Origin of the sequence: Xanthomonas sp. PPL134, assembly GCF_040595915.1 — a bacterium.
Lineage (GTDB): Bacteria > Pseudomonadota > Gammaproteobacteria > Xanthomonadales > Xanthomonadaceae > Xanthomonas_A > Xanthomonas_A indica.
Genome location: NZ_JAMDLL010000019.1, coordinates 1 through 56326, shown reverse-complemented (window position 1 = coordinate 56326; position 56326 = coordinate 1). Strand labels below are relative to the sequence as shown.

At 70.0% G+C, this 56326-nt stretch carries 42 protein-coding genes and 1 pseudogene; 22 read left to right on the top strand and 21 right to left on the bottom strand.

The window, feature by feature from the left end; all coding sequences use genetic code 11:
* The 7 genes from M3U25_RS19550 to M3U25_RS19520 form a co-directional block, all read right to left on the bottom strand.
* On the bottom strand, positions 1-303 hold a 303-nt coding region (locus M3U25_RS19550), incomplete at its 3' end, for a hypothetical protein (protein WP_355588698.1).
* 169 nt (positions 304-472) lie between these two features.
* Entirely contained in the window at positions 473-1534 is a 1062-nt protein-coding gene (locus M3U25_RS19545) for a VacJ family lipoprotein (RefSeq protein ID WP_355503592.1), read from the bottom strand.
* A gap of 3 nt (positions 1535-1537) precedes the next feature.
* On the bottom strand, positions 1538-1855 hold the full coding sequence (locus M3U25_RS19540; protein WP_160962019.1) for an STAS domain-containing protein: 318 nt from the start codon (positions 1853-1855) through the stop codon (positions 1538-1540).
* On the bottom strand, positions 1845-2513 hold the full coding sequence (locus M3U25_RS19535; RefSeq protein WP_242161506.1) for an ABC transporter substrate-binding protein: 669 nt from the start codon (positions 2511-2513) through the stop codon (positions 1845-1847). The genes M3U25_RS19540 and M3U25_RS19535 overlap by 11 nt, the downstream gene beginning before the upstream one ends.
* Positions 2510-3049, bottom strand: coding sequence for an outer membrane lipid asymmetry maintenance protein MlaD (mlaD, locus tag M3U25_RS19530; protein ID WP_355503588.1), 540 nt, complete (start codon positions 3047-3049; stop codon positions 2510-2512). Before mlaD ends, M3U25_RS19535 begins: the two co-directional genes overlap by 4 nt.
* 103 nt (positions 3050-3152) lie before the next feature.
* Complete coding sequence (locus M3U25_RS19525; protein WP_010341089.1) at positions 3153-3902, bottom strand: MlaE family lipid ABC transporter permease subunit; 750 nt, start codon at positions 3900-3902, stop codon at positions 3153-3155.
* On the bottom strand, positions 3902-4693 hold the full coding sequence (locus M3U25_RS19520; RefSeq protein WP_355503586.1) for an ATP-binding cassette domain-containing protein: 792 nt from the start codon (positions 4691-4693) through the stop codon (positions 3902-3904). The genes M3U25_RS19525 and M3U25_RS19520 overlap by 1 nt, the downstream gene beginning before the upstream one ends.
* 286 nt (positions 4694-4979) lie before the next feature.
* Between M3U25_RS19520 and M3U25_RS19515 the strand changes: the two genes are divergently transcribed.
* Positions 4980-5267: a hypothetical protein gene (locus M3U25_RS19515; RefSeq protein WP_019797426.1), complete on the top strand. Its 288-nt coding sequence runs from the start codon at positions 4980-4982 to the stop codon at positions 5265-5267.
* Here M3U25_RS19515 and M3U25_RS19510 read toward each other — a convergent pair.
* The 4 genes from M3U25_RS19510 to M3U25_RS19495 all read right to left on the bottom strand — a co-directional run bounded on the left by M3U25_RS19510 (position 5260) and on the right by M3U25_RS19495 (position 7578).
* On the bottom strand, positions 5260-5784 hold the full coding sequence (locus M3U25_RS19510) for a GNAT family N-acetyltransferase (RefSeq protein ID WP_355503598.1): 525 nt from the start codon (positions 5782-5784) through the stop codon (positions 5260-5262). The genes M3U25_RS19515 and M3U25_RS19510 overlap by 8 nt on opposite strands.
* Before the next feature lie 56 nt (positions 5785-5840).
* Positions 5841-6377 carry a tail fiber protein gene (locus M3U25_RS19505; protein ID WP_355503583.1) on the bottom strand — a complete coding sequence of 179 codons (537 nt, stop codon included), beginning with the start codon at positions 6375-6377 and terminating at the stop codon, positions 5841-5843.
* A gap of 59 nt (positions 6378-6436) precedes the next feature.
* On the bottom strand, positions 6437-6964 hold the full coding sequence (locus M3U25_RS19500) for a tail fiber protein (protein WP_242161503.1): 528 nt from the start codon (positions 6962-6964) through the stop codon (positions 6437-6439).
* A gap of 68 nt (positions 6965-7032) precedes the next feature.
* A complete protein-coding gene (locus tag M3U25_RS19495; RefSeq protein ID WP_019797430.1) occupies positions 7033-7578 on the bottom strand; it encodes a tail fiber protein in 546 nt (181 codons plus the stop codon).
* Between the two features lie 319 nt (positions 7579-7897).
* Here M3U25_RS19495 and M3U25_RS19490 point away from each other — a divergent pair, with 319 nt between their 5' ends.
* The 5 genes from M3U25_RS19490 to M3U25_RS19470 all read left to right on the top strand — a co-directional run bounded on the left by M3U25_RS19490 (position 7898) and on the right by M3U25_RS19470 (position 23303).
* Positions 7898-12883: a putative Ig domain-containing protein gene (locus M3U25_RS19490; RefSeq protein WP_355503580.1), complete on the top strand. Its 4986-nt coding sequence runs from the start codon at positions 7898-7900 to the stop codon at positions 12881-12883.
* A gap of 117 nt (positions 12884-13000) precedes the next feature.
* Entirely contained in the window at positions 13001-16408 is a 3408-nt protein-coding gene (recC, locus tag M3U25_RS19485) for an exodeoxyribonuclease V subunit gamma (RefSeq protein ID WP_355503578.1), read from the top strand.
* A complete protein-coding gene (gene recB, locus M3U25_RS19480; protein WP_355503576.1) occupies positions 16405-20235 on the top strand; it encodes an exodeoxyribonuclease V subunit beta in 3831 nt (1276 codons plus the stop codon). The genes recC and recB overlap by 4 nt, the downstream gene beginning before the upstream one ends.
* 246 nt (positions 20236-20481) lie before the next feature.
* Positions 20482-22455 (top strand): exodeoxyribonuclease V subunit alpha, encoded by a 1974-nt coding sequence (recD, locus tag M3U25_RS19475; RefSeq protein WP_355503574.1) that lies wholly within the window; start codon positions 20482-20484, stop codon positions 22453-22455.
* A gap of 50 nt (positions 22456-22505) precedes the next feature.
* Entirely contained in the window at positions 22506-23303 is a 798-nt protein-coding gene (locus M3U25_RS19470; RefSeq protein WP_355503572.1) for a hypothetical protein, read from the top strand.
* Positions 23304-23356: 53 nt separating this feature from the next.
* Here the strand turns inward: M3U25_RS19470 and M3U25_RS19465 are convergent, their stop codons facing one another.
* On the bottom strand, positions 23357-24100 hold the full coding sequence (locus tag M3U25_RS19465; RefSeq protein WP_355503570.1) for an SDR family oxidoreductase: 744 nt from the start codon (positions 24098-24100) through the stop codon (positions 23357-23359).
* 85 nt (positions 24101-24185) lie between these two features.
* On the opposite strand from M3U25_RS19465, the gene M3U25_RS19460 reads away from it, so the two are divergent.
* Positions 24186-24752 (top strand): helix-turn-helix domain-containing protein, encoded by a 567-nt coding sequence (locus M3U25_RS19460; RefSeq protein WP_355503568.1) that lies wholly within the window; start codon positions 24186-24188, stop codon positions 24750-24752.
* 224 nt (positions 24753-24976) lie between these two features.
* On the opposite strand, the gene M3U25_RS19455 is transcribed toward M3U25_RS19460, so the two are convergent.
* Complete coding sequence (locus M3U25_RS19455; RefSeq protein WP_019797267.1) at positions 24977-25309, bottom strand: hypothetical protein; 333 nt, start codon at positions 25307-25309, stop codon at positions 24977-24979.
* A 254-nt stretch (positions 25310-25563) separates the two neighbouring features.
* Between M3U25_RS19455 and M3U25_RS19450 the strand changes: the two are divergent.
* The 3 genes and pseudogenes from M3U25_RS19450 to M3U25_RS19440 form a co-directional block, all read left to right on the top strand.
* Positions 25564-25845, top strand: a pseudogene (locus M3U25_RS19450) (HigA family addiction module antitoxin); the annotation flags it as partial.
* A gap of 27 nt (positions 25846-25872) precedes the next feature.
* Complete coding sequence (locus M3U25_RS19445) at positions 25873-26196, top strand: type II toxin-antitoxin system Phd/YefM family antitoxin (RefSeq protein WP_355503596.1); 324 nt, start codon at positions 25873-25875, stop codon at positions 26194-26196.
* 3 nt (positions 26197-26199) lie between these two features.
* Positions 26200-26571, top strand: coding sequence for a type II toxin-antitoxin system RelE/ParE family toxin (locus M3U25_RS19440; RefSeq protein ID WP_355503565.1), 372 nt, complete (start codon positions 26200-26202; stop codon positions 26569-26571).
* Between the two features lie 125 nt (positions 26572-26696).
* Here the strand turns inward: M3U25_RS19440 and M3U25_RS19435 are convergent, their stop codons facing one another.
* Positions 26697-28499 carry an AAA family ATPase gene (locus M3U25_RS19435; protein WP_355503563.1) on the bottom strand — a complete coding sequence of 601 codons (1803 nt, stop codon included), beginning with the start codon at positions 28497-28499 and terminating at the stop codon, positions 26697-26699.
* Between the two features lie 78 nt (positions 28500-28577).
* Positions 28578-29408 (bottom strand): restriction endonuclease, encoded by an 831-nt coding sequence (locus M3U25_RS19430; RefSeq protein WP_355503561.1) that lies wholly within the window; start codon positions 29406-29408, stop codon positions 28578-28580.
* Positions 29409-29682: 274 nt separating this feature from the next.
* Between M3U25_RS19430 and M3U25_RS19425 the strand changes: the two genes are divergently transcribed.
* On the top strand, positions 29683-30387 hold the full coding sequence (locus tag M3U25_RS19425; RefSeq protein WP_355503559.1) for a DUF2306 domain-containing protein: 705 nt from the start codon (positions 29683-29685) through the stop codon (positions 30385-30387).
* Between the two features lie 302 nt (positions 30388-30689).
* Here the strand turns inward: M3U25_RS19425 and M3U25_RS19420 are convergent, their stop codons facing one another.
* The 4 genes from M3U25_RS19420 to M3U25_RS19405 form a co-directional block, all read right to left on the bottom strand.
* The gene (locus M3U25_RS19420; protein WP_355503557.1) at positions 30690-31952 is read right to left on the bottom strand and encodes a lipase family protein; all 1263 of its coding nucleotides are present in this window, start codon (positions 31950-31952) and stop codon (positions 30690-30692) included.
* A 597-nt stretch (positions 31953-32549) separates the two neighbouring features.
* Entirely contained in the window at positions 32550-33005 is a 456-nt protein-coding gene (locus tag M3U25_RS19415) for a hypothetical protein (RefSeq protein WP_355503555.1), read from the bottom strand.
* Positions 33006-33806: 801 nt separating this feature from the next.
* Positions 33807-34712, bottom strand: coding sequence for a type II toxin-antitoxin system RelE/ParE family toxin (locus M3U25_RS19410; protein ID WP_355503553.1), 906 nt, complete (start codon positions 34710-34712; stop codon positions 33807-33809).
* A 246-nt stretch (positions 34713-34958) separates the two neighbouring features.
* A complete protein-coding gene (locus M3U25_RS19405) occupies positions 34959-37067 on the bottom strand; it encodes a methyl-accepting chemotaxis protein (RefSeq protein ID WP_355503551.1) in 2109 nt (702 codons plus the stop codon).
* Between the two features lie 334 nt (positions 37068-37401).
* Between M3U25_RS19405 and M3U25_RS19400 the strand changes: the two genes are divergently transcribed.
* The 6 genes from M3U25_RS19400 to M3U25_RS19375 all read left to right on the top strand — a co-directional run bounded on the left by M3U25_RS19400 (position 37402) and on the right by M3U25_RS19375 (position 46248).
* Positions 37402-37947, top strand: coding sequence for a YdeI/OmpD-associated family protein (locus tag M3U25_RS19400; protein WP_355503549.1), 546 nt, complete (start codon positions 37402-37404; stop codon positions 37945-37947).
* A gap of 96 nt (positions 37948-38043) precedes the next feature.
* Positions 38044-39393, top strand: a complete 1350-nt coding sequence (locus tag M3U25_RS19395; protein WP_355503547.1) for an MFS transporter — start codon at positions 38044-38046, stop codon at positions 39391-39393.
* Between the two features lie 157 nt (positions 39394-39550).
* Positions 39551-40150, top strand: a complete 600-nt coding sequence (folE, locus tag M3U25_RS19390) for a GTP cyclohydrolase I FolE (RefSeq protein WP_242161470.1) — start codon at positions 39551-39553, stop codon at positions 40148-40150.
* Between the two features lie 32 nt (positions 40151-40182).
* Complete coding sequence (locus M3U25_RS19385) at positions 40183-41652, top strand: DUF3375 domain-containing protein (RefSeq protein ID WP_209248007.1); 1470 nt, start codon at positions 40183-40185, stop codon at positions 41650-41652.
* Positions 41639-42325: a DUF4194 domain-containing protein gene (locus M3U25_RS19380; protein ID WP_355503544.1), complete on the top strand. Its 687-nt coding sequence runs from the start codon at positions 41639-41641 to the stop codon at positions 42323-42325. Before M3U25_RS19385 ends, M3U25_RS19380 begins: the two co-directional genes overlap by 14 nt.
* A 95-nt stretch (positions 42326-42420) precedes the next feature.
* Positions 42421-46248, top strand: a complete 3828-nt coding sequence (locus tag M3U25_RS19375; RefSeq protein ID WP_355503542.1) for an SbcC/MukB-like Walker B domain-containing protein — start codon at positions 42421-42423, stop codon at positions 46246-46248.
* Between the two features lie 102 nt (positions 46249-46350).
* Here M3U25_RS19375 and M3U25_RS19370 read toward each other — a convergent pair whose 3' ends face one another.
* A complete protein-coding gene (locus tag M3U25_RS19370) occupies positions 46351-47124 on the bottom strand; it encodes a TSUP family transporter (protein WP_242161508.1) in 774 nt (257 codons plus the stop codon).
* 96 nt (positions 47125-47220) lie between these two features.
* Here M3U25_RS19370 and M3U25_RS19365 point away from each other — a divergent pair, with 96 nt between their 5' ends.
* The 5 genes from M3U25_RS19365 (at position 47221) to bphP (ending at position 54738) form a co-directional block, all read left to right on the top strand.
* The gene (locus M3U25_RS19365) at positions 47221-47613 is read left to right on the top strand and encodes a YchJ family metal-binding protein (RefSeq protein WP_160948438.1); all 393 of its coding nucleotides are present in this window, start codon (positions 47221-47223) and stop codon (positions 47611-47613) included.
* Between the two features lie 267 nt (positions 47614-47880).
* Complete coding sequence (locus tag M3U25_RS19360) at positions 47881-50169, top strand: lytic murein transglycosylase (RefSeq protein WP_355503539.1); 2289 nt, start codon at positions 47881-47883, stop codon at positions 50167-50169.
* Between the two features lie 660 nt (positions 50170-50829).
* A complete protein-coding gene (locus M3U25_RS19355) occupies positions 50830-52080 on the top strand; it encodes a TCR/Tet family MFS transporter (RefSeq protein ID WP_242161460.1) in 1251 nt (416 codons plus the stop codon).
* 157 nt (positions 52081-52237) lie between these two features.
* Positions 52238-52837, top strand: a complete 600-nt coding sequence (locus M3U25_RS19350; protein WP_355503537.1) for a biliverdin-producing heme oxygenase — start codon at positions 52238-52240, stop codon at positions 52835-52837.
* Positions 52834-54738 carry a bacteriophytochrome BphP gene (gene bphP / locus M3U25_RS19345; RefSeq protein ID WP_355503535.1) on the top strand — a complete coding sequence of 635 codons (1905 nt, stop codon included), beginning with the start codon at positions 52834-52836 and terminating at the stop codon, positions 54736-54738. Before M3U25_RS19350 ends, bphP begins: the two co-directional genes overlap by 4 nt.
* 21 nt (positions 54739-54759) lie before the next feature.
* Here the strand turns inward: bphP and M3U25_RS19340 are convergent, their stop codons facing one another.
* Positions 54760-55938 carry a benzoate/H(+) symporter BenE family transporter gene (locus tag M3U25_RS19340; RefSeq protein ID WP_355503533.1) on the bottom strand — a complete coding sequence of 393 codons (1179 nt, stop codon included), beginning with the start codon at positions 55936-55938 and terminating at the stop codon, positions 54760-54762.
* Between the last annotated feature and the right edge of the window lie 388 nt (positions 55939-56326).

Sequence of the window (56326 nt, the reverse complement as noted above, 5' to 3'; positions counted from 1 at the left end):
CGGCGAGTTACTTTTCTTTGCTTGTGCAAAGAAAAGTAACCAAAAGAAAGCACACCCCGCAGCGCGCCCTCCGCGCTGCGCGCTCCGGGTTCGCAGCCACGACGAGGATTCGCGGAAGGGGCATCCTGCCCCTGCCGCGAACGGCGCACATCCCTGTGCGCCGCCCTTCGGGTTTTTCCCCGCCGTGGCTGCCGCGCCGAGGGGACCCCGGTAAATCAACAGCAACAGCAACATCAGGAACAACAGCAGGAGCAACAGCAACAGCAACAGCAACAGCAACAGCGGGAGCAACAGCGGGAGCAACAGCGAAGCCGGCTGCACAATGACGTCGGCCGCGGCACTCGCTCACCCACTGCAAACCGAGCGCTCATTCCCGCACATCGCGCTGCGCCCAAAGGTGATACCAGCAAAAGCTTTAGACACGAAAAACCCGGCCGAAGCCGGGCTTTTCGTAGGTGCGTCGTGCGCCGGACTAGCGACCGCCGCGCCACTCCGGGACCGGCATCGCGTCCACCGGCACCGTCGGATTGGTTTCTTCCTCGCGCAGATAGGCCGGCAGATCGTCGTCCTGGCGCTTGTGCCCGCGCATGTCGCTCTCGATCTGATAGTTGCGGCGCTGCAGCCAGGCATCGCGGGTCAGCTGGTACTCGTCCGGTGCCTGGTCGCGCAGGCTGTCCAGCGACAGCAACTGCGCCCGCGTGTCCACCAACTGCAGACCCTGCAGGCCGATGCGCACCCGGTCCTCCTCGATCTGCTGCAGCGGCGACAGCGGCGCGTCGCCGACCAGGCCGAACGCATCGCGCACCGTGCGCGGGCCGAACAACGGCAGTTCCAGATAGCGCGAGCGGCGCCAGCCCCACACGCCCAGGGTCTGGCCGAAGTCCTCGCTGCGTCGCGGCAGGTTGGCGTCGGTGGCCGGGTCGAAGATGCCGCCGATGCCCAGCGTGCTGTTGATCAGGAACCGGCTCAGGGTCTGCCCCGCCTGCAGCGGACGGCCCTGCAGCAGCTGGTTGACCATGGTCAGCGGCGAACTGAGGTTGTCGAAGAAGTTGGTCACACCCAGCCGTACCGGCCGCGGCACCACGCTGACGTAGGCACGTGCGAGCGGCCGCGCCACGCTGCGGTCGACCACGTTGTTGAAGGCATGCACCTTGCGGTTGAACTTCTCCCACGGGTCGTAGCTCGGCGGTGCCTGCACGCCTGCCGGCAGGGTCGGATCGGCGACCGGGTTGTACGGGTCGCTGCCGTAGATCGCGGCGTAGTCCGCATCGGCGGACGCGGTCGGGTCCTGCGCGGTCGTCGGGGCCGGCGCCGTCGCGGCTGCCTGCGCCGTATCGGCCGTTGCGGCCGCCGTGTCCACGGGGGCCGGTGCGGGGGCCGGCGTGGCGGCGCCGCTGCCGGCCTGGTCCTGCATGGACATGGCCGGGGCGGGCGGGGCCGCCGGCGGAGGCGGCGGCGTGCGCTTGGGTGCGCCGGCGCAGGCGCCCAGGGCGGCGGCCAGGGTCAGGGAGGTGAGGATACGCAGCACGTTCATGTGTCAGCTCGCCGCAGGGGGAGAGTGGAAGTCCAGGGTCGAGGCCAGCCGGTAGGCGGCGCTCAAGTCGGTCAGGCCGGCCGGGGCGCCATGGATGGCGACCTCGGCCTGGCCCTGGGCGCGCAGGCGCGCGGCGAGTTCGGCGAGCAGCGCCAACCCGGCGCTGTCCACCCGCGACACCGCCTGCAGGTCCAGCGCGCGTGCGCCCGGCAGCGCGCGCAGCGCCGCCGGCCACAGCGCGGTGGCCGCCGCACGGTCGAGCACGCCGCTCAGCGCGAGCGTGTCGCCGTCGCGGCGCACCTGCGGCGCATCACTTGCCACTGTTGCTCGCCGGTGCCGCCTGCAGCGTGCCGTTGCGCAGCTCGGCCGCGACCTCGGCGATCGACTTGTTGCGCAGCGGGGTGTCGAACTGGTTGCGGAAGGTCTGCACGTAGGACACGCCCTCGACCATCACGTCGAAGATCTTCCAGCCCGCGCCGGTGTTGCGCAGCAGGTAGTCCACCGGCACCGGGTCGCCACCGCTGCGCAGCAGCTCGGTCGAGACCTTGACGCCGCGGCCGCCCGGCAGCGGGGTTTCCGACTTCACCCGCACCTGCGGCTTGCCTTCGAAGGTCAGCAGCGAAGTGCCGTAGCGCTGCATCAGGTTGTCGGCCATCGCGTCGCCGAACAGCTTGACGTCGCCGTCGGAGGCGCCGCGGCCGTGCACGCCCAGCACCAAGCGGGCGGCGTAGTCGCGGTCGAAGGTCTTGTTCATCTCGCTGTCGATGAACTGGCGCAGCGCGGTGGGGTTGCTCTTGAACTCGCTGCGGCGCTGCTCCAGCGTGGTCAGGATGCGCGTGCTGTTCTCCAGCACCACCTTGCTGGCCGAACCGGCCTGGGTGGCGGAAGCGGCCGGCGCGGCGGCCTGGGCCAGGGCGGCGGAGGGCGCGGCCACGGCCAGCGCGGCGGCGAGAGCGGCGGAAAGCAGTTTGATCGTCATGGCTTGGGTTCCGTTGCGGGCGTGGTGGGGTCGGCCGAGGGTGCGGCAGCGGGCGTTGCGTTCTTGTCGCCGCCGGCGCTGCCGCCGCCGAACATGTACTTGCCGACCAGCTGGATCAGGTCCACCGCCGGCTGGGTGAAGGCGATTTCCTGGCCGGGCTTGAGCGTGTCCGGGTCGCCGCCGGGCTGCAGGCCGACGTAGCTCTCGCCCAGCAGGCCGCTGGTCAGGATCGCCGCCGAGGTGTCGGCCGGCAGATCCTTGTACTTGTCGTCGATGGACAGGGTGACGACCGAGTCGAACTTGGTCGGGTCCAGGTCGATCTTGGCGACCTGGCCGATGATGACGCCGCCGATCTTCACCGGCGCTTGCGCACGCAGCTGGCCGATCTGCGAGAAGCGCGCGATCAGGTCGTAGCGGTGGCCGCCGAAGCCCCACTGGAGGTTGGTGGACGCCAGCGCCAGCACCAGCAGCGAGGCCAGGCCCAGCAGCAGGAAGGCGCCGACGGCGAACTCGAGACGGGGACCACGGAGAGCCATAACGTGTCTACCTTGTTGATTCAGCGTGGCCGCGGCGCCAGTGCCGCGACCGGGATGTTGCCGCGGAGCTGGCCGTCGCCGGCCGGCTCCGCGTTGGCGCCGCTCAGCGGAACAGCAGCGCCGACATGACGAAATTGAACATCAGCACCAGCAGCGAGGCGTTGACCACGGCGCGGGTGGTGGCCACTGAGGTGCCCTCGATGGTCGGCTCGGCGTGGAAGCCGACATAGGCCGCCACCAGCGCCGCCGTGCCGCCGAACACCGCCGACTTCAGCATCGCCACGCCGAAGTCGTCCCAGAAATCCACGCTGCTCGACAGCGCCGACCAGAACGTGCCGCGGTCCAGGCCGAGCGCGCCCACCGCCTCGAAATAGCTGGCGCTGATCGCCAGGGAGCAGAAGATGCCGGTCAGCAGCGGCACAGTCAGCACCGCCGCCCAGAAGCGCGGCGCCACCGCCTTGGCCACCGGGTCGATCGCCATCAGCTCCAGCGCCTTGATCTGGTCGGTGGCGCGCATCAGGCCCAGTTCGGCGGCGATGGAACTGCCGGCGCGGCCGATGAACAGCAGCGCGGTCAGCACCGGCGCCAGTTCGCGGTACAGCGACAGCCCGAGCAGGGTCGACAGCGCATCGGAGGCGCCGTAGGTCTGCAGCGTGCGGTAGCCCTGCAGGGTCAGCACCAGCCCGACGAAGGCGCCGCCCACGGCGATGATCGGCAGCGAGCGCGCGCCGACCTTGTAGATCTCGCGGATCAGCTCGGCCAGCAGGTCGCGGGTCGGCAGCGAGCCGCGCAGCACGGTCAGGAAGAACAGCCCGGCGCGGCCCAGGGAACGGATCGGGGCAACGATGGCCATCAGGCGGCGCTCCGCGCGCGCTGCGGCGCATCGAACGGGATCGGGCCGTCGGGGCGGCCATGCAGGAACTGCTGCAGCAGCGGATCGGTGCTGGCCTGCAATTCCTGCGGGGTGCCGGCGAAGACCACACCGCCGTTGGCGATGGCCACGGCCTGGTCGCAGATCGGCAGGGTCTCGTGGACGTGGTGGCTGACGATGATGCTGGTCAGGCCCAGGGTGTGGTTGAGGCGCTGGATCAGGCTCATGATCACGCCGGAGGCGATCGGGTCCAGGCCGGTCAGGGGTTCGTCGTAGATCATCAGCGGCGGATCCAGGGCCAGCGCCCGCGCCAGCGCCACGCGGCGCGCCATGCCGCCGGACAGCTCGCGCGGCCAGGCATCGGCGGCGGCCAGCAGGCCGACCGCGTGCAGCTTCAGGGCCACCAGCCGCTGCAGCACCGGCTCGGGCAGGCGGGTGTGGGCGCGCAACGGCAGCGCCACGTTCTCGGCCACGCTCAGGTCGGTGAGCAGGCCATTGCCCTGCAGCAGCACGCCGATGCTCTTGCGGGTCTCGCGCAGCGCGCGGCTGCCGCGCGGCAGCGGCTTGCCGAACACCTCGAGCGTGCCGGCGGCTGGCACCAGTTCGCCGGTCAGCGCCGCCAGCAGCGTGGACTTGCCGCTGCCGGATGGCCCGAGCACGGCGGTGATGCTGCCGCGCGGCACACGCAACGAGACGTCGCGCAGGATCGCGCGGCCGCCGCGGTCGATGCGCACGCCCGACAACTGCACCAGATTGGGTTCGGAAGACGCCATCGCGACCTTTAACGAAAATACAACATAGGATCGATCCGTTCGGCTGAACTTAACCGAACTGGCCCGTGCAGTATTGTGGCACCGCAAGGGCCGGTGTGCGCGCCGGCTTCGCCCTGTTCGTGCAACAGCGTGTCATGCCGCAGCGTCTCTGCGCGGTCCGCGATCGCGCCGGGCGCGTTGTCGCCGCGTGCCGTGTGGACAAATGCCGGCATGTGCTTGTGCGCTTGGCGACGCCACGCGACGATGCCGGCAGGGCGCCCGTGCCGAACCACACCTGGAGTCAAGGATGGAGCTGTTGAGCTTGGAACACTTCGCCGGAAGCGTGAACGAGACGTTCGCGGCGCAGTTGAACGAGGGCGAGGTCGCGTTCGTGCTGGTGGAGGCACGGCCGTTGCCGACGTCTCCCGCGGCGCGGCGCGCCCCGTTCTCGCTGCTGTTCCGCAACGGCTCGGCGTTCCTGTTTCCGCAGCAGACCTACCAGATGCGTCATCCGCGCCTGGGCGAGATCGGCATCTTCCTGGTGCCGGTCGCGCGCGAACGCGACGGCTTCCTGTATCAGGCGGTGTTCAACTGACCCGCGTGCCCGGCCCCGCGCCGGGGCCGTCCCAGCGCATGGCCAGATGGGTCTGGCCGGCTTCGCCGGCGACGAAGCCGAGCCGCGCGTAAAGCCGCTGCGCCTGGGGATTGGCATGCAGCACGTGCAGTGTGAGTGCTCGCCCGTCCGCCTTCGCGAGTGCTTGTGCATGTGCGATCAGCGCGCTGCCGATGCCTTGTCCGCGGCAGGATGGCAGCAGGCTGATATCGACCAGCACGTGCGGATCCACGCTGCGGTCCAGGTACAGCCGACCTAGCCGCCCGCGCGGGTCTTCCACGATCAGGAAGTCGGCGGACGGGAAATGCTGCAGATAGTGCGCATGCTGCAAGGCGAACTGCTGGTCGAGAAAAGCACGCTTGGCCGGTTCCGGCCATGGCACCGCGGCCAGCTCGTCGCGGCGCGTGCTGGCGTACAGGTCGCGCAGCCAGGGCAGGTCGCCCGCGTGCGCGGCGCGCAGCGCCACGCCACGCGTCCGCAGCGCGGCTGGCGCCTCGATGGCCTCGTGCCTGGCGGGAAACGCCGGCACTGGCGCAGCACTGGCCGTGTGGCCGCTCAACTGAAGACGGGGTAGTCCCCGCTGAGCGCGATGCAGAAGTTCACCGCCAGATACGGCTGCCGGTTCTCGTGCGCCAGCCCTTTGCCGGTGGGCATCACCATGGTCGGGGAGAACTGCGTGTTCGGCGCGACGGCCAGGAACGGGCGTTCGCTGGTGCTGTTCAGTGACGACAGGGCGACACCGCTGGCAGGGGTGCCGGTCTTCTTGGCCGGATCCGGTTGCGAGAACGCATTGACGCCGTGCTGGTGCATCGGGATCTGCGTGCTTTGCAGGCTGACGCCCGCCGATCCGAAGTTGCTGCCCAGCGTGTGCGCAGTCAGCCCAGGTCCCGGGCCTTGCTGGCAGCCGGCGCGCGCGGTGAAGTTCGGCAACTGGAACGTGCTGCTGCCATTGCCACCGTAGGCCACGCCGAGCAGCGAATACAGCGCGCTGTTCTGCGTGATCGGCAGGACGGCGCCGTTGCACAGCGCCCAGCCATAGGGGTTGTAGTCGAAGCCGAACAGCTGGATTTCGCCGAGATAGGGTTCGGTCATGAGCGGATTCCTCCGATGCAGCGGATGCGTGCCGCAGCCATGCCGGCGCGGCGCAGGGATCAGGCCTGTTGCGGGAAGATGCCGGTGGTGGCGATGCAGTACTGCACCGTCAGCGTCGGCATGGTGTTGTCGTGCGGCTGGTTGCCACCGGCGAACGAGGTGCTTTGCGTGGACATTGCCAGCGTGGTGGTACCGCTGATGTCGCTGGCATAGAACAAGGCGCCACTCACGGCGGCTGGGAGCAGACCGGCGGGCGCGGTGGCGGTCGCCGCCTCGGTGGTGGCCTGCGCGGTGTGCGTATGTGCCGGCATCTGCAGGTCGGTCAACGTCACCGTCTCGGTGCCGGCCTTTTGGGCGAGCACGTAGTTGCTGAGCCCCGGCCCCTGGCCCTGATGGATCGGCAGGCGACCGCGCAGATCTGGCACCGCGAAGGTGGTGGTGCCATTGCCGCCGTACGCGGTGCCGAGCAGCACATACAACGGTTCGTACTCGGAGATCTGCAGCAGCGAGCCGTCGCACGCCTGCCAGCCCTGGGGTGTGCGGCCGAAGCCGAACATGCGGATTTCGCCAATGAAAGGGGTGCCCATGAGATGCTTCCTGGTCGATGAGGCGCCACGCGCACGGATGCGCGCTGCGCGCCCGAATGCGGATGCGCCTAGCTGCGCGAGGGGAAGATGCCGGACAGCGCGATGCAGAAATTGATCGTGGTGTACGGCTGTACGTTCGGATGCGGCTGGCTGCCGCCGCTGTTGGCGATGGTGGACTGCGACAGCGGTATCGTCGCGCCGGGCGCCGCATACAACGCATGCGGGGTCCCGGTGGACATGTTGTTGTTCGCGAACAGGCGACCGGTCGGCGTGCGGTTGTCGCCGTTGACGCTGCTGCAATCCAGCAGATGGGTATGTGCGGGCAGATTGTCGCCCACCAGGGTCACCGTCTCCGCGCCGGCGGCCTGGCCCATCGGCAACGCAGGCGGCTGCCACGCCGGATCGGCCGACGGCCCATAGCCCATCGGCGTGCGCCCGCGCATGTCGGGCAAGCCGAACGTGGTCTTGCCATCGCCGCCGAAGCGGGTGCTGAGCAGGCTGAACAGCGCCTGGTTCTGATTGATCGGCAGCAATTGCCCGTTGCACTGCGCAAAATACTTCGGCGCAAACGCGAAACCGGTCAGCATGATCTGACCGATGAAGAACTCGCTCATGCGGATCTCCCCCCGGAGTTGATGGCACAGACCTCGTGTCTGGTGCGCATCTACTTAATCACGACTTCGGCGACATGCAAGAGACGATTTCGCTGAACCAGACAGACATGACGCATTTGTTGCTTTACGTCGCCGCCGACTTGCTGTTCCAATGGCCGCGCGACGCGCATGGCCGATGCTTGGGGGGCCAATGTTCTGCGAAGTCCGAGGCACCAGGATGGCTGCCAGCGCCCATTGGGGTGGCGCGTTTTAGGGGAATCGAAATATGTCTACGAATTGCACCGCGTCGAGCGGTATGCGGCTGACGTTGCGTTGGCTGATGGCGCTGCTTTTGCTGGCGATGTCGCAGGTCTGCCTGGCGGCCGGACCCTACTGCACGACGCCTCAGACCGCGACCGTGAACTCGGGTGGCTCGGTGACGTTCGACGTCAGTAACTGCGACGGGCCCTCCAATACCGGCATGAGCGACGGCGCGCAGCCGTCGCACGGTAACTACGTCCTCACCGGCCAGCTCGACGCGGCCGGCACCGAGCGAGTGACCTACACCAACAACGGCGACGGCGCGACCTCGGACTCGTTCTACCTGCTGGACGAGGACAACAACCAGGTCGTCTTCAACATCACCGTCAACCCCTCGCGTACCGCCAGCATCGCGGTCTCGCCGTCCAGCGCCAACGAGGACAGCGGCACGGCCTTCGTCTACACGGTGACGCTGAGCTCGACCACTAGTTCGGCGACCACGGTGAACCTGACCCGCAGCGGCACGGCCACCAGCGGGACCGACTACACCGGCGCGGTCACCAGCGTGGTGGTGCCGGCCAACGCCAGCTCCGCCAGTTTCAGCATCACCCCGGTCGCCGATAGCACGGTGGAAGCCGACGAGACGGTGATCTTCCAGGTGGCCAGCGGTAGCGGCTACTCGATCGGCAACCCGTCCAGCGCCACCGCCACCATCGTCAACGACGACTATCCCTCCGCGAGCATTGCGGTGTCGCCGGCCAGCGTGGCCGAGGATGGCAGCGCCAATCTCGTCTACACCGTCACCCTGAGCCAGGCGTCGCCGTCGGCGCTGTCGATCGGTTTCAACGTGGGCGGCACCGCGACCTCGGGCACCGACTACGCCGCGGTCAACTCGCCGCTGGTGATTGCGGCCGGCCAGACCAGCGGCACCATCACCATCGATCCCACTCCCGATACCACGGTGGAGCCGGACGAGACCGTGGTGATCAGCCTCAACGCGGGCAGCGGCTACACCGTGGGCTCGCCGTCCAGTGCCACCGGCACCATCCTCAACGACGACCAGCCGGCGCTGTCGATCAACGACGTGTCGCAGAACGAAGGCAATGCCGGCAATACCGCGTTCACCTTCACCGTGTCGCTCAGCCAGCCGGCCGGCAGCGGCGGGGTCAGCTTCGACATCGCCACTGCCAACGGCACCGCGACCGCGGGCACCGACTACATCTCCTCCAGCGTGAACGGGCTGACCATTGCGGCCGGCAGCAGCAGCGCCACCTTCACCGTGCAGGTGGTCGGCGACACGCTCAACGAACCGGACGAGACGTTCTTCGTCAACGTCACAAATGTCAGCGGCGCCACGGTGGCCGACGGGCAGGGCCAGGGGACGATCGTCAACGACGACGCGGCGCCGGCGTTGTCGGTCGGCGACGTCAGCGTCAGCGAAGGCAACAGCGGCACCACCACGGCGACGTTCCCCGTCAGCCTTAGCGCCGCCAGCGGCCAGACCGTCACGGTCAATTACGCGACCGCCGACGGCAGCGCCAACGCGGGCAGCGACTACGTCGCCCGCTCCGGCACGCTGACCTTCTCGCCCGGTACCACCGTGCAGAACGTGGCGGTGACCATCAACGGCGACACCACCGTCGAGCCGGACGAAACCTTCACCCTGAATCTGTCCGGTGCCAGCAACGCCACCATCGCCCGCGCCACCGCGACCGGCACGATCCTCAACGACGATGCGACGGTGACCCTGGCGCCGGCATCGCTGCCTGCCGCCACCGCCGGCAGCGCCTACAGCCAGACCGTGCTCGCCAGCGGCGGTACCGCGCCGTACACCTTCTCGCTCACCGCCGGCGCACTACCGGCCGGCTTGACCCTGAGCAGCGCCGGCGTACTGTCCGGCACGCCCACCGCCAGCGGCAGCTTCAACTTCACCCTGTCCGCGACCGATAGCGGCACGCCCACCAGCGGCAGCCGTGCCTACACGCTGACCGTGGCGGCGCCGACGCTGACCCTGCCGGCGACGACGCTGCCCAACGGCACCGCCGGCCAGGCCTACAGCGCGGCGGTCACCCCGGCCAGCGGCGGCATCGCGCCGTACGCCTACACGGTGAGCGCCGGCGCGTTGCCGGCGGGCGTCACCGTCAACGGTGCCAGCGGCGCGCTGAGCGGTACGCCGACCGTGGCCGGCAACTTCAGCTTCACCCTGACCGCGACCGACAGCACCTCCGGCACCGCGGGACAGGCCGCGCGCAGCTACACGCTGGCGATCGTCTCGCCGACCCTGACCGTCGCCCCGTCCACGCTGCCGTCCGGCACCGCGGGCACCGCCTACAGCCAGACGCTGAGCACCAGCGGCGGCACGGCGCCCTACAGCTATGCGCTCAGCTCCGGCACCCTGCCTGCGGGCCTGAGCCTGAGCGGCGCCGGTGTCCTCTCCGGCACGCCGACCGTGGCCGGCAGCTTCACCTTCGTCATCGGCGTCACCGACGCCGGCGGTTTCGGCGGCTCGCATGCCTATACCCTGGCCATCGCCTCGCCGACGCTGGCCATCACCCCGCCGACCTTGCCGGCCGCGGCGATCGGCGCCAGCTACAGCCAGGCGTTGAGCACCAGCGGCGGCACGGCGCCGTACAGCTATGCGCTCACTGCCGGTGCCCTGCCGAGCGGGATGAGCCTGAGCGCCGGCGGCGTGCTGTCCGGCACGCCGACCGTGGCCGGCAATTTCGCGTTCACCGTGCGCGTCACCGACGCCAACGCCTTCACTGCGGCGCAGGCGTTCACCCTGACGGTCGCGTCGCCGACGTTGACCCTGGTGCCGCCGGCACTGCCGGCCGGCACCGCGGGCACGGCCTACAGCCAGGCGCTCAGCGCCACGGGCGGCACCGCGCCGTACAGCTACAGCATCGCCACCGGCGCTTTGCCGGCCGGCCTGAGCCTGAGCGCCGCCGGCGTGCTCTCCGGCACCCCGACCCAGGCGGGCAGCTTCGTCTTCACCGCGACCGTCACCGACAGCACCGCCGGCGTCCCCGGCCAGGCCAGCCGCAGCTACACGCTGAGCATCGCCGCGCCGACCCTGGCCCCGGGTCAGCCGACCCTGCCTGCCGGCACCGCGGGCACGGCGTACAACCAGACCCTCACCACCAGCGGCGGCGCCGCGCCGTACAGCTACAGCGTGGTCAGTGGCGCGTTGCCGACCGGCTTGAGCCTGACCACGGCGGGCGTGCTGTCCGGCACGCCGAGCGCCGCCGGCAGCTTCGCCTTCAGCATCAAGGTGAGCGACGCCAACGGCTTCTCGGCCACGCAGGCCTACACCCTCACCATCGCCTCGGCAGTGCCGGCACCGGTGGCGGCGAACGACACCGGCGCCACCCTGGTGGATACCGCGTTGACCCTGGAGGTGACCGGCAACGACACCGGCAGCATCGACAGCATCGCCGTGGCCACCGCTCCCAGCCATGGCACCGCCACGGTGGATGGCGTGCGCCTGGTGTACACGCCGGCGCCCGGCTATGTGGGTGTGGACAGCGTGCACTACACCGCCGTCGGTGCGGGCGGCAGTTCGGCACCGGCCATCGTCACCATCACCGTCAACGCCCGCCCCATCGCGGCGTCGGCGATGGTGCCGGCGGTGACCGGGCAGGCGCAGACCCTGGACGTCACCCGCAACGCCACCGGCGGCCCGTTCGTGGCCGCTGCCGTGGTCGCGGTGCTGCCGGCCAATGCCGGGACCGCGACGATCACCCGGGCTGCCGCCAAGGCCGCCGGCGTGCCGACGGCGGCGGCGGACGAGGGTCCGGGCTTCATGCTCACCTTCGTGCCGAACCCGGCCTTCTCCGGCAACGCCACGGTGCGTTTCACCCTGTCCAACGCGTACGCGACCTCGGCCGAGGCGGACATCGTGTTCATGATCGCGCCGCGCCCGGATCCGACCCAGGATGCGCAGGTGCGTGGCCTGATCGACGCGCAGGCCGAGTCGACCCGGCGCTTCGCCAAGGCGCAGATCGACAACTTCCAGCGCCGCCTGGAGGCGACCCACCGTGGTGCGCGTGGCTTCGACAACGGCGTGAGCTTCCAGGCCACCTCGCACTGCCGCCAGCGCGACCGCACGCTGCAGAGCGACCGCAACCTCGACGCGCAAGCGTGCGACCCGGCCAACCGCGACCTGCACGACAACGCCATGGATGGCGGCGCCGACACCTCGGCAGCGCCACGCGAGACCGGCACGGCGGCGGGCGACCTCGGCCTGTGGGTGGGCGGTGCGATCCGCTCCGGCAGCCTGGACAAGCAGTCGCAGCGTGCCGGCGTGGATTTCCAGACCGATGGCCTGAGCGTGGGCGCCGACTATCGCGTGTCCCCGTCCTTCGCGCTGGGTGCGGGCGTGGGCTGGGGCCGCGACGACAGCGATGTCGGCCATGACGGCAGCCGCAGCACGTCCACCGCGTACACGCTGGCGCTGTATGCCAGCTATCACCCGGGCCAGACCCTGTTCTTCGACACCCTGGTCGGCTACCAGCTGCTGTCCTACGACCTGCGTCGCTACGTCACCGACAACGGTGCGCTGGCCGAAGGCGACCGCAGCGGCCACCAGTGGATCGCGTCGTTGTCGGCCGGTGCCGACCTGCAGCGCGGCGATTGGCAGATCACCCCGTATGCGCGGGTGGATGCCGCGCGCGCCACGCTCGATGCCTACAGCGAAGCGGCGATGGCGCCGTATGCGTTGCGCTACGAGGACATGGACGTGGCCACCACCACCGGCAACCTCGGCCTGCGCGTGGAATGGCGCCGGCAGATGACCTGGGGGCGGTTGACCCCGCAGTTCCGGCTCGAGTACCAGCACGACTTCCAGGGCCGTGGCGACGCCACGCTGGGTTATGCCGACATCGTCGGCGGCACCCTGTACCGCACCGGGCAGAGCGTGTACGACCGCAACCGGCTGATGCTGGGCGTGGGCGTGGTGTTCAGCACCGACCAGGGCCTGTCCACGCGCGTGGAATACCGCGGCGTGACCGACGGCGACAGCGGCAGCGACCAGACCTGGATGTTCAACGTCGAGAAGAAGTACTGATGCCGTCGCCCCTCTCCTCCCGGGAGAGGGGTTGGGGTGAGGGTGCGGCGCGAAGCGACCCGCGATGCACCCCGCGCAAAAGCGCCGCATGCGCGCATCCGGCACAATGCCCGGCACATGCCTGCCCCGTCCGCGCCCGATTTCCGGCTGTATCCGTCCAACGCGCTGGATACCCTGGCCGCCCTGCTTGCCGAAGAACTGCGCCGGCCGCCGCCGGAGCAGCCCTTGCTGGCGCCGGAGGTGGTGCTGATCCCGCAGGTGGCGATGCGGCGCTGGCTGCAGTCGACCCTGGCCGCGGTGCACGGGGTGGCGGCGAACCTGGAATTCCTCACCCCCGGCGAGTTCGTCGCGCGCGCGCTGGAGCGCAATCTCGGCGCGGCGGCCGACGACCTGGACATGGTGACCATGCACTGGCGCCTGTACGCGGCGCTGCAGGGCGACCTGGGCAGCGACGCGGCGCTGGCGCCGCTGGCCGGCTATCTGGCCGATGGCGATGCGCTCAAGCCGTGGAGCCTGGCCGGCGAGCTGAGCAACGTGTTCGAGAAGTACCAGGCCTGGCGCCGCGACTGGCTGCTGCGCTGGGAAGGCGGCGCCGACCCGGACGATCCGCAGGCGCGGTTGTGGCGGCGCATCGCCAGCGGCCGCGCCTACCGCGCGCGGCGCATCGGCCAGTACCTGGACCGCTACGCGCGTCCCGATGGCCCATTGCCGCAGGGCCTGCCGCGGCGCCTGTTCGCCTTCGCCGTGCTCAACATTTCCCCGGATGTGCTGCGCGTGCTCGCCACGCAGGCGCGCGCCGGCACGCTGCACTTCTACCTGCCGACCCCGGCGCAGGGCTACTGGGGCGATCTGCAGACGCTGTGGCAGCGCCGCCGCGAGGGCGGGGCGGTGGACCTGTTCGCCGAGCACGTGCAGGAGAATCCGCTGCTGCAGGCCTGGGGCGCGGCCGGGCGCGACTTCATGGCGCTGATCGGCGACTACGAGGTGGTGCATCCGCTGGCCGAGATCGCGGTCTACGCCGATCCGCTCGAGTCGGGCCGGCGCGCGCTGGCCGATGGCGGCCTCGGCGACACCCTGCTGCGGCGCATGCAGAGCGACCTGTTCCATCGCCGCGCGCCGGCGCAGCCTGCGCCGCTGGCCGCGGTGGATCCGCACGATCCGAGCCTGCAGGTGCACGCCTGCCACACCCGCCTGCGCGAGCTGCAGGTGCTGCACGATCAACTGCGCGCGCTGCTGGACGACCCGCGCTTCGAGCCGCCGCTGCAGCCGCGCGAGATCGCGGTGCTGTCGCCGGACATCGACCCGTACGTGCCGTACCTGGATGCGGTGTTCGGCGGCCACGGCGGCGACGACGCCTTGCCGTACGCGCTGGCCGACGCCAGCCCGCTGGCCAGCGAGCCGCTGGCCGAGGTGTTCCTGGCGCTGCTGGGCCTGCCGATCGCGCGCTTCGGCCTGCACGAGATCCTGGACCTGCTGGCCAGCGCGCCGATCGCCGAGGCCGCCGGTCTCGACGAGGCCGGGCTGGAACGCCTGCGCAGTTGGCTGCACGCCGCCGGCGCGCGCTGGGGCCTGGACGCGGCGCACCGGCAACGCCACCAGGCGCCGGCCGACGACGCCTACACCTGGCGCTTCGCCCTGGACCGGCTGCTGCTCGGCCACGCCAGCGGCGCCGAGGACGACATCGACGGCGTCGCGCCGTGGCCGCAGCTGGAAGGCAGCGCGCTGGCCGCGCTGGACACGCTGCTGCGCCTGCTGCGCGTGCTCGACCGCCACCAAGCCGCGCTGGCCGAGCCGATGCCGCCGGCGCAGTGGCGTGAAGTGCTGCTGGGCCTGCTCGAGGCGCTGCTGCCGCAGAGCCCGTCGGCGCCGCGCCAGCAGCGCGCGCTGGAGCGGCTGCGCGCGCTGATCGACCAGTTCGCGCGCGACGCCGCCCGCGCCGACTACGCCGAGGCGGTACCGGCCGAGGTGGTGCGCGCGCACTTCGCTGCGGTGCTGGGCGAATCGGACACGCGCGCGCCGCTGCTCACCGGCGGCATCAGCTTCGGCCGCATGGTGCCGATGCGGCTGCTGCCGTTCCGGGTGATCTGCCTGCTGGGCATGAACGACGGCGATTTTCCGCGCCGCGATCCGGCCGCCGGGCTCAACCGCCTCACCGCCGAACTGGGCACCACGCGCCGCCGCCACGGCGACCGCTCGACGCGCGAGGACGACCGCTTCCTGTTCCTGCAGCTGTTCGCCTCGGCGCAGGAGGTGTTCTACCTGAGCTACCTGGGCGCCGACGCGCGCGACGGCAGCGTGCGCGAACCCTCGCCGCTGGTCGGCGAACTGCTGGCCTGCGCTGCCCAGTACCACGCCGACCCGGCCGCGGCCGCGGCGCTGGTGGTGCGGCATCCGTTGCAGCCGTTCGCCGCCGCCGCGTTCGGCGCCCCCGGTGCCGAGGATGCCGACCCGCGCCGTTTCAGCTACCGCCGGCAATGGCGGCCGGCGGTGGACAGCCTGGTCGGCCAGCGCCAGCCGCTGGCGCCATGGATCGACGCGCTGCCGGCCGCCGCCGACGAGGCGCTGCCGGCGCAGCTGTCCATCGACGACCTGCGCCGGCTGCTGGTCGATCCGGCCGGGCAGTTCCTGCGCCAGCGCCTGGGCCTGCGCCTGCCCGATCCGGCGCAGGCCGACAGCGACCTGGAGCCGCTGCTGGCGCCCAGCCGCGGACTCGATCAGTACGGCCTGCAGCAGCAGGTGTTCGAAGCGGTGCTGCGCGAGGACACCGAGGCGCTGTACGAACGCCTGCGTGCCCGCGCGCTGCTGCCGTCCGGGCCGCTGGGCCGGCGCCAGCTCGACGAGCGCGTACGCCAACTGCGCCCGTACGCCGAGGCGTTCCGGCTGTGGCGCGGCAACGACGATCCGCCGCTGGCGCCGCGGCTGCAGGTGGACCTCGACGGCACCGCGCTGCACGGCCGCCTGCCGGGCTGGTACGCGCCCGGCGTGGCGCGGGTGCAGGTGGGCGCCTTGAGCGGGCGCAGCGCGATCCGCCACGGCCTGGAATGGCTGCTGCTGCGCGCCGCCGGCGAACGCGTCCCCTACGTGCGCTTCTTCGACCATGACGACAGCCTCGGCCCGCATCCGATGGACCGCGATCCGCTGCCCGCCATCCAGGCGCAGCAGGCGCTGGGCGCGCTGCTGCAGCTGTACCGGCATGGGCGGCAGGCGCCGCTGGCGTTCGCGCCGTACAGCAGCTGGAAGTACTACCAGGCCGCGCGCGCCGGCGATCTCGACAAGGCGATCAAGGACGCCGCCGCGCAGTGGCAGGCCAGCTTCGGCTGGAGCGAGGCCGACAGCCCGGAACTGCGCCTGGTCGGCCGCGGCCGCGACCCGTTCGCCGACGCGCAGCGCTTCGCCGACTTCGCCGCCACCAGCCAGCGCGTGTTCGGCCTGCTCGAACAGGGCGACGCCGGCCCCGCGCTCGATCCCGACCGGCTGAGCGACAGCTGGCAGCGCTGGCGCGGCACCCAGGAGGACGCCGAATGAGCGCCGCGCCCGACCGCGACCCCTACCTGCAGTTGCCGCTGCACGGCGTGCGCCTGATCGAGGCCAGCGCCGGCACCGGCAAGACCTTCACCCTGGCCACCCTGTTCACCCGCCTGGTGGTCGAACGCGGCCTGCGCCTGGGCCAACTCCTCGCCGTCACCTTCACCGAGGCCGCCACCCAGGAACTGCGCCGGCGCATCCGCGAGCGCCTGGCGCTGGCGGCCAGCCTGGTCCCCGATCCAGACCTCGTAGGAGCGGCTTTAGCCGCGACCGATATCGCGACCGACCCATCGCGCCCAACCCCGCAACAAGACCCGCCCGACGTCGTCCTCACCCGCGACATCCTCACCGCGCACCTGGCCACCGGCAGCGAAACCCCCACCGCCCTGCGCCGCCGCCTGCAGCAGGCCGCCGAGGACATCGACCTCGCCGCCATCTTCACCATCCACGGCTTCTGCGCGCGCGTACTGCGCGAGCATGCGCTGGAAAGCGGCCAGGCCTTCGCCGCGCCGCAACTGCTCACCGACGACCGCGAACTGCTGCACGACGTCGCTGCCGACCTGTGGCGGCAACGCGCCGCCGATCCGGCGATGGCCGAGGACCTGGTGGCGCTGTGGCCGGGCGGGCCGGACGGCATGGCCATCGATCTGCGCGAACTGGTGCGGCATCCGACCCTGCTGCCGGCCGCGCCGGTCTTCGCCGCCGAAGACGGCGACGTGCTGCAACAGGCCGCGCAGCGTGCCGGCGTGGCGCTGGCCGAAGCGTTCCGCACCCACGGCACCGCCTGTTTCGAGGCGATCGCCGCGGCGATGGAGGCCGGCGTGCTGAGCAAGGTCAGCTACAAGCCCGACTGGCTGACCGCGCTGTGGCACTGGCTGGACGCCTTCGCCGCGGCGCCGGCGGCGGACGCGCCGCCGCACCCGAAGCTGGTCAAGCTCACCGCCACTGAACTGGCCGCCGGCACCAACAAGAAGCACGCCGAGCGCACCCCGGCCTCGCCGCTGAGCCACGCCATCGACGGCTACCTGGCCGCATTGGCGCAACTGGCGCAGTGGCGCACGCAACGCCGCATCTGCCTATTGCACGCGCTGCGCGCCGACGCGGCGGAGCGGCTGGCCTATCTCAAGCGCCAGCGCCGCGTGCAGACCTACGACGACCTGGTCGAGGGCGTGGCGCGCGCGCTGGAAGGCCCGCACGGCGCCGCCCTGGCGCAGCGGCTGCGCGCGCAGTACGCGGTGGCCCTGGTCGACGAGTTCCAGGACACCGACGATCGCCAGTGGACGATCTTCCGCAAGGTGTTCGCGCCGGAGACGACCAGCTCCGCCGTGGCGCAGGACGATGCGGCGATCGCGCCATCGCTGTCCGCGCCTGACGACACGCCGCCGCTGCTCGCCCTGATCGGCGACCCCAAGCAGGCCATCTACGGCTTCCGCGGCGGCGACGTGCGCACCTACCTGGCGGCCGCCGCGGATGCCGAACGCGCGCCGCCGCTGGCGCACAACTTCCGCTCGCGCCCCGCGCTGCTGGCGGCGATCGACGCGCTGTACGCGCAAGCCGGCTACGCCGAGGCCTTTCTCACCGACGGCATCGCCTTCCACCCGGTGCAGCCGGGCAGCAAGCGCGTCGATGCCGACCTGCAGCGCAATGGCGCACCGGCCCCGGCGCTGACCGTGTGGCGCGCGCCGGAACCGCCGCCGCCGCCGGCCACCGCCAAGGCGCCCGGAAAACCCAAGCCCTGGAGCGCCGGCCGCGCCCGCGAGCTGTGCACCGCCGCCTGCGTCGCGGCGATCCGCGGCTGGCTGGCAGACGCCCGCGACGGCACCGCCACGTTGCTCGGGCGCCCTGTGCAGGCCGGCGACATCGCCGTGCTGGTGCGCAGCCACGGCGAGGCCACGCGCATCCAGCAGGCGCTGGCCGCCGCCGGCATTCCCGCGGTCGCCGCCGGCCGCCGCAGCCTGTTCGCCACCGACGAGGCGCTGGAACTGCTCGCCCTGCTGCAGGCGCTGCTCGACCCCGGCGACGACGGCCGCCTGCGCGCCGCACTGGCCACCGTGCTGATCGGCGAGGACGCCGCGGCCATCGCCGCACTCGACCACGACGGCGAGCGGCACCGCCGCTGGCAGCAGCAGGCACTGGACTGGCGCGAGCGCTGGCAGCGCGGCGGTCCGCTGGCCCTGATCGGCGACCTCGGCGCCGCGCACGGGCAGCGCCTGCTGGCGCTGGTCGACGGCGAGCGTCGCCTCACCAACTACCTGCAGCTGGCCGAACTGCTGCAGGAAGCCGACACCCGCGCGCTTGGCCCGCACGGCCTGGTCGACTGGCTGACACGGCGCATCGCCAATGCCGACGACAGCGACGAGGCGCAGCAGCTGCGCCTGGAGTCGGATGCGCGCCGCGTGCAGATCGTCACCCTGCACAAGAGCAAGGGCCTGGAGTATCCGCTGGTGTTCCTGCCGTACGCCGGCATCGGCCGCAGCGAGCGCAGCCCCGGGCGGCACTGCGTGGTGCCGGCACCGCAGGGCGGGCGCCAGTTGCAGTGGAACACCGGCCGCAGCGGCGGCGCATCCGATCCGGCCTGGGAGACGGCCGAAGCCGCGTGGAAACAGGAACAGCGCGCCGAGGACGCGCGCCTGCTCTATGTCGGCCTGACCCGCGCCGAACATGCGCTGTGGATCGCCACCGGCGCCTTCCCGCAGCACGAGCGCACCGCGCTGGCGCCGATGCTGTGCGACCTCGACGCCCTGCAGGCCGCCGCCGCGCCCGGCGCCATCGCCCTCGACAGCACCCCGCCGCCGGCGCAGTTGCCGCGGCTGCCGCCCGAGCCGGCGCCGCCGGTACCGCCGGCGCGCGTGCCGCAGCGGCGCGTGCTGCCGGAGTGGTGGGTGTACAGCTTCACCCAGCTGGCCAACGCCGACGCCGGCAGCGACCCGATGGCCAGCGCCACGGTGCCCAGCAGCGGCGGCAGCGACGAACCCGCGGCCAGCGAGCCGGTCAGCGCCGCGGTGGAGGTGGACATGGTCGACCGCCGCTTCGTCGGCAACCGTTTCGGCGTGGCCATGCACGACGTGTTCGAGCGCTGCGATTTCGCCGCCTGGCGCGACTGGCGGCCGGGCCAGCCGGCGCCGGCCGGGCAGGTCACCGCCATCGTCGAAGCGCTGCAGCGCGGCGGCTACGCCGAGGACGAACTGGAAGACGGCACCGCCATGCTCACCGCCCTGGTCGGCCATACCCTCACCGTGGCGCTGCCGGAAGGCACCTGCCTGGCCGCGGTGCCGGAGGAGCAACGGCGCAACGAAATGGAGTTCCACTTCGCCATGCGCCCGACCCGGGTCGACGCACTGCTGGCGCTGCTGCACCGCTTCGGCGTGGCCGGCGAGCGCCAGGCGTTCGGCGCGCGGCAGCGCCTGGAGGGGCTGATGACCGGCCTGATCGACCTCACCTACCACCACGACGGCCGCTGGTACGTGCTCGACTACAAGTCCAACCGCCTGCCGGCCTACGACCCCGACGCCTTGGCGCGGGCGATGGCGCACAGCGAATACACCCTGCAGGCGCTGATCTACACCGTGGCGCTGCACCGCTGGCTGCGCTTCCGCCTGGGCGAGGGCTACGACTACGCCCGCGACTTCGGCGGCGTGCGCTACCTGTTCTGCCGCGGCCTCGACGCCGCCCGCGACCCCTCGCCGGGCGTGTACGCCTGGCGCTTCGACCCGCACCTGATCGAAGGCGTCGACGCCCTCTTCGCCGGCGCCACGCCTGAGCCCCTCTCCCCCCGGGAGAGGGGTTGGGGTGAGGGTCCGTCCGCCCACGGAGCCCCCACCCCGTGAGCCAAGCCACCCACCTCCCCGCCGCCCGCCACCGCATCGTCGCACCGCGCACGCTCAAGCCCCTCTCCCCTCGGGAGAGGGGTTGGGGTGAGGGTGCGTCCGTCCACGGAGCCCCCACCCCGTGAGCCAACCCACCCACCTCCCGGCCGCCCGCCACCGCACGGTCGCCCCGCGCACGCTCAAGCCCCTCTCCCCCCGGGAGAGGGGTTGGGGTGAGGGTGCGTCCGCCCACGGAGTCCCCACCCCGTGAGCCAACCCACCAACCTCCTCGCCACCCTCTACCGCACCGGCACCCTGCGCACGCTGGACCATGCCTTCGCGCACAGCCTGTCCCGCCTCGACCCGGACACGCCCGACCTGGTCCTGGCCGGCGCCGCCCTGGCCTCGCTGGCGGTGGCCAGCGGCCACGCCGGCCTCGACCCGGCGCGCGCCAGCCTCCTGCTCGACAGCCGCGATGCCGCCCCGCCGGCGCTGCCCACCGCAGACGACTGGACCCGCGCCCTGGCCGCCTCGCGCTGGGTCGCGCAACCCACCGCCGAGGACGCCGCCAGTCCCGATTGCCCACTCGTACTCGAACACGGCCTGCTCTACCTGCGCCGCTACCGCGAGTACGAGCGACGCCTGGCCCTGGGCCTGCGCCGCCTCGCCGCGCAGCCGCTGCCGCACAGCGACCTCGCCGCCCTCGCGCCCCTGTTCGCCCAGCTCTTCCCTCTCCCCCCGGGAGAGGGTGCCCGAAGGGCGGGTGAGGGTCCGACCGCCAACGATCCATCGGACCGCCAGGCCCAAGCCGCCGCGCTCGCCCTGCGCCGCGCGTTGCTGCTGGTCACCGGCGGCCCCGGCACCGGCAAGACCACCACCATCGCCCGCCTGCTGCTGCTGCGTCTGGCCCAGGCCCGCGCCGCCGGCCTGCCGCCGCCGCGCATCGCCCTGGCCGCGCCCACCGGCCGCGCCGCCGAGCGCATGGCCGAGAGCCTGCGCGCCGCAGTGGCGCGCGCGCTTGCCGATGGCATCGACCCGGCCCTGGCCGAGGCGCTGCCGGCCGGCGCCAGCACCCTGCATCGCCTGCTCGGCGTCATCCCCGACCTACCGTGCTTCCGTCATGACGCCGACAACCCGCTGCCGTTCGACCTGATCGTGATCGACGAAGCCTCCATGGTCGACCTGCCGCTGATGTGCAAGCTGGTCGACGCCGTGGCCGACGGTGCGCAACTGATCCTGCTCGGCGACGCCGACCAGTTGCCCTCGGTGGAAGCCGGCGACGTGCTCGCCGCGATCCTGCAGGCCGCCGGCCCCGGCGACGCGCTGCAGCCCGACGACGCGCAGGCGCTGCAGCCGCTGCTCGGCCACGGCGCGGTCGCACGCGACCACGGCGGCCTGGCCGGGCACCGTGTGCACCTGCTGCGCGGCTACCGCCAGGCCGAGGACTTCGCCCTGGCGCCCCTGGCCGACGCGGTGCGCAGCGGCGATGCCGACGGCGCGCTGCACCTGCTGCGCGACGGCCAACTCGCCGGCGTGCACTTCCACGCCGGCGTCGACGACGCGCTCGCCGCCGGCGGCGACGCCCTGCTCGCGCACTGGCGCGCCCTCGGCGCCACCGACGATCCGGCGCAGGCCCTGCGCACCGCCGCGCGCCTGCGCCTGCTCACCGCCGTGCGCGCCGGCCCGCAGGGCGCGCGCGGGCTCAACGCCCGCATCGAACAACTGCTGGCCGAGACCGCCAGCGGCGCGCGCCGCCTCGGCGCCGCCGCGCCCTGGTTCCACGGCCGCCTGCTGCTGATCACCGAGAACAGCTACCGCCACGGCCTGTTCAACGGCGACGTCGGCATCTGCTTGAAGGACGCACAGGGCACCCTGGTCGCCTGGTTCGACGGCGCCGGCGACGGCCAAGTCCGCGGCTTCCATCCGGCCGCGCTGCCCGCGCACGAGAGCGCCTTCGCCATGACCGTGCACAAGGCCCAGGGCAGCGAGTTCGACGAAGTCTGGCTGCAATTGCCGGCCCGCGACGCCCGCGTGCTCAGCCGCGAACTGGTCTACACCGGCATCACCCGCGCCCGCCGCGCGCTGCACATCGCCGCCAGCGAACCGGTGCTGCGCGCCGCGCTGGCCCGGCATGCGGCGCGGATCTCGGGGTTGGCGTGGCGGTTGGGTGGAGAGCGCATCGCGGCGTCGTCGGAAGCGGCCGCGCCGGCCGCAGCGCCGATACAGGGATCGCTGTTCTAGCCATCGGTGCGCCATGCGATGATCCGACCACCTTCTCGTGTCCAGCCCGCATGCTCAGGATCGTCTTCGCGCTCGTCGCCTTGCTTGCGTCATTCGCTGGCGTTGCCGGCGAGGCGACCCAGGCACCCGCCAGTGCCCGTCCGGTCGCCGTCCTGCTCATCACCGATCCGTGGGCGATGGTCATTGGCGCGGACACACCGTGGTTCGCGCTCTACGACGATGGCCGCGTCATCTTCGTCGAGAAGACCAACGCGGGCGCGTACACCCACATGACCGCACGTTTGAGCCCGGCGCAGTTGGCCGACGTCGAGGCCACGCTGCGTGGCTTCATCGCGGAACCGGTTCCGAAGAAGATCGACTTGCGACCCAATTGGACAGATCGACCCACGTCGTATCTGTTCCTGGATGTGGATGGACGCAAGCTCATGACCGAGGTGCACGGCCTTGGCCATGCCACCGCGGGCGTCGCCTTGCGCCGCGCAGGCGAGAAGCAGCCCGACGTGTTGCCGGCCAACATCGCCGGCCTGCATCGGTATCTCGCCGACTTCCACGTGGCGAGCGCCACCAAGTGGATTCCCGATCGATTGGAGGTCATGTTCTGGGACTACAGCTATGCCCCCGATGCCTCCATCGTCTGGCCGGCCAGTTGGCCGGGCCTGGAGGATCCCACCACGCTGAAGCGTGGCGATGACTATTCGATCTTCCTGCCGGGCACGCAAGAGCCGGCACTGATCGCCTTCCTTGCACGTCGCAAGAAGAAGGGCGCGATCGCACTTGGCGGCAGGAAATGGGCGGTGGACTACCGGCCCGTGTTTCCGCAGTGGCGGGCCGCGTTTCGTGAACCATAGCGGCATCCACCAGGCGGCCGGATCGTGCTGGCCGCCACGGGCTCCCAGGCAGGCTAGATGGCCATGACCCCGCCATCGACGAACAGCTCGTGCCCGGCGATGAAGCTGGACGCGTCCGAGGCCAGGAACAGCACCGCCTCCGCGATTTCCTCCGCATCGCCCAGCCGTCCGAACGGGATCATCTGCTTGAACGCCGCCTCAGCATCCGCATTGGCTTCCAGATAGGTCTGCATGGCCGGCGTGTGGACCATGCCGGGCGACACCACGTTCACCCGGATGCCGCGGCTTTTCAGGTCGGTCGTCCAGGTGCGCGCGAAGGAGCGGATCGCCGCCTTCGTGGCGCTGTACACGGAGAGCGCGCCGATCCCCTTGCTGCCGGCCACCGAGCCGGCCAGGATCACCGCGCCGCCGGTGGTCATCAGCGGCAGCGCCTTCTGCACGGTGAAGACCGTGCCCTTGATGTTGGTTGCCAGCAGGCGCTCCAGATGCGCGATGTCGATCTCGCCCAGCGCCGCCGACTCGGAAACGCCCGCGTTGGCGAACACCACATCCAGCCAGCCATGGTCCTGCTGGATGCGCGCATAGAGCCGATCCATGTCCTCGGGAACGCCGACATCGCCCTGCACGCCCACCGCGCCGCCGCCGATCTCCGCCACCGCGGTGTCCAGCCGGTCCTGCCGTCGCCCCGTGATGTAGACCTGCGCGCCTTCCTGCGCAAACGCCTTCGCCGTCACCAGGCCGATGCCGTCGGTGCCACCGGTGATCGCGACTACCTTGCCCTCGAACCGCTTGTCCATCTCGCTTCCCTTGGTAAGTGGAGGATTGCTCCACTTACTATACGGAGGTAGCCTCCGTTTCCACAAGCCGCCTCGGAACACCCCGTTGACCACCGACACCCCCCTGCGCGCCGATGCCCAGCGAAACCGCGAGCGCTTGCTCGCGGCGGCCGAGGAGGTGTTCCTGGAGCGCGGTGCCGAGGCGTCGATGGAAGACGTCGCCAAGCGCGCCGGCGTGGGCATCGGCACGCTCTATCGGCGCTTCCCCACGCGCGAGTCCTTGTTCGCCGCGGCCTACAGCGGCCGTTTCCTGTCGCTGGCCGCGGCCAGCCACGCGCGCGCCAGCACGCTCGATGCGTTGGCCGCACTGCGCGCGTATCTCGAGGACTTGGCGCTGCACACCAGCGTCTACCGCGGCCTGGCCGCGTCGCTCGGCGCGGTGCTGCAGAGCGGCACGCCGGGGTGTGAGGCCGTCAGCAAGGAAGGACAGCAGCTGTTGCGGCGCGCGCAGAAGAGCGGCGTCGTGCGGCGCGATGTTTCGTTCGACGATCTCGTGGTCGTCGCCACCGCGACCTCCCTGGGCACCGAGCAACTCGGCTCGCCGAAAACGCGGATTGCGCACCTGATTGGGTTGTTCGTGGACGGCATTGCGGCGCCCGCGCCGCGCGCCTAGCCGATGAATCCGCGGCGCGCAGGCAGGGCTTCAGCGATGCTGCCGGTGCGATGCGCGAGGCCCATCCGCAAGCCGGCAAGAACTTCAGATATCCGCACTCGCGCGCGCCAGGCGCTGCATCGAATGCAAGCGAAACCGTGCTGCGCGCCGCGCTGGCGCGGCCCGCAGTGCGGATCTCACGGTAGGCGTCGTGTCATCGGAAACGACGCACGCCGGCGCCGCGTTTACTTGGCAGGAACCCGCTGGTACTCGTCGCTGCCGGTATTGAGGTGCCCATCGGCCTCGTCGATGGCGAAGTTCACTGTCTCGCCGTCGTTGGTCACCTGCAGCACACCGTCCTTGTAGATGGCCGGGTAGCTCTCGGTCTTGGGCTTGCGGCTGAAGAAGCGCGGCGTGGTGTTGCGCACCATGAACGACTCCCCGTTGCGCTCGATGTCCATCGTGTCGTCCTTCGACTCCACGTTGACCCAGTGGCCGACGAACTTCTCGCCCTCCACCCGGGCGCAGCCGGTCACCAGCATCGCCGCGGCCAGCGCCGCCCCCATCCACTTCGTCATGTCCCCGCCTCCGGTGTTGGAATCGGGGCGAGGATGCGGTGGGTTTGATGTATGGGAGGTCAAGAGTGGGGAGGAGTGCCCCATCGTGCGCAGGCTCGCCCCAATCCGCCGCCGCGTCGCGTTATTGGCGTGCTTCCAACACTTGAGCAGGGGGGCCTTGCGCAGCGCCGTAACGGATTGCGTCGTATGACGGGCGCCGTTATGGTCGCTGGATGACGTCGCCATCGCCGACCCACCAATTCAGGCATCCCGTCATGGCCTCTTTGCCCAACATCCATCCTGGCGACGTGCTGCGCGACGAGTTCCTCGTCCCGCTGGGCATTAGCCAGAACGCACTTGCCCGCGTCACCGGCGTGCCGCCGCGCCGGATCAACGAAATCGTGCTGGGCAAGCGAGGCATCACCGCCGACACCGCCGTGCGCCTGGCTGCGGCGTTGGGCACGACCGAACGCTTTTGGCTGAGTCTGCAGGCGGACTACGAACTGGAAGAGGCGCATCGCTTGCTTGGTGACTTTCCGGAGCGGATCAAGCGGCTGGTACCAAGGGGTTCTTCCGTCACCAACGTGGAGTCTGTCACCCTGGCGCGCGCCAATCTTTCTGAACTGGCCGACCAAGCGAAGACCGGCGCCGAGAAGATCATCACCAAGAACGGCGAGAGCCACGTCGCGCTGATCGACGCCGACCGGCTGGACTACTACCACCGGCTCGAGCGCGAGCGGATCCACCTGCTGTTGCTCGACGATGCGAAGCGCGGCTTGGCCGACATCGCCGCCGGCCGCACGGTCGATGCCGATGCCGCCATCGGCAAACTGCAGCGGCGGCGCGCGGCGATCAAGACACCCGACGGAGTAAGCCCAGGCAAGCGCGCGGCCAAGAAGCGGGGTTGACCGTTGCATCGCGTCGAACTGACGGAGAGCTTCCTCGCGAGCCCCGACGCGACCGAAACGTTTCTGCTGGACGCCGATGCCGCTGCGGCCTTCGATGACCTGCTCGCCGAATTGCGGGCGACCGTGATCCCGAACCTGCAGCGTTTCCCGCGCATCGGCCGGTCCTACCTGGACACTCCGCCTCAATCGGCCGAGGCGCTGGCGCAACTGGCCGCATTGCCGGCGGGAGCCCCAGATGCGTTGCGCATCTACCTGCACGGCGACTACCTGACGATGTACACGGCGGTGGAGGCATCCGCCACCGTGTATCTGCTCTCCATTCGCCACCACCGACAGCTTTCGTTCGATCTCGCTGGGCTGTGGAGCTGTGGGTGAGGATGCAAATAGTGCACTCCGCTTACTGTTTCCGCGATCTTGATCATCCACGACTCAGTACGTTGCTGAGGCGAGCACTTAGGCGGGGAGCATAGTCTGTATGAATAGCCTCCGACCCTGTGCTCCTACTCTGCGCCTTGTGCTGATTTAATGATTAGGTCCTTTAAGCCCTCGATTACCGACCTCACCGGCTCCAATAAATCAGGATCTTGCTGAGACTGCTCTATGAGCCAGTCCACAAATAGATCCTTACTTTCGGGAGTTGGAGCCAAAAAATAGTAGCTTTCTTCGCTATCGTCTTGTAAAGATCCGGCAATTTTAGGAAAAATGGACGTATCTAACAATTCTTTGAATGGCGTGGGTGATCTTTTATAATTGTTCTCCGCACGAATTCGAGTGCTTGCTGGGAAAATATTCTCAAGAGTTGCCGGCCAACTCTGCGCAGGGATTCCTTTTGAGGACATTAGAGAGATGAATTCATCATTTGCAGCAAGTCGACACCAGAATGTTCTGTTAGAATTGTGTTGTTTCCAAACTCCACCTCTATCGGTAAGTTTTCCGTCTTTTCTTAGGTCTCGGCCGTCTCTATCATTATCTACAAGGACATATATTTTTCTTCCCGGAACAAGGCTATTAAGAACCAACCCATCACTTGCTAAGCTCTCCATTTTCGTGGTTCCTTGGCAAGACTGGATAGATGGGGCTGCCACATCTTTGGCGAAAATACTCCAAGCATGTTCCATCAATCTTGCATCTGACGCACCCTCTACAAATAGTATTGGTGCTGCGGCTGCTTCCATTTGACGCGTTAGATCAGCTTCGTCAGATTTTAATTTTTCAATTTGCTTGGATACCTCCTCTAGGTGTGCGCCCATGATGGCTAGATGTGGGGTTTCACCCATGAGCTCACCAGGCAGGCTTCCAGGCTCCAAACCACTTATCTCAAGTACAGAGGAGCAAGGCTTGTTGAGATTTTCAGGTATTCTCTTAAAGATAAAGAATCTCTTGATGTCAGGGCTCTGTTGCCTGAAAAATGCAGGACTGTGGCTGGTTACGAAAATTTGCTTTTTTGAGCTATTCCCATATTTCTTGAACTCGTCTGCTTCTTCAATGGCGCTAGCAAGTTCAAGCGAGTTCTCTGGCTCTTCGAAGCCCCAAACATGGTAGTCTTCTTTGCCGTGGTCGGAGAGGAAGTTTAAGACGGCAGGAATGTGCCTAACTTGTATTCCGTCGCCCCTCTGCGTCGTAAGAGAAAATATATCTCCATGCTCGTCGGTTGTGCCGAAATCGAGCGATTTAAAGAGATTGGTTAGGTCTGTAGGAGGGGCTATGACGCTATCTAGATTGAGGGTGGACTTTAGGTAATCGCTGAGATTTTCAGTTTCGTCTCGAATTGCATTGGAAAAAGGACCTAAAGATTCTCTGAAGCTCGCTTTGTTCGAAAGAATGCTGTAAACATTACCGAGAAGATGCTCAAAAATTCTCCTGTCTTTGATCGCTGGGATATAATGAAATCTGACGTTGTTGAGAAATCTTGTGAGATAGTGCCGTTTGTTCTGTGCGACGGAACTTTCTAGGTTCGGCTCCTCTTGATTAAGTGTGCTCCACTGCTTCTTAACCCAAAAAACTTCTCCAAGAGAATTCTTCCAGCTACTGGGGGCGATGAACCATATCTTTATGTACGCGAACTTTCGGGCGCCTTTACTTATATCAGTCTCGCTTCTTCTTGCTAGATTAAAGTCTGTGGAAAAATTAAATGGCGTTCCTGGGTTGGTTTGAGATTCAAAAAATAAGTTAAGAGCTCTGAGAAAATTGCTTTTTCCAGAGTCATTCCTTCCAAAGAGGATTGTTATATCTTTGAGGTCATTTAGTGATTCTTTGTATATCGATCGGAAGTATGCTATCTCGATCGCTGTAATTAGTTTCATAATCAACCTGTTGGGCTGGAGGTAGACAGTGGAAAAAGAAAAGGTGGAGCCAATTTCACTCCCAAGCGACTCAGAGCGTTAACGTATAGTCCTGCAGTGCGGGAACTGGCTGCAGCCAAGAAATATCTCTCCGGTGCGCTTGTTTGTTCGTTGCACCAGCGTGCTACCGCAGCGCTCACAATAGGGCTCCACTGCGGCCATGATCGGCTTAGCCATGAGTGCTTGCGCAATACGCAGTGAAGGTAAAGGAGTGGATGGTTCGGCCGCCTGCTGCCGTGCTGCCCGAACTATCTGAATCATCTGTGCACCGCTGATCAATTGAATCGCCTTGCCACGTACAAACCGTTCCGCATCATTCGTATAGCTGCCCACACAAACAATCTTCACCGCATCGGCTTGGTGATGCGCCATCAATCCAAACATCTCGCGCACGACGCTGACGCCGACCTGCTGCCGCTTCCATTGCTTGCATTGCACCAGCGTGCGGCGGCCATCCTTACGCAGTATCAGGTCGATGCCGCCGTCGGCACCGCCGAGGCCGGTTTCTTCTACCGCGTAGCCTTGGCGGCGGAAGGCTTCGCCGACCACGAGTTCGAACTGGCGCCAGCCGCCGGCGGCCAGGCTTTCCAGGGTGGTGCGGGTGTCCAGCAGGCGGCGGCGATGCCGCGCCTTGAGGAACGAGGCGAGCGCTGCGATCCAGCAGAGCAGCAGCAGGATCCACGCCAGGGGAGCCAATGCGCCTTCCGCTTGCTGGGCGATGGCCTGCGACAGCGCGCCGTCGTGGCGGGAGAACCACCAGGGGATACCGTCGCGCGCGGCGAGGAAGCCGGCGATCCCGGCCGCGATCCCCAACGGCCACGGCAACGCCGCCAGTGCGTCGAGTCCTGTCTTTCCCCGTTTGCGTCCCATGCGACCCCCGTCCCTGGATCGACCATAGTCCTGTGCGCGGGCGATGTCTGTACTGTTAACTGCGTCGTCTACAAATCGAGACGTGATTCCCTCTATCGGCTGCAGCGTCGGTTTCGTAGCTGGCCCCGGGCCGCCTGCGTCGATCCGCCATGCGGCGCTTGCCACTGCGCGCTCGCTGACATGCCCGCCCGCCGCTCGTCGCATCCTCCCGTAGAGCTAAGACGTCCATGCTAGCGTCGCGCTGCCGAGGGTCCGGTGCAGCGTGGGGCAGGGAATGAACAGCGAGCCGACGAGGCCCAAACTCGGGCCGCCACCGCGCATCCGCCGAGCCGTACGCCTGGCCTGGTGGCTGCTCTGGCTCGCCCTGGCCCTGTTCGCCACGGAGTTCGTGCACTCGGTGTATCTGAAGTACGCCTCGCTGCAGTCGCCGGCCTATGCGATGTTCCTGACCCGCCGCGGGTGGCTGTGGTGCCATCTCGGTGGCGGGGCGGTCGGCCTGTTGCTGGGGGCGCTGCAGTTCGCGACGCAGCGGTGGCGGCGCTGGCCGCGGCTGCATCGTTGGGTGGGGCGGGTGTATTTCGCGGGGATGGTGGTGGCGATGGTCGGGGCGGTCGGCCTGATCGCGACGTCGCCGGCGCCGCCTGCGATCCGGGTGGCGTTCGCGGCCACGGCGCTGGCGTGGCTGGTCACCGGGTCGGTGGGGCTGATGGCGATCTGGCGCGGACAGGTGCTGCGGCACCAGCGCTGGATGGTGCGCGCTTATCTGGCGACGCTGGCACCGGTGGTGTTCCGCTTGGCGCTGCCGTCGGCAATCAGCCTGGGCCTGGCGCCGTCGCCGGGCTTGATCGCGCTGCTGCTGTGGGCGAGCTGGGTGGTGCCGTTGTCGGTGTATGGCGTAGGCCGGGCGGTCGCCGATGCGCGGGATCGGCGCAAGCAGGGGTCGATGCTGCTGCGCGGCGCCGGTCTCGGCACGGGGTGATGACGGGCGTGGGGGACGATGCGCCGGCTTGCGACTCGGGCGCTGGCCTCGCCTCGCCGATCTGCGTTGATGCGGATGTCCGAGTCAGTTGTGGCCCCAGCGTCGGCGTCTCTGCTTTGGCGTCGCCAAGCACAACGCGCCGTCATCGCCGCCGCCAACCTCGCCGCGGGACGCCGGCACGTGCGCGGCTCGCACCACACAGAAAAACGCCGCCACGCCTGCGCCCAGGCGTGGCAGCCAGCGGGACGGACGTTCGCAGGCGCCGGGGGAGGAGTGCGCCTGCGCTGTCGTCCGCCGCGACCTCAGCGAAGCTTGTCGAACAGTTGCTGGCGCACGGCGATGGTGCAGGCTTCTTTGGTGAACAGGTGTTCCAGCGCGCTGTTGTCGCTGGGCTTGCCGGTGCCCAGGTCGAGCACGGTCGCCTGGTTGCTGCCGCGGGCCTTGAACGCGGCGACGGCGGTGGTGGCGTTCTTCATCGGTACGGTGGCGTCGTTGTCCGAGCCGCACAGCAGGGTCGGGGTGCGCGGCGCCCAGTCGAGCAGGTCGTTGCGCTCCAGGTCGCGCAGGAACGGATCGTTGGCGTTGCTGGCGAAGTCCTTGTAGAAGCCGGGCTGGAAGTACTGGCGGATCTTGTCCACACCCGGCAAGGTGTCGCCGAGCACCAGGTCGGTCAGGCTCTGGTTGCCGGGGAACAGTGCCTCCACCTGCTTGGCCCAGGGATCCTGGAATACCTGCGACGGGTCGAGGTAGATGTTCTTGTAGGTGCGCTGCATGCCGATGATGGCGTAGCTGGCCAGCACGATGCCGAAGGTGTTCTCGCCCACGGCGTTGTGGCCGCTCCAGCTGTCGCGGAAGGTCTGGCTGAGTGCGTACGGGCCGGAGATCGGCGCGCTGGCGACCAGGTTGAACTCGTTGGACAGGTGCGCTTCGATCTCGCGCTGGGTGGCCATGGCGGCATGCCCGCCCTGCGAGTAGCCGGTCAGCATGACCTTGCCCGACAGCGGGGTGTTGAGCCGCTGCAGCACCTGGCGCGCGGCGCGCAGGGCATCGATGGTGGCGCTGGCCTCGGACGCGGCGTGCAGGTAGGGGTGGAATGCATAGGTGGAGCGGCCGATGCCCAGGTAGTCGCTGCTCACCACCACGTAGCCCTGGGTGGCGAGGTGGGTGACCATGGTCTCGTCGCCCTTGGCGTCGCGGATCTCCTTGGCCTGTTCGGCGCGACGCTGCGACTCGGTGCCCTGGCTGTAGCTCACCAGCGGGTACGGCCCGGGGCACTGGCTGCCGCCCGGCACCAGCAGCGCGGCCGAGGCGGTGGTGGGTTCGCCATTGACGCCGATGGTGGCGTAGGTGAACTCGGCCACGCGCACGTCGCACTTGGCCTGGTCGGGGGATTGGTCGTTGGCCAGCAGCGTGCCGATCGCCTGGCGGGTATAGCTGGTCAGGACATTGCTGTTGAGCACGGTGCCGCGTGCCGGTGCCGCCGTGGCGGCGATGGGCAACAACGCGCCCGCGATGCCGATGAGGGAAAGTGCGCGCAGCGCCAGCCGATTCCGCTGTGTGGCCATGGAAACATCCTCGCAATGATGCCCGGTCGCCCGGGGGTGGGGGAGGGCGCAGACGCTACTATGTCGTTCGCATTATTTTTGCGACACGACGAGATAATGTTTATCCACGGTATTGATTCGCGTTGCACGCGACGGCATTGCGCGACACATCGCGCTGGAAAACCCAGCGATGCATCGGTATCGCGGCGTGCAGTGCGCCACAATGGCGAAAAGGAAAGAATCAAAAATCCGCATGATGTCGCTGGAATCCGGCCGAATTCGGCGGTTCCGGCAGGTCGCGTGCACGACACAGGCATTTGTCTACGTTTCTGAATCTGACTTTTCAGAAGTAAATAGTCGTGGTTTTAAGATAATCAGGACGCGATACGCAATCATCGTGTGTGCCGTGTCGATGGTTGTCCGCGGCCGGGCGCGGAGCGGACGCTGCCGGGACAGCAGCAGGACACCGTCGATGGCGAGCAGGTCACGGCGCGCCAGGTTCGTTGCTAGCGCGGTCGTCGGAGAGGGCGCACGCAACAAAAAGCCGGCGGATCCTGCGGGATCGCGCCGGCTGCGGTCGCCGTGGCGGGGCCGCGGGCGCGGGCCCGCGGCTGCGTGTCAGCGCACCTGGTACAGCACGGTGGCACCGGGCTTGGGCTCGAACGCCGGCACCGTGCGCTGCTTCAGCGGCGTGCCCTTGGCGTCCCACACCAGGGTGTCGGACGGGTACTCGTCCTTGCGGGTCATCGCGTCGATCTGTTTGACGATCACGCTGGAGCCGGCGGCGACCTCGGGGTTCCAGGCGAACACGCCGAGCCTGCCGTAGAACACGGCCGGCGCGTCGGCGTCCAGGCGCCGGTCCGGGCATAGCACCAGGCCGCGGTCGAGCATCACCCGCAGTGCGCCCACCGGCACGGCCTTCACCGTCGGCGCCGTGCGCTCGGTGCTGTGGCCGGGGCAGACGTTGGCCGAGCGGGTCAGCACGTCCTCAGCCACCTGCCGGTCGGACTGGGCCAGCGCGGGCAGGGCGGCGGCGGCGAGGGCGAGCGGTGCGAGGGGGAATTTCCAGGGCATGTCGAGACTCCTTCAATGGAGGAAAGACGCCGGGCCGGGCGGTGGCTGTAAAGCGGGGGACAGGCGGCCGCGGCGGCGCGGGCCGACTCTAGCAATGCGGCCTGCGGCGAATGCAAAGCGGGCGTGAGGGTGTGGGGTGGTGTTGCACGGAGCGGGGGTTGATGCGGCCTTCGCTTCGCATCGTCCGGGTCGCGGCTGAAACCGCTCCGACGGTCGGCCAATTGCTGGTCTGATGTGCAAACAGGTGCCGTAGCACGGTGGCCATTGTTTTGTGGGGGATCCGGTCCTGACTGCAATGCGATCGCATGCGCCGATGGCTTCACTCGTCGCGGCTGAAGCCGCTCCTACAAGGGGGCAATCCGTGTCGCCTGTGCAAGTGCTGCGCAACAGCGCTGAACGTTGGTAAATGCTGTTGTGGGAGGGACTTCAGTCCCGACTGCAAAGAGGCCGGCTGTGCCGATGGCTTCGCTTGTCGCGGCTGAAGCCGCTTCTACGGAGGCGGAGTGCTTGTACGGAGGTGGAACGCTTGTCTGCTGTGGGAATGCTGCCGGCAATGCTGACAGATGGTCACCCCTTGTGGGAGGGACTTCAGTCCCGACTGCACTGAGGTCGGTTGCGGCGGTGACTTCGCTGGTCGCGGCTGAAGCCGCTCCTACGGAGGCGGAGTGCTTGTACGGAGGCGGAATGCTTGTCTGCTGTGGGAGTGCTGCAGGCAGTGCTGACAGATGGTCGCTCCTTGTGGGAGGGACTTCAGTCCCGACTGCACGAAGGTGGACGCACCGACAGCCCGCGCACGCCGGCTCAGCGATACGGCCCCGGCCCGCGCCAGACCAGTTCGCCCTGGTGGTAGACCTGCAGCATGGTGATGACCTGGCGGGCGTCGCCGATGCTCTTGAGTTCGGGCGAGTCCGGCGGCAGGGCGCGGCACTTGCCGGAGCCGCGGGTCAGGGCGATCTCCAGCGGGCAGACCATGCGGTACTCGGTGCCGGGCAGCAGGATGAACATCTCTTTCATGCCCTGCTGCTGCCAGGTGCGCAGCTGGCTCTCGCTGCCCAGGTCGTAATAGACCAGGTAGCCGCCGACCTCCAGGCTGGGTTGGGCCGCGTCCATGTCGTGGCGGTTGCCGCGGCTGCCGGGGCCGGCTGCCAGGCCGCTGTTGTCGGGCGCGGTGTCGGTGTCGAGCGCGCCGGGCGGGCGCCCGGTCCAGGTCTCCGGGCGCCGCTCGGTCGGCGGCGGCGGACTGCTGTCGGCGGTCTGCGCCGGACTCGGCGCCGGGGCATCCGCGGGCGGGGTGGGGGCCGGCGGCGCCGGGCGTGGCTGCCGCACCGGGGCCGGCCGCGGGGTGTCGGCCGCTTTCGGCGTGTCGGCACGATCGGGCGGGGGCACCGGGTCGTCGGACTGCGCGACCAGGGTGGATTGCACGGTGGTGGTGGCCCGCGCGTGCTTGGGCGCGGCGGACGCCGGCGGCGGACTGGGCTTGGGCGGCAGCGGCTTCACCGGCTTGTCGCTTTCGCTGAGGAAGTCCACGCGGATGCGGCTGCCGCCAGCCGCGCCCTGCGGCGTGGACATGGTGGGCTTGGCCGCATACAGCAGGGCGAGCGCCATCAGCACGTGCAGCAGTGCGCTGAGCAGCCAGGCGATCCAGCGCTGCCAGCGTTCGCTGCGGGTCTCGGCCGCGGCGGGCGCGCGGTTGGGCGCGCGGCTCATGCCGTCGCGGCGGCGTCGGGGGAGCCAGCCTTCATGCGGTTCCGGGGAGGGGACAAACGTGGGAGGCCGCCATCGTACCGCCTGCGCCCGCGCCGGCCATGGCAGCCGCTGCAATGGCCGGCATCGGCCGACACCTGGCGTTCACCCGCCGCGCGGCCGGCGGGCGTTCGGCAGGTGCCCGTGCGTCATCCGCTGCCGGCAGGGGCGCGCCCGGTGCCACGCGCGGCGCGGCACCGGGCACCAGGATCAGACGTAGGCGCCCACCTTGAACACTTCCACCGCCTGGGTCAGCTGCGCCGACTGCTCCTCCAGCGAGCGCGCCGCGGTGCTGGCCTCTTCCACCAGCGCCACGTTCTGCTGGGTGGTCTCGTCCATGCGCGCGATGGTCTGGTTGACCTGGGCGATGCCGTTGGCCTGCTCGTGCGAGGCGGCGGAGATCTGCCCCATGAGGTCGGTGACGTGCTGCACGCTGGCCACCACCTGGTCCATGGTGGCACCGGCCTGGTGCACCAGCGTGGCGCCGTGGGCCACACGTTGCACCGAGTCGTCGATCAGGGTCTTGATCTCCTTGGCGGCGCCGGCCGAGCGGTGCGCGAGCGTGCCGACCTCGGCGGCCACCACCGCGAAGCCCTTGCCCTGCTCGCCGGCACGCGCGGCTTCCACCGCGGCGTTGAGGGCGAGGATGTTGGTCTGGAAGGCGATGCCGTCGATCACCGCGATGATGTCGGCGATGCGCTTGGAGGCGGCCTGGATGCCGGTCATGGTCTCCACCACCTGGCCGACCACGTCGCGGCCTTCGCTGGCCACGCCGGCCGCGCCCAGCGCCAGCTGGTTGGCGCGCTGGGCGTGCTCGGCGTTCTGCTTCACCGTGGACGTCAGCTCCTCCATCGAGGCGGCGGTCTCTTCCAGGCTGGCCGCCTGCTGCTCGCTGCGCTTGGCCAGCTCCTGGTTGCCGCTGGCGATGTCCTCGGCGGCGAAGCCGATGCTGTTGGTGGTGCGCTGGATGTGCGCGACGATGTCGGTGAGGCGGTGCACGGTGCTGTTGGCGTCGTCGCGCATGGCCGCGAACACGCCGTGGAAGTTGCCGCGCATGCGCACGGTGAGGTCGCCGTCGGCGATGCAGCGCAGCAGCGCCGAGAACTTGCCCAGGTTGGCGTCGGCGGTGGCCATCATGGTGTCGAGGTTCTCGACCATGGTGCGGAAGGCGTGCTCGAACTGCTCCGGCTGGCCGCGGTGGGCGAAGTTGCCGGCGCACGCGGCTTCGGCCAGGGTCTGGATCTGCACGTTGATGGCGTGCAGGTTCTGCTTGACCTGCTGCATCGCCGCGGTGATCGCGGCTTTCTCGCCGGGGTAGTGGGCGATGTCCTGGCTGAGGTCGCCGATGGCGTAGCGGCCCATCACCTCGGTGATGCGCAGCTGGGTCTGCACGTGCGCATCCACCAGCGCATTGGTGTCGGCGACCATGCGCCCGTACTCGCCGGGGAAGCGCTGCGCGTCCATGCGGTAGCTGATGGCGCCGGCGTCGTGGCGCGCGGCCATCTCGCGCTGCGCGGAAATCACCTCGTGCAGGCGCCGCTGCATCTGCTGCATGGCGCGCAGCAACTGCCCGGCCTCGTCGTGGGTGGTGGCGATGTCCGGGCTGCTCAGGTCGCCGGCACCGATGCGCTCGGCCAGGCCCAGCGCCTGCCGCAGCGGCCGGACCACGCGGCGGGTAAGCAACAGCGCGATCAGCGTGCCCAGCAGCAGCGCCAGCACGGTGCAGCCGATCATCAGCAGCGCGAAGCCGCGCGCGGTGTCCATCGCCTCCTTGGCGGCCTGGCGGTTCTTGGCTTCCTGCAGGTCAATGAAGGCGTTGATGCTGGCCAGCCAGTCGACGAAGGCCGGGCGCGCCTGCTGCAGCAGCAGCGCCTGCGCCTGCACGGTGTCGCCGGCATCGCGCAACTGGCGCACCTGTGCGATCAGCGGCATGGTGCGCGCTTCGATGCCTTGGATCCGCTGCAGGATGGCGTTCTCCTGGGCATCGCTGGAGGCGGCGAGCAGGGCGTCGAGCGGCTGCGCGGCGCGCGCATAGTCGCCGGCCAGCTTGTCGATGGTCTGCTCGGTCGCCTGGCGGCTGGCCGGGTCGTCCAGCAGCACCACGTCGCGCAGGGCGATGGCGCGGTCGTGCACGCTGCCGCGGAAGTTGATCGCGTAGCGCTGCTTGACGCTGTTGACCTCGTTGATTGCGGTCAGCCGCCGGTCGATGCTGTGCACGCGCTGGATGCCGACCACGGTGAGCAGGACCATCAGCACGATGAGGGTGAGGAAGCCGAGCGCGAGGCGCTGGCCGATGCGCAGATGCGAGAAGACGTGCATGGGATCGGGGGAATGGGGGAGGGAAGAGGGATCGACGGTGGGTGACGGCGGACGGGCAGGCAGGTTGCCTGCGCCCGCGTGACGCGCGCATGGCGCAGGGCCCCCGGGCCGGCGCATGGATAGCGGCGATGCCGAGGCGATCTGAAGGGATGGGGCCATGGCGCCGGCGGCGCGGTGCGGGGAACGTGACGCGGTAGTGCCTGCCGCGGCGTTGGCCCTGCCCACGTCAGGCAGGATGCGGCGTGGCGGCGATCGGCTCGGCGCGGATCGCGCCGCCACACCGCCGCGCGCAGTGCAGCATGGCCCGGCCCTTGCCCGGTGCTATGGTCCGCGCATGACCGGTGCCGCCGACCCGATCCGCTTCCAGGCGACCTTGCTGCGTCCGGCGGTGCCGCCGGATGCGCCCTGGTGTTTCCTGCTGTTGCCCGCGGCGGCCAGCGCCGCCCTGCCGACGCGCGGCCTGGCCAGCGTGGAGGGCCTGTTCGCCGGGCATCCGTTCCAGGCCACGCTGCAGCCGGACGGCCACGGCGGCCACTGGTTGCGCGTGGAGCCGGCCTTACGCGCGGCCGCGGGCGTGGACCCCGGCGCCACGGTAACGCTGGCGATCGCGCCGGTAGCGGTGGAACCGGAACCGGCCGTGCCCGAGGACCTGGCGCGCGCGCTGGCCGCGCATCCGCCGGCGCGCGCGGCCTGGGACACGCTGACCGCGGTAGCGCGGCGCGACTGGATCTTCTGGATCGGCACGGGCAAGCAGGCGCCGACGCGGGCCAGGCGCATCGCCAGCAGCTGCGACATGCTCGCCGCGGGCAAGCGGCGGGTCTGCTGCTTCGATCGGTCGGGCATGTACAGCAAGGCCTTCTCCGCGCCACAGGCGCAATGAGGGCATGGCGCGCACGCCTGGCGTGGCCGCCGTCGCGACAGGATCCTCGCAAGCGCCTGCCTATACTCCGTGCCCTCCATCCATGAGGCCCACCGCATGAGTGCATCCACCTCTTCGTCCGCCGCCGCCGCACCGGGCAGCCTGCGCCGCTCGGTGTCCAACACGCTCAAGGGCTCGGCCGGCAACCTGGTGGAGTGGTACGACGTCTACGTCTACTCGGTGTTCGCCACCTACTTCGAGTCGCAGTTCTTCTCCAAGGAGGACAAGAACGCCACGTTGTACGTGTGGGCGATCTTCGCGGTGACCTTCCTGATGCGCCCGATCGGCGCCTGGTACTTTGGCCGCTTCGCCGACCGTTACGGCCGCCGCCTGGCGCTGACGGTGTCGGTGTCGGTGATGGCGGCTTGTTCGTTCCTGATCGCGGTGACGCCCACCGTGGCCAGCATCGGCGGCGCCGCGGCGGTGGTGCTGCTGCTGGCGCGCCTGCTGCAGGGCTTCGCCACCGGCGGCGAGTACGGCACCAGCGCCACCTACATGTCCGAGGCGGCGATCCCGGGGCGGCGCGGCTTTCTGTCCTCCTTCCACTACGTCACCCTGGTCGGCGGCCATGTGCTGGCGCAGGCGGTGCTGTTCGGGATGCTGCACTTCTTCGACAAGGGGCAGATTTCCGAGTGGGGCTGGCGCGTGGCCTTCGGCCTGGGCGGCGTCGGCGCGCTGGTGGTGTTCTGGCTGCGGCGCACGATGGACGAGTCGCTGACCTCCGAATCCATCGCCGCGGCCAAGCAGGGCAAGGACACGTCCTCCGGCTCGCTGCGCGAGCTGTTCGTGCACCAGTGGCGCCCGCTGCTGCTGTGCTTCCTGATCACCGCCGGCGGCACCGTGGCCTTCTACACCTACTCGGTGACCGGGCCGAAGATGATCCAGACCGCCTTCGCCGGCGACGACGTGATGGCCGGCACCATCATCAACCTGGTCGCGCTGATCGTGCTGATGCTGATGCAGCCGGTGGGCGGCTGGCTGTCGGACATCATCGGGCGCAAGACCCTGCTGGTGTTCTTCGGCATCGGCGGCGTGCTCTACACCTGGTTCCTGGTGCTGGAGCTGCCCAGGCAGAGCGACTGGCTGAGCGCGTTCGCCATTCTCACCGCCGGCTTCGTCATCCTCACCGGCTACACCTCGATCAATGCGGTGGTGAAGGCCGAGCTGTTCCCCACCCACATCCGCGCGCTGGGCGTGGGCCTGGGCTATGCGCTGGCCAATTCGGCCTTCGGCGGGACCGCGCCGCTGCTGTACCAGGCCTCGTTGAAGACCGGCCACGTCACCACCTTCGTCTGGTACGCCACGGCGGTGATCGCGGTGTCGCTGCTGGTGTATGTGTTCTTCCTGACCAACAAGGGCAGCAACTGGCTGGACCACGAAGGCGAGATGCACGCACGCCGGCGCTGAGCGGCGCGGGGTGACCCGGGCGGTGCCCGGGCGTGGCGCGGGCGGACGCTGAACGGCGTGCCCGGCTCCGGCCGGGTCGCCCTGCCACGCGGGCGCCGCGATGCGGCGGCTGCGAGGCGACTCGGGTACCATGCAGCCCCCTCACGGGCGTTCCCCCATGGCCGATTCAGACAACAGCTCCACTCCCCCGGTAACCCAGGCGCAGGCCGAAGACGCGGTGCGCACCCTGCTGCGCTGGGCCGGCGAGGACCCCAGCCGCGAGGGCCTGCTGGATACCCCGCGGCGCGTGGCCGAGGCCTACGGCGACTGGTTCAGCGGCTACCGCGCCGACCCGCGCGAGTACCTGCTGCGCACCTTCGAGGAAGTGGCCGGCTATGACGAGCTGATCGTGCTGCGCGACATCGAGTACGAAAGCCACTGCGAACACCACATGGCGCCGATCATCGGCAAGGTCCACGTCGGCTACCTGCCGCGCGGCAAGGTGGTGGGCATCAGCAAGCTGGCGCGCGTGGTCGAGGCCTATGCGCGGCGCTTCCAGGTGCAGGAGAAGATGACCGCGCAGATCGCCCAGTGCATCCAGGACGTGCTGCAGCCGCTGGGCGTGGGCGTGGTGGTGGAAGGCGCGCACGAGTGCATGACCACCCGCGGCATCCACAAGCGCGGCGTCAGCATGGTCACCTCGAAGATGCTCGGCACCTTCCGCGAGGACGCGCGTACCCGCGCCGAGTTCCTGCGCTTCATCGAGCGGGCGCGCTGAGTCTTGCCGATGCGGTGGCGGTCGGTTCCTGCATGAAGCCGCATGTCCGGATCGCCGGCTATCGCCAGTTGCGCGAACAGCCGTTGTGGAAGCTGCTCGCCGCCGACCATGCCCCGGAGTTGATCGGCCTGCTGCAGACCCTGCTGGGCGACGCCCAGCGGCGGCTGCCGGCCGATGTGCTGCACGAACGCCTGCAGCGCCAGCTCGATGCGCTGAAGGACGACCAGCTCTCGCGCGAACTGCCGCGCACCGCCCAGGCCTACGTGGCGCACTGGCTGGCGCAGGGCTGGCTGGAACGGCGCCTGCCCGAGGGCGATGCGCAGGAAGAGTACGAACTGTCGCGGCAGGCGGCGCAGGCGATCCGCTTCATCGCCGGCGTGCGCGACAGCGCCAGCGTGGCCACCGAGAGCCGGCTGTCGCTGGTGATCCAGCAGCTGGTGCAACTGGCCGGGCAGACCGAAACCGATCCGGACGCGCGCCTGGCCGCGCTGCGCGCCGAGCGCGAGCGCCTGGATGCGGAGATCGAGCGCGTGGCCGCGGGCAAGCTGGCCGCGCTGGACGGCAAGCGCGCGCTGGAGCGCACCCGCGACATCATCCGCCTGTCCGACGACCTGACCGAGGACTTCCGCCGCGTCCGCGACGATTTCGAGCGGCTCAACCGCGAGTTCCGCGAGCGCATCATCGACGACGAGGGCGCGCGCGGCGACGTGCTGGAGAAGCTCTTCGCCGGCATCGACGTGATCGGCGAGAGCGAGGCCGGGCGCAGCTTCCAGGCGTTCTGGAGCCTGCTCAACGATGCCGAGCAGAGCGTGCAGCTGGACGCGGCGCTGGAGGCGCTGCTGGCGCGCGGCTTCGCCCGCCGCCTGGACCGCCACGAGCGTGCCTTCCTGCGCGGGCTCACCGGCACCCTGCTCGAACGCGGCGGCCAGGTGCACGAGGTGATGCAGCATTTCGCGCGCAGCCTGCGCGGCTTCGTGCAGAGCCGCGGCTACCTGGAACAACGCCGGCTCAACCAGTTGCTGAAGCAGGCGCAGGGCGAGGCGCTGCAGTTGCGCGACCACCTGCATGCCACCGCCGCCACCGGCTACGTGCTGCCGCTGAGCAGCGCGCGACTGCGTTCGCTGTCGCAGTGGCGCCTGCACGACCCGCGCAGCCAGCAGGTGGACGGACGGGTGCAGGCGGCCGAGGCGGCGACGATCTCGCTGGATAGCGTCGGCGACCTGGTGGCGCAGTCGGAGATCGACCTGCGCGGCCTGCGCAACGACCTGCACGACCTGCTCGGCCGGCAGCCGCAACTGAGCATCGGCGAGGCGCTGCGGCAGCGCCCGGCGGCGCAGGGCCTGGGCAGCGTGATCGGCTACCTGGCGCTGGGCACCCGCCACGGCGTGGTCGTCGACGGCGAATGGGAAGCGGTGCAATGGGAAGGCGGCGACGGCCAGGTCCGGCGCGCGCGCATCCCGCTGGTGTGGTTCACCAAGGAAAAACGCAATGAGCTGGTCTGACGAATTCCACGGCCACGACGCCGATCCCGGCGATGCCGCCACGGCCGCATCGACGGCGTCGGCCGAGGCCGGCACCGCGCTGTTCGCCGGCGACAGCGGCAGCCTGCCGCTGGAGGCGCGGCGCGCGCTGTGCCAACTGTTGTCCGGCCCCAGCGTCGATGCCTACCGGCACGGCCCGCTGTGGCCGGCGCTGCTGCGCCACGAGGCGGCGATCCGCCGCGTGCTGAGCGAGCTGTTCCTGGAACTGGTGCTGGACCGCGACGGCGGCGTGGCGTTCGCGCGCCAGGCCGACACCGGCGAGTTGGAGACCCCGGCGCTGCTGCGTACCGCGCCACTGACCTTCATCGAGTCGGTGCTGCTGCTGTTCCTGCGCCAGCAACTGGCCGAGGCCGACACCCGCGGCGAGCGCGCGGTGGTCGACGAGGCGCAGCTGCTGGAAGTGCTGTCGGTGTACGAGAAGAACGTGTCCACCGACCGCGCCGGCTTCGCCCGGCGGGTGCTGGCCGCGATCGCCAAGATGCGCGACAACCACCTGCTGTCCAAGCTGCGCGGCAGCGAGGATCGCTACGAGGTCTCGCCGGCATTGAAGCTGCTGTTCTCGGCCGAGGACGTGCAGGCGCTGGCGGCGGCCTACCGTGGCCTGCGCGACGGCACGGCCGAGCCGGCGCCATGACCGGTCTGCGCCCGCGCGTCGCCCGCGCCTAGCGCCGCCACTGGCCAAGTGCGCCGGCCGCGTGGCGGCCGTCCCCGTTTTCCGATGAGTTCCCGATGACGTCCCTGTCCGAATCGTCCACCGTCCCCGTCGCCCCGTCCCTGTTCGCCGAGACCCTGGCCGAGCAGCGCGCGCAGCAGTACCGCATGCGCCGCCTGCAGGTGCACAACTGGGGCACCTTCAACGGCCTCACCGACGTGCCGATCGCCGAGAAGGGCTTCCTGTTCGTCGGCCGCTCCGGCTCGGGCAAGTCGACCCTGCTCGATGCGATGTCGGCGCTGCTGACGCCGCCGAGCATCGTCGACTTCAACGCCGCCGCGCGCGAGGCCGAGCGCAGCGGCCGCGACCGCAGCCTGGTGTCCTACGTGCGCGGCGCCTGGGCCGACCAGCAGGACAGCGCCTCCGGCGAGATCGCCACCCAGTACCTGCGCAAGGGCGCGACCTGGTCGGCGCTGGCGCTGGAATACCGCAACGCGCAGGGCCAGGCGGTGAGCCTGGTGCGGCTGTTCTGGATCGCCGGCAGCGGCACCGCCGCGGCCGACGTGCGCAAGCACTACATGGTGGTGCCGCGCGGCTTCGACGTGGCCGCCGAGCTGGACGGCTTCGACCTGGACCTGCGCCGGCTCAAGCTGCGCCTGGGCGAGGACGTGCACCACTTCGACAGCTTCGCCGGCTACGCCGAGCGCTTCCGCCACCTGCTCGGCATCGGCAACGAGATGGCGCTGCGGCTGCTGCACAAGACCCAGTCGGCGAAGAACCTGGGCGACCTCAACGCCTTCCTGCGCAGCTTCATGCTCGACGAGCCGCGCACCTTCGAGGCGGCCGACCGCCTGGTCGAGGACTTCGCCGAACTCGATGGCGCGCACCATGCGGTGGTGACCGCGCGGCGCCAGGTGGAAACCCTGACTCCGGCGCGCGACTACCACGCCGAGCTGCTGACGTTGCGCCACAGCGTCGGCGAGTTGCGCGAACTGCAGCTGGGCATCGACGGCTACCGAGAGCAGCGCCGCCTGGCCCTGCTGGATGCGCGCCTGCAGGAACTGGACACCCAGGATCGCGGCCTGGCCGGCGAGGAAGGGCAGCGCCGCGAGGCCCTGGACAACCACGAACAGACACTGGCCGAGCTGGAGACCCAGCAGCGCGCGCAGGGCGGCGAACAGGTCGAGGCGCTGGAGCGCGAACGCGGCCGCGTCGAGCGCGAGCGCGACGAGCGCATGCGCCGCCGCAGCCAGGTCGAACAGGCCTGCCGGCAACTCGGCATGGGCCTGGCCGGCAGCGCCAGCGGTTTCGCCGAGCAGGTGGCGCAGGCGCGCGCGCTGCGCGACGGCGTCGCCGGCGAGGCCAGCAGCCTGGACGAGGCGATCGCCGAGCGCATGGCCGAGCGCCGCGAGGACGAACGCCGCTTCGCGGTCATCCGCACCGAGATCGAGGCACTGCTGAAGGCGCCCTCGAGCATTCCCGCGCCGATGCAGGCCCTGCGCGCGCGGCTGTGCGCCGAGACCGGCCTGTCCGAAGCTGTACTGCCGTTCGTCGGCGAGTTGGTGCAGGTGGAGGCCGACCAGGCCACCTGGCGCGGCGCGATCGAGCGCGTGCTGCACGGCTTCGCGCAGTCGCTGCTGGTCGACGAACGCCACTACGCCAGCGTCGCCGACTGGGTCAACAAGACCCAGCTCGGCACCCGGCTGGTGTACTTCCGCGTACGCCACAACGCGCCGCTGCAGCAGCGCGAGTCCGACGCCAAGTCGCTGCTGCGCAAGCTGGAGCTGCGCGACCACGCCTATGCGCCGTGGCTGCGCCAGGAGCTGGCGCGGCGTTTCGACTACACCTGCGTCGATAACGTGGCGCAGTTGCGCGACGCCGAGCGTGCGATCACCCGCGAGGGCCAGGTCAAGCACCCGGGCGACCGCTACGAGAAGGACGACCGCCACGCCGTCGGCGACCGCAAGCGCTGGCTGCTCGGCTACGACAACCGCGACAAGCTCAAGGTCTTCGAGCGCGAGGGGCAGACCCTGGCGCAGCGCATCGCTGCCTGCGATGCCGACGTCGCCGCCCTGCGCAAGCAGCGCGAGCAGGACCAGGGCCGGCAACTGGCCGCGCATACCCTGGCCGAGCGCGAGTGGGACGAGATCGACGTCGCGCCCAAGCTGCAGCGCCTGAGCGACATCGCCGAGCAACTGCTGCAACTGCGCGAAGGCGACACCGCGCTGCGTGCGCTGGGCGAGCAGATCGCCACCGTCCGCGCACGCCGCGACCAGGCGCGCCGCACCTACGAGGACGTGCGCCTGGAGCGCGCGCAGCTGAGCCGCGAGCGCGCGCGCCTGGAAGCGCAGCGCGAGACCTGTGCCGCGCGCGTGGCCACCGCGGTGATCGGCCCGGCGCAGGTGGCGGGGCTGGACGCGCGCCTGGCGGCGCTGTCGCCGCTGACTCTGGACAACCTGGAGGCGCATCTGCGCAGCGTCGAGCGCGGCCTCGGCGAACAGCTGGCGCAGAGCCAGGCGCAGGACGCGCGGCTGAGCCAGCAGGTGCTGGACTGCTTCCGTCGTTACTGCCAGCAGTGGCCGGAGGACAGCGGCGATTTCACCGTCAGCCTGTCCAGCGCCGACGACTTCCTGGCGCGCCTGCAGCGGCTGGAGAGCGACGGCCTGCCGCGCCATGAAGGCCGCTTCTTCGACCTGCTGCAGACCCAGAGCAAGAACAACCTGCTGGCCCTGCAGCGCTACACCGCCGAAGCGCACAAGGCGATCAAGCAGCGCATGGACGAGGTCAACGCCAGCCTGGAACAGGTGCCGTTCAACCGCGGCACCTTGCTGACCATCGAAGTCAGCGACCGGCGCCTGCTCGAGGTGCAGGAGTTCCAGCAGCAGTTGCGCGCCGTGCTCGGCCATCAGCAGACCGAGGACCGGGCGCTGGCCGAGGCGCAGTTCGCCACCCTGCGCGGGTTGGTGCAGCGGCTCGGCGCGCAGGAACCGGAACTGCGGCGCTGGCGCGAGCAGGTGCTGGACGTGCGCCAGCACGTGGAATTCGTCGGCGTGGAACTGGACGCGGACAGCCGCGCGCAGGTGGAGATCTACCGCAGCGGCGCCGGCAAGTCCGGCGGCCAGCGCCAGAAGCTGGCCACCACCTGCCTGGCCGCGGCATTGCGCTACCAGCTCGGCGGCGAGGACGGCGAGCTGCCGCGCTACGCCGCGGTGGTGCTGGACGAAGCGTTCGACAAGGCCGACAACGAGTTCACCGCGCTGGCGATGAACATCTTCGAGAACTTCGGTTTCCAGATGGTGGTGGCCACGCCGCTGAAATCGGTGATGACGCTGGAGCCGTTCATCGGCGGCGCCTGCTTCGTCGAGATCAGCGGCCGCCACAACTCCGGCGTGCTGTTGATCGAATACGACGAGCAGGCGCACCGGTTGAAGCTGCCCGAGCGCAGCCGCAACGAGGCGGCGACGCCTGCGGTGGAACCCGGCGCGGCGGTGGACCAGGCTGGCGCCGCTCTGCCACCGCCGGCCGCTGACGCGGCAGCAACCACCGCGGAGCCCGGCGCAGGCGCTGTTGCAGAAACCGGTGTCGCGCCGGCGCGTGCCTCCGGCAAGGCGCGCGATGGCCGCGGCAACGGCGCGAAGTCGACCACGCGCAAGGCGTCGCCCGCGTCGCCCGGCAAACGCGCCCGCACGGCTGCCGCGACGCCTGCGGCCAAGAAGACCCCGTCGGCGAAGGCGTCACGCCAGTCCGCCGCGGCCGCAACACGTCCGTCCAAGGCAACCGGGCCGGCCGCACGGCCGGCGTCGGCGAAGACCGCGCAAGCCGCCGCAGCCAGCAAACCTGCGAAACCGACCAAGGCGGCGGCAGCCAAGGCGCTTCCCGCGACCGCCAGACGCCGCGGTCGCTGAGCGACGCTGGCGGCTTGGGGGCATGCCCGCGGGCGCGGGCGCGCGCCAGCATCGCCGGGAGGGCAGGGATGCGGCGACCTCCCACGGCGCCGGGAACTACGCTCAGTGCAGCAGATCCCAGCCCATCTTGGCGATCAGCACCACCACCAGCACCAGGAACAACTGCCGGATCAGCGGCGTGCCGCCGCGCAGTGCCAGCCGCGTGCCGGTCACCGCGCCGGCCACGTTGGCCGCGGCCATCGGCACCGCCGCGGCCAGCAGGATCTTGCCGCTGGGTACGAAGAAGCACAGCGCCGCCAGGTTGGTGGCCAGGTTCACCACTTTCGAGGCGGCCGAGGCGCGCAGGAAATCCAGGCCGAAGAAGCGGATGAACAGGAAGATCAGGAAGCTGCCGGTGCCCGGGCCGAAGAAGCCGTCGTAGAAGCCGATTGCCGCGCCGATCGCCAGCGCGATCGCCAGTTCGCGGCGGCCGATGTGGCGCGGCCGGTGCAGCGCGCCGAAGTCCTTCTTGACCAGCGTGTAGCCCAGCATCGCGATCAGCAGCACCAGGATCAGCGGGCGCACCGCCTGTTTCGGCAGCAGGCTCACCGCGGTGGCGCCGAGGAAGGAAAACACGAACGCGGTCGCGGTCGCGTACAGCACCGGCCGCCACGGCAGGCGCACGTGGCGCGCGTAGCGCCAGGCGGCGGTGCCGGTGCCGGCCATGGCGCTGAACTTGTTGGTGCCCAGCACCACTGCCGGTGCCTGTTGCGGCAAGGTCGCGAACAGCCCGGGCAATTGGATCAGGCCGCCGCCGCCCACCGCCGCGTCCACCAGCCCGGCGACGAAGGCGATGCACAGCAGCCATGGCAATTCGGTGGGGATCGACTCCAGCACGCCGGCGCTCCACGCAAGGGGCCGCAAGCATAGCCGCCACCGGCAACGGTGCGCGCGCGGCGTGCGCGATGGCGCGCCAGCCGGCACAATCGGCACATGCCACCGTCCGCCCCGCGCCTTGCCGATCCCTGCCCCTGCGGCCGTCCGCGCGACTACGCGCAGTGCTGCGGGCCGTACCACGCCGGCGCCCCTGCGCCGGATGCCGAATCCTTGATGCGGTCGCGCTACAGCGCCTACGTGCGCTGCGACGCCGATTACCTGCGCGCGAGCTGGCATCCGTCGACCTGCCCGCCGCAGGTGGAGATCGACCCGCGCACGGTCTGGCTTGGCCTCACCGTGCAGCGGGTGCTGCAGACCGGCGCCGACAGTGCCGAGGTCGCGTTCCTGGCGCGCTATCGCATCGGCGGCGGCAGCGCCGTGCGCATGACCGAGCACAGCCGCTTCGTGCGCGAGGACGGCCGCTGGTATTACCTCGACGCGCTGGACTGAATCGGCGCCGGTCGCGCCGGTGGTGCGCAGGCCCGCACACTACCGTTCGTTGGCGAGGACGGGCGCGCTGCTCCTCGTCGTTCCGACCAGCCTGCCGCAGCATCCGAGCGCCGCGCGTCTCCCGGCCGCGGCGGAATGTCGCACGATCCGCCGGCGTAGCCACACTCGGAACACCTTGCCGGCCGCGTGCCGCCAGCACCGCGTGAGCGGAGTGCACACGCGGCGGTTGTTTATGATGTCGGCCCTGCCGTCGGCGAGGATGTTGCGATGATGCGTTTGGCCTGGATCCTGCTGCTGGCGGCGCCCTGCGCGCTCGCGCAGACCCCGCCCGCAGCGGCGCCGTCCGCGCCCGATCCGGCCTTCGCCACCTGCGTGGCCGGCCTGCGCACGGCCGCGGCGAAGGCGGGCGTCGCCGAGGCGTCCTTCGATCGCTTCACCGCCGGGCTGCAGCCGGATCCGAGCGTGCTGCCGCTGCTCGATGCCCAGCCCGAATTCACCACGCCGATCTGGGACTACCTGGCCGGCCTGGTCGACAGCCAGCGCATCGACGACGGCCGCGCCATGCTGGCCGCACACCGCGAGCTGCTCGCGCAGGTGGCGCAACAATACGGCGTGGACCCGGAGACGGTGGTCGCGGTGTGGGGCGTGGAGAGCGACTACGGGCGCATCTCCGGCAAGCGCCCGCTGCTGGTGTCGCTGCTGACCCTGTCCTGCGAAGGCCGCCGCCAGCCGTTCTTCCGCAGCGAACTGTTCGCGCTGCTGAAGTTGCTGCAGGCCGGCGACCTGCGGCCCGAGGGCCTGACCGGCTCCTGGGCCGGCGCCTTCGGCCATACCCAGTTCATGCCCAGCACCTACGCCCGCGTCGCCGTGGACGGCGATGGCGACGGCCGCCGCGACCTGGTCGCCAGCATTCCCGATGCCCTGGCCTCCACCGCCAACTACCTCAAGCTGGCCGGCTGGCAGAGCGGCCAGCCGTGGGGGTTGGAGGTGAAGCTGCCGGACGGCTTCGACCCGGCGTTGGCCGGGCGCACCCAGCGCCGGCCACTCTCGGACTGGCGCGCGCGCGGCCTCACCGCCGCCGATGGCAGTGCGCTGCCGGCGCTGGCGGCGCAGACCCCGGCGGCGGTGCTGATCCCGGCCGGCGTGCACGGCCCGGCGTTCCTGGTGTTCCGCAACTACGACGCGATCTACGCCTACAACGCCGCCGAAAGCTATGCCTTGGCGATCGCGCTGCTGTCCGACCGGCTGCGCGGCAAGCCCGGGTTGGTCGCGGCCTGGCCGACCGACGACCCCGGCCTGGGCCGACCGGAGCGGCGCGAACTGCAAACCTTGCTGCTGGCGCGCGGCCACGCCATCGGCCAGGCCGACGGCGCCATCGGCACCGCCACCCGCCGCGCGATCCAGGCCGAGCAGCAGCGCCTGGGCCTGCAGCCGGCGGACGGCCGCGCCGGGCAACGCATCCTCGACGCGCTGCGCCGCGAGGCCGGCGGCGCGCCCGCGGCCCCCGTGCCGCCACCGGCCGCGCCGCAGCCGCCTGCATCTGCACCGGTAACCTCACCCGCGTCGACGCCGGCACCCAGCGCGACGCCCGCAACCACGCCGTTCGGCGGCACGCCGCCCACCGCATTCCGGTTGCCGGCCGCCTACCCGGCCTTCGCCCAATCCCCCGCGCCACGGAGCATCCATCCCATGTCCGACGTCCCCGGCCTGAGCACAGGCGACTTCCACGGCTATCCCTCGCTGCTGGTGGAGACCCCGCAGTCCACCGCCGCGATCAGCCTGTTCGGCGGCCAGGTGCTGTCGTTCGTGCCCAAGGGCGGCACCGACGCGCTGTGGCTGTCGCCGAGCGCGCAGCCCACGCCGACGCCGATCCGCGGCGGCACCCCGGTGTGCTGGCCGTACTTCGGCCGTCAGGGCCAGAGCGACGCCGTGCCCGCGCACGGCTTCGTGCGCACCGTGCCGTGGCAATTGCAGGACGCGCGGCGCGAGGCCGACGGCAGCCTGGTCCTGACCCTGGCGCCGCCCGACTTCGACGACCTGCCGCTGCGCCTGCACATGCAGCTGCGCATCGGCGCCACCCTGGAGCAGCGCCTGGTCACCGACAACGTCGGCACCGCACCCGCCCGCTTCACCCAGGCGCTGCACAACTACTTCCGCGTCGCCGACGCCACCCAGGTGCGGGTGCAGGGCCTGGACGGCCTGGACTACCTCGACAAGTTCGAAAACTACGCCACGCCGCATCGCCAGCACGGCGACTGGAGCCTGCAGGACCCGCGCGACCCCGGCCGCAGCGACCGCATCTACACCGGCGCCGGCGGCCGCTACACCCTGCTGGATCCGGGCCTGCAGCGCCGCATCGAGATCGCCACCACCGGCAGCCGCACCCTGGTGGCCTGGAACCCGGGCGAGGCCGGCGCGCAGAAGATGGCCGACGTCGGCCCGCACTGGCGCCAGTTCGTGTGCCTGGAAGCGGCCAACGCCGGGCCCGAGGTGATCGACCTGGCGCCGGGCGCCCAGCACGTGCTGCAGCAGACGATTTCCGTCGTGACGTTGTGACCCCGGCCGGACAGCGGCACCGCCTGCCGCGGCCGGGCGGTCGGCATTGGTGACGGCCCCGCCGTGATCGCGGCGCCGGTGCGCCTCGCTGGCAAGCGTCGCGCCGCTGCTGCGCCGGACCCTCAGCCCCGACCCCTCTCCCGGCGGGAGAGGGGAGTCGCTCGGTGTAGCCGGACGTGGTGCCGATGCAATCGGGCCAGCGCGCAGACGTCATGGCACCCCAATCACCGCAGGAAGCGTCCCGTAGGAGCGGCTGAAGCCGCGACGGGCGTTCCCGGGAACGCCCGGTCGCGGCTGAAGCCGCTCCTGCCGTGCAATCCGTATCCGGCCTCGATGGCGCCGGAGGCAGGTCATTGGAGGTGCCGTTCAGTCCCAACGCGACGGCCTCTGCGGCCGCGGCTGAACCTGTCGCGTCCGCCTTCCACCTTCTGCCTCCGCGGTGATGCGAGAGGTGCTTCAGTCCGGCGTGCGATCGGCCAGCCTCCCATTGTGAGAGGGACTTCAGTCCCGACGCGACGATCTCCGCCGCTCGCGATCGGAATCCCGCCAACCGCACCCGGCCCAGCCACCGCGAGGTGGCAGGCAGGCCGCGCTGTCCACTCCCGCTCCCGCACCCCCCAGGGCGCCGATTACACTGCCGCGTCCGCCAGGAGGCCTGCCGTGCACGCTCCGACTCCCGCCGTCCGCTCACGCCGTGCCGCGGTCGCCTTCATCTTCGTCACCCTGTTGATCGACGTGCTGTCCTTCGGCGTCATCATCCCGGTGCTGCCCACGCTGGTGCGCGACTTCACCGGCGGCGATTTCGCCGCCGCGGCCCGCTGGGTCGGCTGGTTCGGCTTCCTGTTCGCCGCGCTGCAATTCGTCAGTTCGCCGCTGCAGGGCGCCCTGTCCGACCGCTACGGCCGGCGCCCGGTGATCCTGGCCTCGTGCCTGGGGCTGGGCGTGGACTTCATGGTGATGGCGCTGGCGCAGAGCCTGCCGGTGCTGCTGCTGGCGCGCATGGTCTCCGGCGTGTTCTCGGCCAGCTTCACCTCGGCCAACGCCTACATCGCCGACATCACCCCCGCCGACAAGCGCGCCCAGGCCTACGGCATCATCGGCGCCGCGTTCGGCGTGGGCTTCGTGGTCGGCCCGCTGCTGGGCGGCTGGCTCGGCAGCCTGCATCTGCGCGCGCCGTTCTGGTTCGCCGCCGGGCTGGCCCTGCTCAACTTCCTCTACGGCCTGTGGGTACTGCCCGAATCGCTGGCGCCGGAACGGCGCACCGCACGCGTGGACTGGGCGCACGCCAATCCGTTTGGCGCGCTGCGCCTGCTGCGTCGCTATCCGCAGGTGTTCGCGCTGGCCGCGGTGATCTTCCTGGCCAACCTGGCGCACTACGTCTACCCGAGCATCTTCGTGCTGTTCGCCGACTACCGCTTCGGCTGGGGGCCGAAACAGGTCAGCTGGGTGCTGGCGCTGGTCGGCGTGTGCAGCATCGTGGTCAACGCCGTGCTGGTGGCGCGGGTGGTGCGCCGCTTCGGCGAGCGCGGCGCGCTGCTGTTCGGCCTGGGCTGCGGCGTGATCGGCTTCGCCATCTACAGCGTGGCCGGCAGCGGCGCGCTGTTCCTGCTCGGCGTGCCGATCAGCGCGCTGTGGGCGGTGGCCGGGCCGGCGGCGCAGGCGATCGTCACCCGCCACGTCGGCGCCGATGCGCAGGGCCGCATCCAGGGCGCGCTGATGAGCCTGGTCAGCCTGGCCGGGGTGATCGGGCCTCTGCTCTACGCTTGGGTGTTCGCCGCCTTCATCGGCCCGCGCGCGCTGCTGCATTTCCCCGGGGTACCCTGGCTGCTGGCGGCGCTGCTGCTGGGCGGCGGCTGGATCGTGGCCTGGCGCCGCGCGCGGGTGCCGGCCGCCACGGTGGCCGGCGGCTGAGGTGCAGCGCAGGCGGCACGGACGGCATGAACGGCTCAGTTTGCGTGCGCACGGGCGGCGTGGCCCGCGCGGCCTCGCCTGGCACCGCGCGGCCGCGATTGTTACGCTGTGCCCTCTCTTTCGTCGCGGCCGGCCGGCTGCTGTGCCAGTCGCCTGCATGATGTCCCCTCCCGACGGAACCGCCCTGCCGTTGACCGCCTCGCGCCTGCTGCGCGACGCCACCGCGCAGCAGCACCAGGCCGTCGAAGACCTGCCGGCGATGCGCGCCTTGCTGGGTGCCACCCTCTCGCTGTCCGCCTATGCGCACGTGCTGCGCCGCCATCACGCGGCCCTGGCCGGCTGGGAGCGCCACGAGGCGGCCTGGCTGCGCGACTGCGGCGATGCGCAGTGGCAGTACCAGCCGCGCGCGCCGCTGCTGGCGCAGGACCTGCAGGCCTTGCAGGCATCGCCGCCGCCGCTGCAACCGGTGCCGCCGGTGTCGGCCGAGGCCCAGCGCTGGGGCATGCTGTACGTGGTCGAGGGCTCGCGCCTGGGCGGGCGGGTGATCGCCCGGCAGCTGCGGCAGACCCTGCCCGCGGCCGCGCCGGCGCTGTCCTATTTCGAACTCGGCCATGCCGATCCGGCCGCCTGGCGGCACTTCCAGCAACGCCTGGAGCGGGCCTTGCCGACCGTGCCGCTGCAGCAGGCCGCGGTCGAAGGCGCCCGCGCCATGTTCGCGCACTTCCATACCCATTTCGCCCTGGAGATCGCCGCATGAGCGACATCGTCGTGCCCCTGGACATGGACGCATGCGCACGCGAACCGATCCATATCCCCGGCTCGGTGCAGCCGCACGGCGTGCTGCTGGTGATCGAGCCGCGGGATGGCCGCATCGTCCAGGCCAGTGCCAGCGCCGCCGACCTGTTCGGCCGGCCGCTGGACGACCTGCTCGGGCAACCCTACAGCGCCCTGCTGACGCTGGAGGATCCGCGCACGCGGCTGCTGCCGGACGCGGCCGAGCGCAGCGACCTGGCCTATGTCGAAGTCGGCCTCAAAGGGGCCGCCGCGGCGCAGCGCTGGGTCGGCGCCTGGCATCTGTATCCGGAGCAGTGGCTGCTGGAACTGGAGCCGCGCGACGCGCCGCTGGCCGACGCCACCCTGCGCGAAGCGCTGCCGGTGCTGCGCCGGCTGGAGACCGACCAGAGCATCGAGGACGCCTGCCAGCGCGCCGCCAAAAGCCTGCGCAGCCTGATCGGCTACGACCGGGTGATGATCTATCGCTTCGACGACGACTGGAACGGCGACGTGGTCGCCGAGGCGCGCGCGGCGGAGCTGGAGCCGTATCTCGGCCTGCACTATCCGGCCAGCGACATTCCGGCGCAGGCCCGCGCGCTGTACCTGCGCAACCGCGTACGCCAGATCGCCAACGTCGGCTATGTACCGTCGCCGATCCAGCCCACGCTGCATCCGCGCCTGCGCGCACCGGTGGACCTGAGCGACGTCAGCCTGCGCAGCGTGTCGCCGGTGCACCTGGAGTACCTGGCCAACATGGGCGTCACCGCCACCCTGGTGGCCTCGATCGTGGTCAACGACGCGCTGTGGGGGCTGATCGCCTGCCACCACTACCGCCCTTACTTCTGCAACCACGAGATGCGCGATGTGGCCGATGCGGTGAGCCGCGCACTGGCCGGGCGCATCGGCGCGATCACCGCGGTGGCGCGCGCACGCACCGAGTCGGTGCTGCTGACCGTGCGCGAGAAGTTGATCACCAACTTCAACGACGCCGAGATGCTGACCGCGTCCATGCTCGACGAAATGGCCTCGGACCTGCTCGACGTGGTCGATGCCGACGGTGTGGCGGTGTTCCACGGCGACCACGTCACCCGCCACGGCATGCTGCCGGCGACCGAGGACCTGGCGCGGATCCGCGAACAGATCGAGTCCACCCATCACGAAGCGCTGCGCCACGACGCGGTCGGCGCGCTGCACTCGGACCAGATCGGCCAGACCTTTCCGGCGCTGGCCGATCTGGCCCCGCTGGCGGCCGGCTTCATCTTCGTGCCGCTGATGCCGCAGGCGCGCAGCGCCTTGCTGTGGACCCGCCGCGAACAGATACGCACGGTCAACTGGGCGGGCAATCCGCAGCTGGCCAAGCTGCAGGACATCGCCGGTTCGCGGCTGTCGCCGCGCAAGAGCTTCGAGCTGTGGCAGGAAACCGTGCGCGGCCGCGCGCAGCCCTGGTCGCCGATCAGCCTGGAGTCGGCGCGCAGCCTGCGGGTGCTGATCGAGCTGATGGAGCGCAAGCGCTTCCAACAGGATTTCGCGCTGCTGGAGGCCTCGCTGTCGCGGTTGCGCGAGCCGGTGGCGATCGTCGAGCGCGGCGACGGCCCGCGGCCCAGCCGCCTGGCCTTCGTCAACGAGGCCTTCGCCGCGCTGTACGAGCGCGAGGTCGCCGACCTGATCGGCTGCGACCTGGAGCGCCTGTACGCCAGCGATGCCGTGCTGGCCGAGACCCAGCGCATCGACACCCTGCTGCGGCAAGGGCGCGCGGCCTACGTCACCCTGCCGCTGCGCGTGGACGGCAGCACGGCCGTGCACCGCCAGTTCGACTTCGAACCGCTGCCCGATCACTCCGGCGTGTCCAGCCACTGGTTGCTGCAGCTGCGCGATCCGCGCTGAGCCATCGCCCGCGGCGCACGCTCAGTGCGTGCGCCGCCACAGCGCCAGCGTCGCCGCACCGGCCAGCAGGCCCCACAGCGCCGCGCCGATGCCGAACAGCGACAGGCCCGAGGCGGTGACCAGGAACGCGATCAGCGCCGGCTCGCGCTCGTGCTCCTCGCGCAACGCCGAGGCCAGGCTGTTGCCGATGGTGCCGAACAGCGCGATGCCGGCGATCGCCATCACCAGTTCCTTGGGAAAGGCGGCGAACAGTGCCGCGACCGTGGCGCCGAACACGCCGATCAGCAGATAGAAGACCCCGGCGAACACCGCGGCCATGTAGCGCCGCTGCGGATCTTCCTGCGCCTCGCGGCCCATGCAGATCGCCGCCGTGATCGCGGCCAGGTTCAGCCCGTAGGCGCCGAACGGCGCCAGCACCGTGTTGACCACGCCGATCCAGCCGATGGTCGGGGAGATCGGCACCGCATAGCCGGAGGCGCGGATCGCCGCCACGCCGGGCAGGTTCTGCGAGGTCATCGTCACCACGAACAGCGGCAGCGCGATCCCGAACAGCGCCTGCCACGACAGGGTCGGCCACACCAGCACCGGCTGCGCCAGGCGCAGCTGCGCCGCCTCCAGATGCAGCGCGCCGTTGCCTGCGGCCACTGCGATGCCGACCAGCAGCGTGGCGATCACCGCATAGCGTGGGAAGGCACGGCGCCCGAGCAGGTAGGTGGCGAACATCGCCAGCGCCATGCCGAGCTGGTGCTGCATCGCCACGAACACGTCCAGGCCGAAGCGCAGCAGCACCCCGGCGAGCATCGCCGAGGCCAGCGACAGCGGAATGCGCCGCAGCAGACGTTCGAACAGTCCGGAGAAGCCGGCGAGCGTGGACAACACCGCCACCACCACGAAGGCGCCGATCGCATCGGACAGCGGCAGGCCGCCACCGCTGCCGATCAGCAGCGCGGCACCGGGCGTGGACCAGGCGGTGACCACCGGCATCCGGTAGCGCAGCGACAGCCCGATGCAGGTCAGGCCCATGCCCAGCCCCAGCGCCCACATCCACGAGGCGATCTGCGCCTGCGAGGCGCCGACGCTACGGGCGGCCTGGAACACGATGGCCGCCGAACTGGTGAAGCCGACCAGCACGGTGACGAAGCCGGCGATCAGTGCGGGCAGCGAAGCGTCGCGCCAGAGCGAGCGTGCAGCAGACGTCATGCGGAGTTCCGTCGTGGAGAGCAGGCTGCATTCTCGGCCAAATGCCCGCGGTCGGCCGCGCCGCGTCGGCACTAATTAGAGAGAAGAGAGCGGCAGGGACGCGCGCCGCAAGGCCGCCGCAAAAAACGGTTGACCTTTTTTCCAGCGCCATTAAACTGCGCGGCCCGCTACGCAACTGCCGAGCTTCGGCGCGACAGAGGCAGGCGGGGCCGGAAACACCTAGCGAACATCGGGTGTTGACAGCGTGAAAAAGTCGGCTAATATGGCCGGCTCGCTTCGAGGAAAAGCCTTCGGGTTTGGACGAAGAAGCGGCGTCAACCACCTGATCAAAAAGGTGTTGACGGCAAGAAAAAAGCCGCTATGATGGGCGGCTCGGTTCGACGAAAAG

Bases quoted from the DNA above. Each gene is read 5' to 3' on its own strand.
- folE (WP_242161470.1), top strand. From the start codon at position 39,551: ATGGCCGATTCAGACAACAGCTCCACTCCCCCGGTAACCCAGGCGCAG.
- M3U25_RS19340 (WP_355503533.1), bottom strand. From the start codon at position 55,938: ATGACGTCTGCTGCACGCTCGCTCTGGCGCGACGCTTCGCTGCCCGCA.
- M3U25_RS19400 (WP_355503549.1), top strand. From the start codon at position 37,402: ATGACCGGTGCCGCCGACCCGATCCGCTTCCAGGCGACCTTGCTGCGT.
- recC (WP_355503578.1), top strand. From the start codon at position 13,001: ATGCCTGCCCCGTCCGCGCCCGATTTCCGGCTGTATCCGTCCAACGCG.
- M3U25_RS19405 (WP_355503551.1), bottom strand. From the start codon at position 37,067: ATGCACGTCTTCTCGCATCTGCGCATCGGCCAGCGCCTCGCGCTCGGC.
- M3U25_RS19415 (WP_355503555.1), bottom strand. From the start codon at position 33,005: ATGCCCTGGAAATTCCCCCTCGCACCGCTCGCCCTCGCCGCCGCCGCC.
- M3U25_RS19365 (WP_160948438.1), top strand. From the start codon at position 47,221: ATGCCACCGTCCGCCCCGCGCCTTGCCGATCCCTGCCCCTGCGGCCGT.
- M3U25_RS19490 (WP_355503580.1), top strand. From the start codon at position 7,898: ATGGCGCTGCTTTTGCTGGCGATGTCGCAGGTCTGCCTGGCGGCCGGA.
- M3U25_RS19535 (WP_242161506.1), bottom strand. From the start codon at position 2,513: ATGACGATCAAACTGCTTTCCGCCGCTCTCGCCGCCGCGCTGGCCGTG.
- mlaD (WP_355503588.1), bottom strand. From the start codon at position 3,049: ATGGCTCTCCGTGGTCCCCGTCTCGAGTTCGCCGTCGGCGCCTTCCTG.
- M3U25_RS19360 (WP_355503539.1), top strand. From the start codon at position 47,881: ATGATGCGTTTGGCCTGGATCCTGCTGCTGGCGGCGCCCTGCGCGCTC.
- M3U25_RS19385 (WP_209248007.1), top strand. From the start codon at position 40,183: ATGAAGCCGCATGTCCGGATCGCCGGCTATCGCCAGTTGCGCGAACAG.
- M3U25_RS19520 (WP_355503586.1), bottom strand. From the start codon at position 4,693: ATGGCGTCTTCCGAACCCAATCTGGTGCAGTTGTCGGGCGTGCGCATC.
- M3U25_RS19465 (WP_355503570.1), bottom strand. From the start codon at position 24,100: ATGGACAAGCGGTTCGAGGGCAAGGTAGTCGCGATCACCGGTGGCACC.
- M3U25_RS19500 (WP_242161503.1), bottom strand. From the start codon at position 6,964: ATGGGCACCCCTTTCATTGGCGAAATCCGCATGTTCGGCTTCGGCCGC.
- M3U25_RS19420 (WP_355503557.1), bottom strand. From the start codon at position 31,952: ATGGCCACACAGCGGAATCGGCTGGCGCTGCGCGCACTTTCCCTCATC.
- M3U25_RS19515 (WP_019797426.1), top strand. From the start codon at position 4,980: ATGGAGCTGTTGAGCTTGGAACACTTCGCCGGAAGCGTGAACGAGACG.
- M3U25_RS19430 (WP_355503561.1), bottom strand. From the start codon at position 29,408: ATGGGACGCAAACGGGGAAAGACAGGACTCGACGCACTGGCGGCGTTG.
- M3U25_RS19350 (WP_355503537.1), top strand. From the start codon at position 52,238: ATGATGTCCCCTCCCGACGGAACCGCCCTGCCGTTGACCGCCTCGCGC.
- M3U25_RS19375 (WP_355503542.1), top strand. From the start codon at position 42,421: ATGACGTCCCTGTCCGAATCGTCCACCGTCCCCGTCGCCCCGTCCCTG.
- M3U25_RS19410 (WP_355503553.1), bottom strand. From the start codon at position 34,712: ATGAGCCGCGCGCCCAACCGCGCGCCCGCCGCGGCCGAGACCCGCAGC.
- M3U25_RS19395 (WP_355503547.1), top strand. From the start codon at position 38,044: ATGAGTGCATCCACCTCTTCGTCCGCCGCCGCCGCACCGGGCAGCCTG.
- M3U25_RS19380 (WP_355503544.1), top strand. From the start codon at position 41,639: ATGAGCTGGTCTGACGAATTCCACGGCCACGACGCCGATCCCGGCGAT.
- bphP (WP_355503535.1), top strand. From the start codon at position 52,834: ATGAGCGACATCGTCGTGCCCCTGGACATGGACGCATGCGCACGCGAA.
- M3U25_RS19435 (WP_355503563.1), bottom strand. From the start codon at position 28,499: ATGAAACTAATTACAGCGATCGAGATAGCATACTTCCGATCGATATAC.
- M3U25_RS19470 (WP_355503572.1), top strand. From the start codon at position 22,506: ATGCTCAGGATCGTCTTCGCGCTCGTCGCCTTGCTTGCGTCATTCGCT.
- M3U25_RS19505 (WP_355503583.1), bottom strand. From the start codon at position 6,377: ATGACCGAACCCTATCTCGGCGAAATCCAGCTGTTCGGCTTCGACTAC.
- M3U25_RS19495 (WP_019797430.1), bottom strand. From the start codon at position 7,578: ATGAGCGAGTTCTTCATCGGTCAGATCATGCTGACCGGTTTCGCGTTT.
- M3U25_RS19545 (WP_355503592.1), bottom strand. From the start codon at position 1,534: ATGAACGTGCTGCGTATCCTCACCTCCCTGACCCTGGCCGCCGCCCTG.
- recB (WP_355503576.1), top strand. From the start codon at position 16,405: ATGAGCGCCGCGCCCGACCGCGACCCCTACCTGCAGTTGCCGCTGCAC.
- M3U25_RS19525 (WP_010341089.1), bottom strand. From the start codon at position 3,902: ATGGCCATCGTTGCCCCGATCCGTTCCCTGGGCCGCGCCGGGCTGTTC.
- M3U25_RS19455 (WP_019797267.1), bottom strand. From the start codon at position 25,309: ATGACGAAGTGGATGGGGGCGGCGCTGGCCGCGGCGATGCTGGTGACC.
- M3U25_RS19425 (WP_355503559.1), top strand. From the start codon at position 29,683: ATGAACAGCGAGCCGACGAGGCCCAAACTCGGGCCGCCACCGCGCATC.